The 55,203-nt window shown below is 68.9% G+C and carries 56 protein-coding genes, 2 tRNA genes and 1 pseudogene (2 of these 59 cut by a window edge); 20 read left to right on the top strand and 39 right to left on the bottom strand.

Going from position 1 to position 55,203, the window contains the following annotated elements; genetic code table 11:
- The 5 genes from ACFVDO_RS03035 to ACFVDO_RS03055 all read right to left on the bottom strand — a co-directional run.
- Nucleotides 1-369: the 5' portion of an acyl-CoA thioesterase gene (locus ACFVDO_RS03035; protein ID WP_378859629.1), read on the bottom strand. Its footprint begins 105 nt before the window's first position; only the first 369 of its 474 coding nucleotides appear in the window; the start codon lies at nucleotides 367-369; its stop codon lies off the left edge, out of view.
- 95 nt (nucleotides 370-464) lie between these two features.
- Complete coding sequence (gene ettA / locus ACFVDO_RS03040) at nucleotides 465-2,144, bottom strand: energy-dependent translational throttle protein EttA (protein WP_378859628.1); 1,680 nt, start codon at nucleotides 2,142-2,144, stop codon at nucleotides 465-467.
- Between the two features lie 123 nt (nucleotides 2,145-2,267).
- Nucleotides 2,268-2,645, bottom strand: coding sequence for a DUF6993 domain-containing protein (locus ACFVDO_RS03045; RefSeq protein ID WP_378859627.1), 378 nt, complete (start codon nucleotides 2,643-2,645; stop codon nucleotides 2,268-2,270).
- Between the two features lie 204 nt (nucleotides 2,646-2,849).
- Entirely contained in the window at nucleotides 2,850-3,371 is a 522-nt protein-coding gene (locus ACFVDO_RS03050) for a single-stranded DNA-binding protein (RefSeq protein ID WP_378859626.1), read from the bottom strand.
- Nucleotides 3,372-3,511: 140 nt separating this feature from the next.
- Complete coding sequence (locus ACFVDO_RS03055; protein WP_378859625.1) at nucleotides 3,512-4,138, bottom strand: LysE family translocator; 627 nt, start codon at nucleotides 4,136-4,138, stop codon at nucleotides 3,512-3,514.
- Between the two features lie 94 nt (nucleotides 4,139-4,232).
- On the opposite strand from ACFVDO_RS03055, the gene ACFVDO_RS03060 reads away from it, so the two are divergent.
- Nucleotides 4,233-4,508 (top strand): hypothetical protein, encoded by a 276-nt coding sequence (locus ACFVDO_RS03060; RefSeq protein ID WP_378859624.1) that lies wholly within the window; start codon nucleotides 4,233-4,235, stop codon nucleotides 4,506-4,508.
- A 6-nt stretch (nucleotides 4,509-4,514) separates the two neighbouring features.
- Here the strand turns inward: ACFVDO_RS03060 and ACFVDO_RS03065 are convergent.
- A tRNA-Arg gene (locus ACFVDO_RS03065) sits at nucleotides 4,515-4,586 on the bottom strand.
- A 47-nt stretch (nucleotides 4,587-4,633) separates the two neighbouring features.
- Here ACFVDO_RS03065 and orn point away from each other — a divergent pair.
- From orn to ACFVDO_RS03090, 5 genes are all read left to right on the top strand, one after another.
- Complete coding sequence (gene orn, locus ACFVDO_RS03070) at nucleotides 4,634-5,260, top strand: oligoribonuclease (protein WP_378859623.1); 627 nt, start codon at nucleotides 4,634-4,636, stop codon at nucleotides 5,258-5,260.
- A gap of 36 nt (nucleotides 5,261-5,296) precedes the next feature.
- Nucleotides 5,297-5,372: transfer RNA gene (locus ACFVDO_RS03075), tRNA-His, on the top strand.
- 163 nt (nucleotides 5,373-5,535) lie between these two features.
- Nucleotides 5,536-6,729, top strand: a complete 1,194-nt coding sequence (locus ACFVDO_RS03080) for a hypothetical protein (protein ID WP_378859622.1) — start codon at nucleotides 5,536-5,538, stop codon at nucleotides 6,727-6,729.
- A gap of 72 nt (nucleotides 6,730-6,801) precedes the next feature.
- Entirely contained in the window at nucleotides 6,802-7,491 is a 690-nt protein-coding gene (locus ACFVDO_RS03085) for a response regulator transcription factor (RefSeq protein ID WP_378859621.1), read from the top strand.
- Nucleotides 7,491-8,882, top strand: coding sequence for a sensor histidine kinase (locus tag ACFVDO_RS03090; protein ID WP_378859620.1), 1,392 nt, complete (start codon nucleotides 7,491-7,493; stop codon nucleotides 8,880-8,882). The genes ACFVDO_RS03085 and ACFVDO_RS03090 overlap by 1 nt, the downstream gene beginning before the upstream one ends.
- Before the next feature lie 41 nt (nucleotides 8,883-8,923).
- Here ACFVDO_RS03090 and ACFVDO_RS03095 read toward each other — a convergent pair.
- The 3 genes and pseudogenes from ACFVDO_RS03095 to ACFVDO_RS03105 form a co-directional block, all read right to left on the bottom strand.
- Nucleotides 8,924-9,307, bottom strand: a pseudogene (locus tag ACFVDO_RS03095) (GtrA family protein); the annotation flags it as partial.
- Nucleotides 9,300-10,058 (bottom strand): polyprenol monophosphomannose synthase, encoded by a 759-nt coding sequence (locus tag ACFVDO_RS03100; protein ID WP_378859619.1) that lies wholly within the window; start codon nucleotides 10,056-10,058, stop codon nucleotides 9,300-9,302. The pseudogene ACFVDO_RS03095 and the gene ACFVDO_RS03100, both read right to left, overlap by 8 nt.
- Nucleotides 10,055-11,599, bottom strand: coding sequence for a glycosyltransferase family 39 protein (locus tag ACFVDO_RS03105; RefSeq protein ID WP_378859618.1), 1,545 nt, complete (start codon nucleotides 11,597-11,599; stop codon nucleotides 10,055-10,057). The genes ACFVDO_RS03100 and ACFVDO_RS03105 overlap by 4 nt, the downstream gene beginning before the upstream one ends.
- An 83-nt stretch (nucleotides 11,600-11,682) precedes the next feature.
- On the opposite strand from ACFVDO_RS03105, the gene ACFVDO_RS03110 reads away from it, so the two are divergent.
- Genes ACFVDO_RS03110 through ACFVDO_RS03120 form a run of 3 tightly spaced genes read left to right on the top strand, consistent with a single transcriptional unit; the run spans nucleotide 11,683 to nucleotide 12,811 of the window.
- On the top strand, nucleotides 11,683-12,027 hold the full coding sequence (locus tag ACFVDO_RS03110) for a metallopeptidase family protein (RefSeq protein ID WP_378859617.1): 345 nt from the start codon (nucleotides 11,683-11,685) through the stop codon (nucleotides 12,025-12,027).
- Complete coding sequence (gene clpS / locus ACFVDO_RS03115; RefSeq protein WP_378859616.1) at nucleotides 12,024-12,317, top strand: ATP-dependent Clp protease adapter ClpS; 294 nt, start codon at nucleotides 12,024-12,026, stop codon at nucleotides 12,315-12,317. The genes ACFVDO_RS03110 and clpS overlap by 4 nt, the downstream gene beginning before the upstream one ends.
- Nucleotides 12,317-12,811 carry a DUF2017 family protein gene (locus ACFVDO_RS03120; protein ID WP_378886828.1) on the top strand — a complete coding sequence of 165 codons (495 nt, stop codon included), beginning with the start codon at nucleotides 12,317-12,319 and terminating at the stop codon, nucleotides 12,809-12,811. Before clpS ends, ACFVDO_RS03120 begins: the two co-directional genes overlap by 1 nt.
- Before the next feature lie 7 nt (nucleotides 12,812-12,818).
- Here ACFVDO_RS03120 and ACFVDO_RS03125 read toward each other — a convergent pair whose 3' ends face one another.
- The 3 genes from ACFVDO_RS03125 to dinB are packed head-to-tail and all read right to left on the bottom strand — an operon-like array spanning nucleotide 12,819 to nucleotide 14,993.
- Nucleotides 12,819-13,400, bottom strand: coding sequence for a hypothetical protein (locus tag ACFVDO_RS03125; RefSeq protein WP_378860139.1), 582 nt, complete (start codon nucleotides 13,398-13,400; stop codon nucleotides 12,819-12,821).
- Nucleotides 13,384-13,701, bottom strand: coding sequence for a hypothetical protein (locus ACFVDO_RS03130; protein ID WP_378860138.1), 318 nt, complete (start codon nucleotides 13,699-13,701; stop codon nucleotides 13,384-13,386). The genes ACFVDO_RS03125 and ACFVDO_RS03130 overlap by 17 nt, the downstream gene beginning before the upstream one ends.
- A gap of 38 nt (nucleotides 13,702-13,739) precedes the next feature.
- Complete coding sequence (gene dinB / locus ACFVDO_RS03135; RefSeq protein WP_378860137.1) at nucleotides 13,740-14,993, bottom strand: DNA polymerase IV; 1,254 nt, start codon at nucleotides 14,991-14,993, stop codon at nucleotides 13,740-13,742.
- A 126-nt stretch (nucleotides 14,994-15,119) separates the two neighbouring features.
- Between dinB and ACFVDO_RS03140 the strand changes: the two genes are divergently transcribed.
- On the top strand, nucleotides 15,120-15,494 hold the full coding sequence (locus tag ACFVDO_RS03140; protein ID WP_378860136.1) for an SPW repeat protein: 375 nt from the start codon (nucleotides 15,120-15,122) through the stop codon (nucleotides 15,492-15,494).
- Between the two features lie 64 nt (nucleotides 15,495-15,558).
- Nucleotides 15,559-16,155, top strand: coding sequence for a TetR/AcrR family transcriptional regulator (locus tag ACFVDO_RS03145; RefSeq protein WP_378860135.1), 597 nt, complete (start codon nucleotides 15,559-15,561; stop codon nucleotides 16,153-16,155).
- A 55-nt stretch (nucleotides 16,156-16,210) separates the two neighbouring features.
- Here the strand turns inward: ACFVDO_RS03145 and gatB are convergent, their stop codons facing one another.
- Genes gatB through gatC form a run of 3 tightly spaced genes read right to left on the bottom strand, consistent with a single transcriptional unit; the run spans nucleotide 16,211 to nucleotide 19,532 of the window.
- Nucleotides 16,211-17,722 carry an Asp-tRNA(Asn)/Glu-tRNA(Gln) amidotransferase subunit GatB gene (gatB, locus tag ACFVDO_RS03150; protein ID WP_378859787.1) on the bottom strand — a complete coding sequence of 504 codons (1,512 nt, stop codon included), beginning with the start codon at nucleotides 17,720-17,722 and terminating at the stop codon, nucleotides 16,211-16,213.
- Nucleotides 17,722-19,236 carry an Asp-tRNA(Asn)/Glu-tRNA(Gln) amidotransferase subunit GatA gene (gatA, locus tag ACFVDO_RS03155; RefSeq protein WP_378859788.1) on the bottom strand — a complete coding sequence of 505 codons (1,515 nt, stop codon included), beginning with the start codon at nucleotides 19,234-19,236 and terminating at the stop codon, nucleotides 17,722-17,724. Before gatA ends, gatB begins: the two co-directional genes overlap by 1 nt.
- A complete protein-coding gene (gene gatC, locus ACFVDO_RS03160) occupies nucleotides 19,233-19,532 on the bottom strand; it encodes an Asp-tRNA(Asn)/Glu-tRNA(Gln) amidotransferase subunit GatC (protein WP_116242681.1) in 300 nt (99 codons plus the stop codon). Before gatC ends, gatA begins: the two co-directional genes overlap by 4 nt.
- A gap of 46 nt (nucleotides 19,533-19,578) precedes the next feature.
- Between gatC and ACFVDO_RS03165 the strand changes: the two genes are divergently transcribed.
- A complete protein-coding gene (locus tag ACFVDO_RS03165) occupies nucleotides 19,579-21,279 on the top strand; it encodes a long-chain-fatty-acid--CoA ligase (protein WP_378859789.1) in 1,701 nt (566 codons plus the stop codon).
- Between the two features lie 67 nt (nucleotides 21,280-21,346).
- Entirely contained in the window at nucleotides 21,347-23,155 is a 1,809-nt protein-coding gene (locus ACFVDO_RS03170) for a DEAD/DEAH box helicase (protein ID WP_378859790.1), read from the top strand.
- Nucleotides 23,156-23,238: 83 nt separating this feature from the next.
- Here ACFVDO_RS03170 and ACFVDO_RS03175 read toward each other — a convergent pair whose 3' ends face one another.
- From ACFVDO_RS03175 to ligA, 4 genes are all read right to left on the bottom strand, one after another.
- Nucleotides 23,239-23,643 (bottom strand): nuclear transport factor 2 family protein, encoded by a 405-nt coding sequence (locus tag ACFVDO_RS03175; RefSeq protein ID WP_378859791.1) that lies wholly within the window; start codon nucleotides 23,641-23,643, stop codon nucleotides 23,239-23,241.
- Nucleotides 23,644-23,685: 42 nt separating this feature from the next.
- On the bottom strand, nucleotides 23,686-24,435 hold the full coding sequence (locus tag ACFVDO_RS03180) for an ABC transporter permease (RefSeq protein WP_378859792.1): 750 nt from the start codon (nucleotides 24,433-24,435) through the stop codon (nucleotides 23,686-23,688).
- Between the two features lie 66 nt (nucleotides 24,436-24,501).
- Nucleotides 24,502-25,032 carry an AAA family ATPase gene (locus tag ACFVDO_RS03185; RefSeq protein ID WP_378859793.1) on the bottom strand — a complete coding sequence of 177 codons (531 nt, stop codon included), beginning with the start codon at nucleotides 25,030-25,032 and terminating at the stop codon, nucleotides 24,502-24,504.
- Nucleotides 25,025-27,343, bottom strand: coding sequence for an NAD-dependent DNA ligase LigA (ligA, locus tag ACFVDO_RS03190; RefSeq protein ID WP_378859794.1), 2,319 nt, complete (start codon nucleotides 27,341-27,343; stop codon nucleotides 25,025-25,027). The genes ACFVDO_RS03185 and ligA overlap by 8 nt, the downstream gene beginning before the upstream one ends.
- Before the next feature lie 62 nt (nucleotides 27,344-27,405).
- On the opposite strand from ligA, the gene ACFVDO_RS03195 reads away from it, so the two are divergent.
- Nucleotides 27,406-27,867 carry an NUDIX domain-containing protein gene (locus tag ACFVDO_RS03195; RefSeq protein WP_378859795.1) on the top strand — a complete coding sequence of 154 codons (462 nt, stop codon included), beginning with the start codon at nucleotides 27,406-27,408 and terminating at the stop codon, nucleotides 27,865-27,867.
- Nucleotides 27,868-27,909: 42 nt separating this feature from the next.
- Entirely contained in the window at nucleotides 27,910-28,719 is an 810-nt protein-coding gene (locus ACFVDO_RS03200; protein WP_378859796.1) for an aminoglycoside phosphotransferase family protein, read from the top strand.
- A 44-nt stretch (nucleotides 28,720-28,763) separates the two neighbouring features.
- Here ACFVDO_RS03200 and ACFVDO_RS03205 read toward each other — a convergent pair whose 3' ends face one another.
- The 3 genes from ACFVDO_RS03205 to ACFVDO_RS03215 form a co-directional block, all read right to left on the bottom strand.
- Complete coding sequence (locus tag ACFVDO_RS03205) at nucleotides 28,764-29,297, bottom strand: barstar family protein (RefSeq protein ID WP_378859797.1); 534 nt, start codon at nucleotides 29,295-29,297, stop codon at nucleotides 28,764-28,766.
- 1 nt (nucleotide 29,298) lies between these two features.
- Nucleotides 29,299-30,396 carry a tRNA 2-thiouridine(34) synthase MnmA gene (mnmA, locus tag ACFVDO_RS03210; RefSeq protein WP_378859798.1) on the bottom strand — a complete coding sequence of 366 codons (1,098 nt, stop codon included), beginning with the start codon at nucleotides 30,394-30,396 and terminating at the stop codon, nucleotides 29,299-29,301.
- 174 nt (nucleotides 30,397-30,570) lie between these two features.
- Nucleotides 30,571-31,740 (bottom strand): cysteine desulfurase family protein, encoded by a 1,170-nt coding sequence (locus tag ACFVDO_RS03215; RefSeq protein WP_378859799.1) that lies wholly within the window; start codon nucleotides 31,738-31,740, stop codon nucleotides 30,571-30,573.
- Nucleotides 31,741-31,844: 104 nt separating this feature from the next.
- On the opposite strand from ACFVDO_RS03215, the gene glgX reads away from it, so the two are divergent.
- From glgX to glgB, 3 genes are all read left to right on the top strand, one after another.
- On the top strand, nucleotides 31,845-33,914 hold the full coding sequence (gene glgX, locus ACFVDO_RS03220) for a glycogen debranching protein GlgX (protein WP_378859800.1): 2,070 nt from the start codon (nucleotides 31,845-31,847) through the stop codon (nucleotides 33,912-33,914).
- Nucleotides 33,915-33,992: 78 nt separating this feature from the next.
- On the top strand, nucleotides 33,993-36,068 hold the full coding sequence (locus ACFVDO_RS03225) for a maltotransferase domain-containing protein (RefSeq protein WP_378859801.1): 2,076 nt from the start codon (nucleotides 33,993-33,995) through the stop codon (nucleotides 36,066-36,068).
- Nucleotides 36,065-38,272, top strand: coding sequence for a 1,4-alpha-glucan branching protein GlgB (glgB, locus tag ACFVDO_RS03230; protein ID WP_378859802.1), 2,208 nt, complete (start codon nucleotides 36,065-36,067; stop codon nucleotides 38,270-38,272). The genes ACFVDO_RS03225 and glgB overlap by 4 nt, the downstream gene beginning before the upstream one ends.
- A 52-nt stretch (nucleotides 38,273-38,324) precedes the next feature.
- Here the strand turns inward: glgB and ACFVDO_RS03235 are convergent, their stop codons facing one another.
- Together ACFVDO_RS03235 and ACFVDO_RS03240 are read right to left on the bottom strand one after the other, a co-directional pair.
- The gene (locus tag ACFVDO_RS03235; RefSeq protein ID WP_378857569.1) at nucleotides 38,325-39,254 is read right to left on the bottom strand and encodes a tetratricopeptide repeat protein; all 930 of its coding nucleotides are present in this window, start codon (nucleotides 39,252-39,254) and stop codon (nucleotides 38,325-38,327) included.
- A complete protein-coding gene (locus ACFVDO_RS03240; protein ID WP_378857571.1) occupies nucleotides 39,251-41,089 on the bottom strand; it encodes a glycosyl transferase in 1,839 nt (612 codons plus the stop codon). The genes ACFVDO_RS03235 and ACFVDO_RS03240 overlap by 4 nt, the downstream gene beginning before the upstream one ends.
- A gap of 187 nt (nucleotides 41,090-41,276) precedes the next feature.
- On the opposite strand from ACFVDO_RS03240, the gene ACFVDO_RS03245 reads away from it, so the two are divergent.
- The gene (locus ACFVDO_RS03245; RefSeq protein WP_378857573.1) at nucleotides 41,277-42,335 is read left to right on the top strand and encodes an AI-2E family transporter; all 1,059 of its coding nucleotides are present in this window, start codon (nucleotides 41,277-41,279) and stop codon (nucleotides 42,333-42,335) included.
- A gap of 13 nt (nucleotides 42,336-42,348) precedes the next feature.
- Here the strand turns inward: ACFVDO_RS03245 and ACFVDO_RS03250 are convergent, their stop codons facing one another.
- The 8 genes from ACFVDO_RS03250 to rpsB all read right to left on the bottom strand — a co-directional run bounded on the left by ACFVDO_RS03250 (nucleotide 42,349) and on the right by rpsB (nucleotide 48,572).
- A complete protein-coding gene (locus tag ACFVDO_RS03250; protein ID WP_378857576.1) occupies nucleotides 42,349-42,636 on the bottom strand; it encodes a hypothetical protein in 288 nt (95 codons plus the stop codon).
- Nucleotides 42,637-42,645: 9 nt separating this feature from the next.
- Nucleotides 42,646-43,329, bottom strand: a complete 684-nt coding sequence (locus ACFVDO_RS03255) for a transglycosylase SLT domain-containing protein (RefSeq protein WP_378857578.1) — start codon at nucleotides 43,327-43,329, stop codon at nucleotides 42,646-42,648.
- A gap of 59 nt (nucleotides 43,330-43,388) precedes the next feature.
- Nucleotides 43,389-43,973: a DivIVA domain-containing protein gene (locus ACFVDO_RS03260; RefSeq protein ID WP_378857580.1), complete on the bottom strand. Its 585-nt coding sequence runs from the start codon at nucleotides 43,971-43,973 to the stop codon at nucleotides 43,389-43,391.
- Nucleotides 43,973-45,325: a phosphatidate cytidylyltransferase gene (locus ACFVDO_RS03265; RefSeq protein WP_378857582.1), complete on the bottom strand. Its 1,353-nt coding sequence runs from the start codon at nucleotides 45,323-45,325 to the stop codon at nucleotides 43,973-43,975. Before ACFVDO_RS03265 ends, ACFVDO_RS03260 begins: the two co-directional genes overlap by 1 nt.
- 5 nt (nucleotides 45,326-45,330) lie before the next feature.
- Entirely contained in the window at nucleotides 45,331-45,885 is a 555-nt protein-coding gene (gene frr / locus ACFVDO_RS03270; protein ID WP_378857584.1) for a ribosome recycling factor, read from the bottom strand.
- 74 nt (nucleotides 45,886-45,959) lie between these two features.
- Nucleotides 45,960-46,676, bottom strand: a complete 717-nt coding sequence (gene pyrH / locus ACFVDO_RS03275; protein WP_378857586.1) for a UMP kinase — start codon at nucleotides 46,674-46,676, stop codon at nucleotides 45,960-45,962.
- 98 nt (nucleotides 46,677-46,774) lie between these two features.
- Nucleotides 46,775-47,602 carry a translation elongation factor Ts gene (gene tsf / locus ACFVDO_RS03280; RefSeq protein WP_378857588.1) on the bottom strand — a complete coding sequence of 276 codons (828 nt, stop codon included), beginning with the start codon at nucleotides 47,600-47,602 and terminating at the stop codon, nucleotides 46,775-46,777.
- 40 nt (nucleotides 47,603-47,642) lie between these two features.
- The gene (gene rpsB / locus ACFVDO_RS03285) at nucleotides 47,643-48,572 is read right to left on the bottom strand and encodes a 30S ribosomal protein S2 (RefSeq protein WP_378857590.1); all 930 of its coding nucleotides are present in this window, start codon (nucleotides 48,570-48,572) and stop codon (nucleotides 47,643-47,645) included.
- A gap of 299 nt (nucleotides 48,573-48,871) precedes the next feature.
- Here rpsB and ACFVDO_RS03290 point away from each other — a divergent pair, with 299 nt between their 5' ends.
- Nucleotides 48,872-49,456 carry a murein hydrolase activator EnvC family protein gene (locus tag ACFVDO_RS03290; protein WP_378857592.1) on the top strand — a complete coding sequence of 195 codons (585 nt, stop codon included), beginning with the start codon at nucleotides 48,872-48,874 and terminating at the stop codon, nucleotides 49,454-49,456.
- A 5-nt stretch (nucleotides 49,457-49,461) separates the two neighbouring features.
- On the opposite strand, the gene ACFVDO_RS03295 is transcribed toward ACFVDO_RS03290, so the two are convergent.
- The 7 genes from ACFVDO_RS03295 to ACFVDO_RS03325 form a co-directional block, all read right to left on the bottom strand.
- Nucleotides 49,462-50,364, bottom strand: a complete 903-nt coding sequence (locus tag ACFVDO_RS03295; RefSeq protein WP_378857594.1) for a tyrosine-type recombinase/integrase — start codon at nucleotides 50,362-50,364, stop codon at nucleotides 49,462-49,464.
- Nucleotides 50,365-50,395: 31 nt separating this feature from the next.
- Nucleotides 50,396-51,400 (bottom strand): tryptophan--tRNA ligase, encoded by a 1,005-nt coding sequence (gene trpS / locus ACFVDO_RS03300; RefSeq protein ID WP_378857729.1) that lies wholly within the window; start codon nucleotides 51,398-51,400, stop codon nucleotides 50,396-50,398.
- A 171-nt stretch (nucleotides 51,401-51,571) separates the two neighbouring features.
- Nucleotides 51,572-52,756: a DNA-processing protein DprA gene (dprA, locus tag ACFVDO_RS03305; protein ID WP_378857596.1), complete on the bottom strand. Its 1,185-nt coding sequence runs from the start codon at nucleotides 52,754-52,756 to the stop codon at nucleotides 51,572-51,574.
- Entirely contained in the window at nucleotides 52,753-54,282 is a 1,530-nt protein-coding gene (locus tag ACFVDO_RS03310) for a YifB family Mg chelatase-like AAA ATPase (protein WP_378857598.1), read from the bottom strand. Before ACFVDO_RS03310 ends, dprA begins: the two co-directional genes overlap by 4 nt.
- On the bottom strand, nucleotides 54,279-54,641 hold the full coding sequence (locus tag ACFVDO_RS03315; protein ID WP_378857600.1) for a YraN family protein: 363 nt from the start codon (nucleotides 54,639-54,641) through the stop codon (nucleotides 54,279-54,281). The genes ACFVDO_RS03310 and ACFVDO_RS03315 overlap by 4 nt, the downstream gene beginning before the upstream one ends.
- A 100-nt stretch (nucleotides 54,642-54,741) precedes the next feature.
- Nucleotides 54,742-55,068 carry a DUF2469 family protein gene (locus ACFVDO_RS03320; RefSeq protein WP_378857602.1) on the bottom strand — a complete coding sequence of 109 codons (327 nt, stop codon included), beginning with the start codon at nucleotides 55,066-55,068 and terminating at the stop codon, nucleotides 54,742-54,744.
- A 48-nt stretch (nucleotides 55,069-55,116) separates the two neighbouring features.
- Nucleotides 55,117-55,203: the final stretch of a ribonuclease HII gene (locus ACFVDO_RS03325; RefSeq protein WP_378857604.1), read on the bottom strand. It continues 573 nt past the right edge of the window; 87 of the gene's 660 nt are visible here — the last part of the coding sequence; its start codon lies beyond the right edge, outside the window — the gene reads right to left on this strand; its stop codon occupies nucleotides 55,117-55,119.

Consider the following 55,203-nt stretch of genomic DNA (forward strand, 5'->3'; position numbering starts at 1 on the left):
GATCACGGCCATCGAGCGCGCGTAGAGGGTGCGCTCCGGCGTCGCCTGCGGGCTGTGCACCTCGTAGCAGACCTCCATGCTGGAGCCGCCGATCTTGCCGAACCACATCTCCACGTCGAGCGGATGCCGCTGATACGGCACCGGGGCGACGTACTCGATCTCCTGCCGGGCGACAAGTGTGAGCATGCCCTGACTGATGCCGGGATCGAGGATCGCGGTCGGCGGTGCGTCCTCCCCGTCGCCGGGGATCCAGAACGCGCGCACCCGCGCCTCCTCGAGAAGTTTGAGCATCGAGGTGTTGTTGACGTGGTTGTACGCGTCCAGGTCTCCCCAGCGCAGGTGCACCGGAAGGTGCAGGTGCTCGGCCAAGGGTGTCTCCTTTGCCTGAATGATCCAGTTCGAGGGGTTCCACGCCCCGAGGCCCCGAACAGCGCGAAGCGATGTTCAGAGCCTCGGGCGAGGGATCAGTCGCGGTGCAGCTTGCGGTGGGTGGTGCGGTGCGGACGCGCCGCCTCCGGGCCCATGCGCTCGATCTTGTTCGCCTCGTAGGACTCGAAGTTGCCCTCGAACCAGTGCCACTGGGCGGGGTTCTCGTCCGTGCCCTCATAGGCGAGGATGTGGGTCGCGATGCGGTCCAGGAACCACCGGTCGTGGGTGATGACCACGGCGCAGCCGGGGAACTCGAGCAGCGCGTTCTCGAGCGAGCTCAGGGTCTCGACGTCGAGGTCGTTGGTCGGCTCGTCGAGCAGCAGCAGGTTGCCGCCCTCCTTGAGCGTCAGCGCCAGGTTCAGGCGGTTGCGCTCACCACCGGAGAGCACACCGGCCTTCTTCTGCTGGTCCGGTCCCTTGAAGCCGAACTTCGAAACGTAGGCTCGCGAGGGGATCTCGATCTTGCCGACGGTGATGAAGTCGAGTCCGTCGGAGACGACCTCCCACAGCGTCTTGTTCGGATCGATGTTCGCGCGGGACTGGTCGACGTAGCTGATCTTGACGGTCTCGCCGACCTTCAGGTCGCCGCCGTCGAGCGGCTCGAGGCCCACGATGGTCTTGAACAGCGTGGTCTTGCCGACGCCGTTCGGGCCGATCACGCCGACGATGCCGTTCGGCGGCAGGCTGAAGCTGAGACCGTCGATGAGCGTGCGGTCGCCGAAGCCCTTCTGCAGGTTCTTCGCCTCGATCACCACGTTGCCGAGACGAGGACCGGCGGGGATCTGGATCTCCTCGAAGTCGAGCTTCCGGGTCCGCTCGGCCTCGGCGGCCATCTCCTCGTACCGGGCCAGACGGGCCTTCGACTTGGTCTGACGGCCCTTGGCGCTGGAGCGCACCCACTCGAGCTCGTCCTTCAGGCGCTTGGCGAGCTTGGCGTCCTTCTTGCCCTGGACATCGAGGCGCTCGGCCTTCTTCTCGAGGTAGGTCGAGTAGTTGCCCTCGTAGCCGATCAGACGGCCGCGGTCGACCTCGGCGATCCATTCCGCGACGTGGTCGAGGAAGTACCGGTCGTGGGTGACCGCGATGACGGCGCCCTTGTACGACTGCAGGTGCTGCTCGAGCCAGAGCACGCTCTCGGCGTCGAGGTGGTTGGTGGGCTCGTCGAGCAGCAGCAGGTCGGGCTTCTGCAGCAGCAGCTTCGCCAGCGCCACGCGACGCTTCTCACCACCCGAGAGCGGTGCGATCTCGGCGTCGCCGGGCGGTGTGCGCAGCGCGTCCATCGCCTGCTCCAGCTGGGAGTCGAGGTCCCAGCCGTCTGCGGCGTCGATCTCCTCCTGCAGCGTGCCCATCTCGGCCAGCAGGGCGTCGAAATCGGCGTCGGGGTCTGCCATCAGAGCGGAGATCTCGTTGAAGCGGTCGACCTTCGCCTTGATCGCGATGCCGTCCTGGATGTTCTCCAGCACCGTCTTGGACTCGTCGAGCTCGGGCTCCTGCATGAGGATGCCGACGGTGAAGCCCGGGGTGAGCTTGGCCTCGCCGTTGGACGGCGTGTCGAGGCCTGCCATGATCTTCAGGATCGTCGACTTGCCGGCGCCGTTAGGGCCGACCATGCCGATCTTCGCGCCGGGCAGGAACGCCATCGTCACGTCATCGAGGATGAGCTTGTCGCCCACGGCCTTTCGTGCGCGGACCATGGAGTAGATGTACTCGGCCACGGAGGAGCCCCTAACTTTCGGCGGGTGTGCATGTGGGGTGCGCGTCAGCGGTGTCGACGCACACCGACACACCAGCCTACCGGCCTTCGCCGGAACGCGAGCCCCACGACCGCGGGGGCATGATCACCAGTCGATCGGCCTCGTCGCGCCCACCAGGCAACGGCCCTCGGCGAGCTGAGGAAGCACCTTCGTCACGGGCGCCCCGGTGGACGGGCCGACCTGGCCGGCCAGGCACTCCGCGTCGCCCCACGCGACGGAGAACTGCAGGCTCTCCACCGGGTTGCCGACCGTCGTCTCATCCTCGGTGACCTGCATCCGATCTCGCGGGAAACCGGCGGCGACGAGTGCGTCGATGTACGCCCGGCCCTCAGCGCGCTTGCCCGACGCCCACACCTGCGCGGTGATCTCGGCGAACAGAGGCAGGTTGTCGGCGGCCGTGCCATCGGCATGCAGCGCGGGAGCCGTGGGCGTCGCGCTGGGCTCAGGTGAGGGTGACGCCATCTGCTCCGTGGCACGCGGTGTGGGCGCTGGAACAGGCGCGCATGCTGCGGTCAGGAGAAGTCCGGCCGACAGGGCGATGACGCACAGGCAGCGTCGCGAGAGGGCGGACGGTCCACGATGCACCCTCCGAGTCTAAGAGGGGCGCCTCCGGGTTCGGGTCCCGGAGACGCCCGGCCTCGTACGCCGCGCGTATCTGGGCGCGCGTCACGTCGGGAGGAGCTCCGGGAACGAGGACGCGACCGCCTCGTCGGGCTCTTCCGAGGGCACCGACCAGGACGCCTCGACGTTGGAGGGGGCTGCCGCACCGGAATCCGGCGCATCCTCGTCCGACGGCGACGCAAAGCGGTCGACGGCGTCCGACGCCGAGGCCCGGTGCGGCTTCACGAACGCGCTCGCGCCATGCTTCAGGTTGTGGCCGATCGCATCCGCCTCGATCTCCACCGCCGTCCCGGACTTGCCGTTCGCCTCCCACCTGCGCACCTTGAGCCGCCCGGTGACGATCACGGGGTCGCCGGTGTGCAGCGATGCCCTCACGTTCTCAGCGAGCTGGCGGAACGCGGAGACGTCGTACCAGTTGGGGTCGCCCTCGTTCCAGGCCCCGGTGCTGCGGTCGAGCCAGCGGTGCGGGGATGCCAACCGGAACCTGATCACCGCATCGCCGCGGTTCGTCGTGTTGCGCAGCGGATCGCTGGCCACGTTGCCCAGGATCGTCACTGTGTCGGACATGTCGTTCTCCTTCGTGAGCCCGGGTCTGAGCCCGGATCGCACCAGCGTGCCGGAGCCCGTCGCCGAACAGACGCCGGAAAACCCCTGTCTGTGCAGAGCCCGCGAGATCCCGCCACTGTGCAGGACGAGTCGACGCGGCGTCAGCGCACGAACAGCAGGAGCGCAGCGACCGCGATGAAGAGTGCTCCGAACACGAGGTTCAGCACGCGCTGGCCGCGCAGGCTCGACGTGAACCTGCGGAAGGACTTGGCGGCCGCAGCGAAGAAGAACCACATCACGAGCACGTCGACGACCATCACCGTCACGATCAGGATCAGGTACTGCGGCAGCGGGTCGTGACCCGGACGGATGAACTGCGGCACGAAGGCGATGAAGAAGACGATCGCCTTCGGGTTGAGCAGATTCACCCAGAATCCTCGGCGGAACATCGACCAGCCGCCCTCGCGCGAGACCGGCACGAGCGCCCCCTCCTCCCCCGCCCGCGGTCGGGTGAGCATCAGCCGGATGCCGAGGAAGACCAGGTACGCGGCGCCGAGGTATCGGATCGTCTCGAAGAGGATCGGCGACTTCGCCACCAGCAGTCCGACGCCGGCGGCGACGATCGCCACGTGCACGACCAGCGCCGCCTGCTGCCCCGCGACCCCCCAGAGCGAGCGCCGCCAGCCCTGGTTCAGCGCGTTGGTCATCGTGTTGATCGCTCCGGCGCCCGGCGTGAGGCTGATCACCATGCACGCGACCAGCAGAGAGAGCCAGGTCGTCCACGTCACCAGCACAGTGTAGGGAGCAGCGGGGTCCATCGCACATCCGGCGGGGCGATGTCGGTGGCCGTCTCTATGTTCGAAGGTGAGAGGAGACGACATCATGATCACCGCCGAACGCCCCACCGGAACCCCTGTACTCGCCCTGCCCTGGACAGCCCCGACCATCAGACGCGGCCGCGAGAGCCTGCAGCGAGCGGGCGATCGACTCTGGCGAGTGATCGACGAGAAGGGCGGCATCCGCGGCCATCTGCGCGTCGTCGCCGATCCCCTCGGCATCCGCTACCGCGCCGAGCGTCTGCAGACGACCACCGGCGTCTTCCTGCTGGTCGGTGAGTTCTGGGACGCCGATGACGCGGTCTCGGCGCTGCGATTCTGAACGGGGTGCCCCCTGCAGGATTCGAACCTGCGACCAACGGATTAGAAAGCCGATGCTCTTCCTCTGAGCTAAGGGGGCGCGAATCCTCAGATTACCGTGTCGGAACCCGTCGATAAGATCGACGCATGGTTTCTGCGTCAGAGAACGACCGGCTCGTCTGGATCGACTGCGAGATGACCGGGCTCGACCTCGCGGTGGATGAGCTCGTCGAGATCGCCGTCGTCGTCACGGATTTCACTCTGAAACCCCTCGATCCCGGATTCAGCATCGTGATCAGGCCCAGCGACGCCGCGCTCGAGCACATGAACGATTTCGTAACCGAGATGCACCGCACCTCCGGCCTGATCGAGGAGATCCCACAGGGTGTTCCCCTCACCGAGGCGACCGCACAGACGCTGGCATACATCCGCCGGTTCGTGCCGCAGGAGCGCAAGGCGCCGTTGGCCGGCAACACGATCGGCACCGACCGCATGTTCCTCGCGAAGTACATGCCCGAGCTCGATCAGTACCTGCACTACCGCAATGTCGACGTGTCCAGCATCAAGGAACTGTCCCGCCGCTGGTACCCGCGGGTGTTCTTCAACGCGCCTGCGAAGGACGGCGGACACCGCGCCCTCGCCGACATCCTGGAGTCCATCCGCGAGCTGCAGTACTACCGCGAAGCGGTGTTCGTGGACGAGCCCGGGCCGTCCACCGACGAGGCTCGAGCCATCTCGGAGCGCACCGTGTCAGAGTTCACTCAAAACATGTAATACACTTGAGCGGTTGCCTGTTCCGGCAGGCACATGGTGGGTATAGCTCAGCTGGTAGAGCACCGCGTTGTGGTCGCGGGGGTCGCGGGTTCAAGCCCCGTTACTCACCCCAACAAGGAGCGGGATGCAGAAGCATCCCGCTCCTTTCTCGTCTCCCTTCCGACACCGCCACCGCGACACGCCGGTGCTGCTGTATTCGCCCGGATGCATGCCGATAGGTTCGGACTCATGCGCCCGACAACAGCGTCGGCCGCTCTCACATGGGAGAACACAACATGTTCAAGAAGTCGACATCCTGCGCCCTCGCCGCAGGACTCGCCGTCGCTCTCGGCCTCAGCCTCGCGCCGGCCGCGATGGCGGACACCTCCGTCCCCACCACTGCATCGACCACCGCCGCGACCGCGTCCGCATCGCAGCTCGAGTCGCTGCGTGCGGAACTGCCCGCGGACTGGTCCGCGCGCGTCGCCGACGCACGGGCGCGCTTCGGACTGGACGAGACCACGTGGGCCGACCGGGCTGAGAGCGTGATCAACCCCGGTGATTACCAGTGCAGCGCCACCCCCATCGACGGCTGGCTGACGAGCGAGCTCGCAGGCGTCGATCGGCCGACGATGAAGGCGATCGACGACCTCGCCGGCTTCGACCTCGCGACCTACGACGCTCTCATCTTCGGCTCGCAGGACAAGCGGAACGTGTTCGGTCTCGACGGCTCGTACACGAACGAGCTCAACCGCACGATGGACGGCCTGAAGAAGTTCTGGGACTTCGACGGTTCCGACATCCAGCTGATCCCGATGAAGGGCGACACCTACCGCTCGATCGATCGTATGGTGCGCGTCTACACCGCCCTGTACGGTCTCGACGCCGCCACCGCGCGTGACGTCGCCGAATACGTCCAGGAACTGATCTTCAGCCAGCCCGGACTGCGTCAGGGTGACAACCCGTACTTCACGTTCAACGCGTTCGCGTTCGACCCGGCGCCCGAGGATGTCGCAGAGTTCCCCGGCCTCACCAAGCGCATCGTCATGGGCGACGGCGTCCTCGCGGGCCTGCGCGGTGTCGGCCTGCAGGACAAGGCTGCTCCGCTCGGGGTGCTCGCACACGAGTACGGCCACCAGGTGCAGTACGCGAACAACCTGTTCGAGTCGCCCCTGACCGGCCCCGAGGCGACCCGTCGCACCGAGCTGATGGCGGACGCGTACGGCACCTACTACCTGGTGCACGCCCGCGGCGGCGCTCTGAACACCGCGCGCACGCTCGACGTCGAGGCATCGTTCTACAACGTCGGGGACTGCGCCTTCACCAACGACGGCCACCACGGCACCCCGAACCAGCGCCTGAAGAGCTCCACCTTCGGCGCCACCGTGGTCGCCCAGGCGGCCAACCAGGGCCACAAGCTCGGCGCCCTCGCGTTCGACGCAAAGTTCGAGGCCGTGCTTCCCGAGATCGTCGCTCCCGACGCTCGCTGAGCCACACGAAGGCGGGTCGGACGCGATGCTCGTCCGGCCCGCTTTCGCGCGCCCCTCACGTAGAATCCCGCTGTGACCACCAGGGTGCTCGTCGTCGACGACGAACCGCAGCTCGCAGACCTCATAGCGAGGCACCTGTCCCGCGAGGGCTACGAGACAGCCTCTGCGATCGACGGCATCGCCGCTCTGACGCTCGCGGCGAACGACGACTTCGACCTGGCGATCGTCGACGCGAACCTGCCGGGGATGAACGGTTTCGAGCTCTGCCGTCGTCTTCGACAGCAGACCACGGGGCTCGGCATCCTCATGCTGACCGCCCGTGACGCGATCGACGACAGGGTCCGCGGACTCGATGCCGGCGCCGACGACTATCTCATCAAGCCCTTCGACTTCGCCGAGCTGTACGCCAGGCTGCGGGCGCTTCGCCGCCGAGAGGGCCTGACCTCCACTCGCATCCAGTACGGCGATCTCACGCTCAGCACCGATCGCGGCATCCTCACCGTCGCCGGACGTGACCATCCTCTCAGCCGGCGCGAGGCTGACCTGCTCCGCGTCCTCGCGGAGCATCCGGGCAGCACCGTCTCGCGCGCGGACCTGCTGACAGATGTGTGGGGATCCCCGCACTTCCAGTCCAACGTCGTCGATCAGTACGTGCGCTACGTGCGCAGGAAGCTCACCGCCGCCGGTTCGGAGATGCGGATCGACACGGAGCGCGGCGTCGGCTTCCGGCTCACGGATCCCCGGCAGGTCGAGGCTCCCTGATGCTGTCCCGGCTGTCGGTGCGTGCGCGCATCACGATCGGCTCGACCGTCGTGGCCGTGCTGCTCCTCATCGCGGCGTCGATCGCCGTCTACGCGCAGATCACCGTGATCGTGGAGGCACGTGAGAAGGCTGTGCTGCACGGGATCACCGAGGTGTACCGCGGCGTGATCCAGGAGGACCCGCAGGAGCACTTCGAGAAGCCCGGCATCAAGCAGCATGTCGCCGTGGTCGACCCCTCGGGCACGACGCGCATGAACACGTTGCCGAAGCGGCTTCAGGATCGCCTGGAGGAGATGATCGCGGAGGGCTCGGGTCTGCGCAGTGTCCGCACCTCGAAGGAGACGTACTACGTCTACGTCGATCCCGTGAAGACGGCAGAGGGCACCTGGTACGTGATCGCGACCCGCGACACGGACATAGGCGAAGACGTCCTCGGCGGCGTCGAGAAGCTGCTCCTGACGATCCTCACCGTGGGCGCAGTGGTGTTCGCCCTCGGCTCGTGGTTCGTCTCCGGTGCCGCACTGCGGCCCGTCGAGCAGCTCCGCCGCAGTGCGGAGTCGCTCGCTGTCCGCCGCCGCGACGACCTCCTGCCGGTCGGCGAGGCGAAGGATGAGCTCAACGCCCTCGCCCAGACTCTGAACGACCTCCTCGAGCGCATGCGCTCCGCGAGCGAGCGCGAGCGGCAGATGGTGTCGGACGCCAGTCACGAGCTGCGCAATCCTCTCGCCGTGCTGCAGTCGCAGCTCGCACTCGTCGACGGCACGGATCCCGCCGCGGATGCCGCGGTGCTGGACGACGCACGTGACACGCTCGCGCGGCTCGCGCGCATCGCGGACTCCCTCCTGCAGCTGTCTCGGATCGAAGCGGCGGATGCCGGTGGCGCGGCCATCGTCGAGGAGCTCGCGGCCGAGCTCACCGAGCGCATCGACAGCATCCGCCTGCGCGCGGCCGAGGATGCGGGAGCGCGCGAGGTCGACGTCGACTTCCGCATCGAGACCTCCGAGCCGTCCGCAGTCGTGCGCATCGCGGCGTCCGACTTCGGGCGGGTGATCGACAATCTCGTGGATAACGCGATCGGCGCAGCGAGCGGCCGCGACGTGCGCGTGCTGGTGGCGCTCACCCAGAAGATGGACGCATTGACGCTCACTGTCGAGGATGACGCCGGCGGACTCGACCCCGCGATCGCCGACCGGGCCTTCGAGCGCTTCGTCCGTGGGCCGTCCTCGTCCTACTCCGGGGGCGGGCTCGGGCTCGCCATCGTCGCCCGGCTGGCGACGCTCGCCGGCGGCTCCGCGTCCCTCGACGACCGCCCGGGCGTCGGAGCGACGGCGACGGTCGTGCTGCCCACGGCATCGTCCGCCGACGAGTCGGCGAACACCCACCAGCGGTAGGCGGCGAACCGCACGAGCGAGCCCAGGATCAGGCCGATCACGTTGGCGGAGACGTTGTCGTCCACGGTCGTGGTCAACTGCAGCACATAGTGCGAGAACGCCAGGCACACCAGGGACACACCGCTGCCGACGAGACTCGCGATGAGGAACTCGACGCCCTCGCGGACGGTGTCGGCGCGGCGATACTCACGGAAGGTCCACATCCGGTTCCCGACCCAGTTCACGGCGATCGCCGCGATCGTCGAGACAGACTTCGCGGCGACCGGCCAGGCAGGGATGCCGGCGACCGGATGAAGCAGCAGCAGGTTGAACACGGCGATGTCGACGACGAAACCCACACCGCCGACCACGCCGAACTTCAGCAGCTGCGCGGCCAGGCGGGTGAGCCGGGGTGCGGCGGCTCTGCGCAGGACTCCCTCAGACATGAGAGGGCTCCCTCACCGGTGCGACCGTCACGCGCTCTCGCCCGAACAAGCGGGCCATCCCCCACCGGGTCACCTGCAGCAGCGCCTCCACGACGATCCGGCCCGACATCTTCGATTCGCCGTGCAGCCGGTCGTCGAACGTGATCGGCACCTCCACCACCCGGCACCCGCTGCGCACGGCGCGATCGAGCATCTCGATCTGGAAGCAGTACCCGCGGCTGGTCACCAGCTCAGGGCGGATCGCGAGCAGCGCCTCCGCGCGGAACACGCGGTAGCCGCCAGTGAGATCCTTCTGATGCAGGCCGAGCATCACCCCCGCGTACACGCTTCCCGCGCGGGAGAGCAGGTAGCGGTGCAGCGACCAGCGCTGCACGTCGCCCCCGGCCACCCATCGGGAGCCGATCACCAGGTCGTGCCCGTCGAGCCCGTCGAGCATCGCCGGCAGGTCCTCCGGCCGGTGCGAGCCGTCGGCATCCGACTGCACGATCACCTCGAAGCCGAGCCGCACCGCCTCTGCGAAGCCCGCGATGTAGGCGGGACCGAGCCCCTGCTTCTCCGTGCGGTGCAGCACGTGGATCGCCGGGACCCGCGCCGCCAGTAGATCGGCCAGGTCACCTGTGCCGTCGGGGGACGCGTCGTCGACGATCAGGATGTGCGCCTCAGGCACCGCCTCGCGCAGGCGGGCGATCACCTCGGGGAGCGATTCGATCTCGTTGTACGTGGGCAGGACCACGATGGTGCTCTCGCTCATGGCTGCATTCCCTTCTGGAACTCGTAGACGACGGTGCGATGGATGGGCGTGCGTGATGTTCGGGTGAACCCTGCGGCCTGCAGCGCTGCGAGATCGGCCTTCGATGACCCTGTGCTGCCTGACTCGAGCAGCCATACCGTGTCGCTGCTCAGCCCGCGTGCGACGTCCGAGACGGTCGCGAGCCTGTCCCACAGACCGTTCGTGCGGTCATAGGCGGTGATCAGCTGCGGATCGCGCAGTCCGGTGAAGTCGGCCGGGTACAGCCGGTATGCGAGACGCGGGGCGCGCGAGTTACGGGAGGTGATGCCGAAGAGCACCGTGTCCCCGGGACGCGCGTGCGCCCCCACCTGGGCGGCGGCTGCGCGGAAGTCGGCACCGCCGTCCTTGGCGAACGGCGTCCGCTGCCGCACGAACTCCGGAACTGCGGTCACTGCGGCGACGGCGGTGAGGACGATGACGGCGGCCGCCATGACCTTCCTCCCTCCGATCCGGCGGGCGGCGTCCAGCACCGCCCAGACGCCGGCCGAGATCAGCAGCGCGACAGCGGCCAGGCTGAACGACAGATACCTCGGGTTGTAGACCGGGGAGATGAGCAGGTCGAACAGGATCAGCGCGAATGCGGGCAGCAGCAGCCAGGTCAGGACGGGCAGGAAGCCCTCGGCCCGCGTCTCGCCGCGCCTGGACGCACGAGCCAGCACCAGGGCGCCGAGAATGAGGAGCGGCCACATCGCCAGCGCCACAGGCAGATGCCCGAACCAGGGTGTGACCACAACCCCGGCCAGCGTGACGTAGCTGCGATGCGCCAGGAACGCGATCTGACCCTTCTGGAACTGCGACACGACCACGATCGGCAGCGCCAGCGGCGCCGCGATCGCGAGGCTGGTCAGCCAGCGCCGCACGACCTGCGGGGTGGTGCGCTCCCGCCGGGTGCGCAGCGCGACGAAGTGCACCACGGGCATCATCAGCAGGTAGAGGAAGAACGTTCCCGATACGGCCACGGCGATCCCGTACCCGATCCACGCCCTCCTCCGGGCATCCCGGTCGACGAGACGCACGAACAGGATCGTGAGCCACACGGCGGCGGCCGCGGCGATGGCGTAGCCGCGGGTCTCGACCGCGAGCAGACTCGCCCGCGGGATCAAGGCGATGAGCAGGCCGGCGAGGACCGCCGTGCGCTGGTCGAACCAGCGTCGTCCGAGGACCACCACTCCCGCCGCGAGGAACCCGATGCCGATCGTGCTGAGCGCCCTGGTCGACCACTCGGCGGCACCGAACACGCCGACCCACAGGTGCAGCAGCGCGTAGTACATGCCGTGCACGGCATCGACGGTGGTGAGCTCGGAAGCGAGACTCGACCACGGCCGCTGCGCAGACATCACACTCGCCGCTTCGTCACCCCAGTACGACGGGATCCCCGCGCCGATGTATGTCACCAGCGCGACGCCGAGCCCGACCCACGGCGCGAAGACGCGCGGTCGCGCACGAGTCGCCCCGGCCGCGCGGTCCGCGGCGGTCGTCGCCGGATGCTCCAGAATCGCCATGTGACGACGATCCCTCCCCCGCTTCTCCACGAGCAGGGAAACGGGGGCCGCCACCGTGAGAGTCCTCTCATAAGCTTGTTCCGATGGACATGGATGCCGCGGCCTTCGAGGAGCTCGTCGTGGACGAGCTCGATCTGCTGCCCGACGAGATGGTCCAGGGCCTGGACAACATCGTCTTCGTCGTCGAGGACGCGCCCGAGAACGGCGAGGATCTGTTCGGCCTGTACGACGGACTCGCCCTCACCGAGCGCGGGCAGTACGGGCTCGGCGAGCTGCCCGACCGCATCATCGTCTACCGTCACGCGCACCTGGAGGCGTGCGAGACCGAGGAGGAGCTGCGCGACGAGGTGCACACCACGCTGGTGCACGAGATCGCGCACTTCTACGGCATCGACGACGAGCAGCTGCACGAGATGGGGTGGGCATGAGCACGCCGATCGCGCTGCCCGATCTCGACCTGGAACAGGACCTCACCGCGGCGCCGCTCGAGCCGTGGGAGCTGGTCGTCTGGGACGACCCGATCAACCTGATGAGCTACGTCGTCCGTGTGTTCCGGCGCTACTTCGGCTACTCCGACGAGCGGGCGACCGCGCTGATGCTCGCGGTGCATCACGAAGGACAGGCGGTCGTCGCCACCGGCCCCAGAGAGACCATGGAGGTGCACGCGCAGGCGATGCACGACTTCGGGCTGTGGGCGACCGTGCGGAAGGCGTCGTGATGAGCGAGCACACCATCGTGCTGCCGCTGGCTGTGATCGAGGGACAGCACCTGATCGAGCTCCTCGACCAGTTCCTGCTGCTCGTGGATGCGCCGGAACGAGATGCGGATGCCGCGCTGCTGAGGCTCACTCCGTCCGCCTACCCCGACGATGAGCAGGCGGACGCGGACTACGCCGCGCTCACCCGCGCCGACCTCCTCGACCGTCGCAGCACCGAGGCGGCGCTCGTCCGCGCCGATCTCGCGGCGTTCGAGGGCGACGATCTGCACGGCCGCGACGCGATGCGTCCGCGGGACGCGATCATCCCCGGCGACCACCTGGATCCCTGGCTGCGCACGCTGACCGCGCTGAGGCTGGTGCTCGCATCGCGCATCGGCGTCGAGGACGCCGATGCGCACGACCCGGACGACCCGCGCCACGGCGTCTACGACTGGTTGGGCTACCGACTGGAGGGTCTGATCCAGGCGGCCGATGAACGGGATGCCCGGCTCTGAGAGCCTGTCAGGGCACGGTCACGACGATCGTGGCCGACGACACCGGGTCGTGCACACGGATGTGTGCGTCCTCCTGCGCCGCCCACCGTTCCCAGTGCGGGCGGAATCCGTCGCCGTCGCGCTCCAGTGCGCGATGCTTCCTGCCCTCAGCCGGACCGTCCGCCCAGACCCGAACGCCGGCGACAGCAGCGGCGTCGCGGGTCAGCGCCCCGCATCCCTCCACGATGAGGCCGAGCGCCGGATCGACAGTATGCTCCTCCGCCGCGATGCCGTGCTCCCAGTCCCACCGGTTCCAGACTCCGAGTTCGCCACGGGAATGCGGACGCAGGACGTCCTCGAAGGCTATGCGTCCGCCCTCGGCCAGACCATCCCATCCGGGATAGAACGAATCCAGCGCGACGAGCTGCGCAGGGGCCATCAGCGGCCAGCTCTCCGCCACCCGACGCGCCAGCGTGGACTTGCCCGCCCCGCTGCGCCCGTCGATCACGACGACAGGATTCGGAGTGCCGACCGCATGCACGGCCGAGACGATGCGGCGGACGGCCGCGTCGAGGGACTCCCCGAACGGGTCGCTACTTCTTGAGGGCACGGATGATGCGGGTGAGCGCGCGTCCGGTGACCCACACGAAGGGGATGCCCACTGCCAGCAGCGTGATCAGGTTCGGCTCGAAACGGAGGCCCTCCTCGCGGCGCACGTACACGCCGAGCGGGATCGCGGTCCCGCCGCCTGATCCGCCTTCGATGCCCTCGCCGCTGCCGCCGGCGAAGCCGGTCACCGCCAGGGCGACCGGCGTGATGCTGACGCCGTCGACGTCGACGGGCTCGCCGTAGGCGCTCTTGACCCCGAACGAGGCGGCCTGCTTACCGAGTTCCACTGCGATGTTGGGCATGCCACCACGCTACTGGAAGCGCGGCCCGCTGTCGCGGGTCACTCCCGCCCGAACGAACGCGGGTGCGGTCCGTCGCGCCCGTCGCCTCGACCGACGTGGCGGGCACGGGTGATCGTGGCACTGCCGAATCGTGCTCTGGCATCGTCCAGGGCACCCTCCAGTCTGCGGCGATCGGCATCATCGTCCCAGAGCGCGAACCCCGCGGAGCCTGCGCTCTGCAGCTTCTCGGCGCGCACGCCGAGAAGGCGGATCGGATCTCGGCGCTCAAGTCCGTCGAACAGCGCCACGGCCGTCTCGCCGATGCGCTGACCGACATCGGTCGGCTCGGACAGCGACTGCGCACGGGTGATCGTGGTGAAGTCCGCGAAGCGCACCTTGATCGCCACGGTGCGGGCCTCCCAGGATGCCGAGCGCAGGCGGCCCCCGACCCGGTCGGCGAGCCGCAGCAGCTCCGCACGCAGCACGTCCACGTCGATCACGTCGACGTCGAAGGTCTCCTCGTGCCCGATGCTCTTCTCCACGCGCTCGGTCTCGACCTCACGGGCATCCTCGCCCCTGGCCAGCTGCCGCAGGCGGCCGCCGGCCGCGGGGCCGAGTGCGCGCTCCAGCATGCCCGGCGCGGCCTCGCGCACATCGCGGATCGTGTGGATGCCGCGACGCTCCAGCGCCTCGGCGGCCTTCGGCCCGACGCCCCACATAGCAGCCGCAGGACGAGGGTCGAGGAACTCCTGGGTTCGCGCGCCTGGCACGATGAGCAGGCCGTCGGGCTTGGACAGCGTCGACGCCATCTTCGCCACATGCTTGGTCGCCGCGACGCCGACGCTGCAGTTGATGCCCACCTCGTCGGCGACACGCCTGCGGATGAGGGTGGCGATCTCGCCCGGACTCCCCCACAGCCGCCGCACGCCGCGCACGTCGAGGAAGGCCTCGTCGATCGACAACGGCTCGACGAGGGGCGTGAACGACTCGAAGATCGCCATCACCTGCGCCGAGACCTCCTGGTAGCGGCGGAAGTCCGGCATGACGATGCGCGCGGACGGACACAGCCGCAGCGCCTGCGACACCGGCATCGCCGAGCGGACGCCGAACCGGCGCGCCTCGTAGGAGGCGCTGGAGACCACGGAGCGCCCGTCCGGAGCGCCGATGATCAGCGGCAGTCCGCGCAGCGACGGGTCGTCCAACGTGGCGACGGATGCGTAGAAGGCGTCCATGTCGACATGCAGGATGCCGGTCCCGCTGTCGTCCGCCCCGGCCGGCGAGACGATGCGCCCCGATCCGTCACCGCGTCCCATGCGTCCATTCTTCCCGAGTCCACGGACATCGCATCCCAGATTCTTGACCGACCGGTCAATCAGGAGCGTATAGTGAGCCTCGACCCCCGATTCGGGAGCCATCTGACCTAGAGGAGGATGAGTTCAATGAAGAGGTGGACTCGCTGGCAGGACTGGGTGGCCGTGGCCGCCGGACTGTACGCGGCCCTGGCGAGCATCTGGACGACGCCGCGCACTGCAGCGTCGATGTCCATGATGATCGTGTTGGGCGTGCTGATGATCGCCGCCGGGGTGTGGAGCATGGCGGCCCCCGGAATGGTGTCGATGGAATGGATCATCGCTGCCATCGGTGCACTGCTGTTCATCTCCCCGTGGGTCGGCGGCTTCGCCGGGAACGCGGGGCCGGCATGGACTTCGTGGATCTGCGGCTTCGTCGGCGCAGCGGCAGGGCTGTGGGCGCTCGCGCCCGCCGAGAAGGCGCACAAGGCGTCGCACGGCGGACCTCGGGCAGCACACGCGTGACCTGCAGGGCGAATAGGACGGGGCGGCGGGCGACCACCGCCCCGCTCGCGTGGAAGGGGCGATCATGACCGACCAGGCGGCCGCGCGAACGCGCATCCTCGATGCGGCGGAGTCGCTCTTCGCCCGCCACGGCTTCGACGGCTCCTCGACCGCGCGGATCGCACACACCGCGGGGGTTCCGAAGGGGCTGTTGTTCTACTACTTCCCGACCAAGCAGGACGTGCTCGGAGCTCTGCTCGAGGAGCGGCTCGGCACGGATGCACTGGATCCGGGGCCGCTGACGGTACGGGGCGACCCCGTGCAGACGCTTCTGAACGTCGGCGACCACGTGATGCACGACCGCGCGGCATCCGAAGTTCTGCGCGAGATCATCTGGCACGAATCTCACACCCGCCCTGAGGTCAGTGCAGCGCTCGCCCGCTATCGGCACGCGCTGCACGATCTGGTCGAGCGCGCGCTGCGCGCGAGCCTCCCGAGCAGCGCGGACGACGATGCCCTGCAGGCGGCGGCGGATGCCTGGGCGGCGACCATCACAGCCCGACCGCTGGAAGCGAGACCCGGGTCACGCCCTCGTCTGCACGAACCCGCGAGCCTGCGCGCGATCGCTCGACTGCTCACAGCCGGGCTGCTGCTCTCGCCGCCGAACTCGGCGACGACGTGACGATGCCCGGGGCGTTCACCGCCCCGGGCATCGTCACGTCACTGCGTTCGCAGAATCACTGAGCGGCGCGCTCCAGCACCAGTTCGCGAACGCGGGCGGCATCCGCCTGGCCCTTCATGGCCTTCATGACAGCGCCGATGATCGCGCCGGCAGCCTGCACCTTGCCGTCCTTGATCTTCGCCATCACATCGGGCTGCGCAGCAAGGGCATCGTCGATCGCGGCGATCAGCGCCCCGTCGTCGGACACGACGGCCAGGCCGCGGGCATCCACGACCTCCTGCGGGGTGCCCTCGCCGGCGATGACGCCCTCGAGCACCTGACGCGCCAGCTTGTCGGTCAGTGTGCCGGCGTCGACCAGCTGCTGAAGCGCCGCGACGTTCTCGGGGCTGACCAGCTCGACGGCATCCTTCTCCTGCGCGTTCGCGAGGCGGGTGATCTCACCGGTCCACCACTTGCGGGCGGATGCCGGCGACGCGCCGGCTGCGATGGTCGCCTCGACGACCTCGACCAGGCCACTGTTGCGCACGTCCTGGAACTCCAGGTCGGTGAAGCCCCACTCGGCCTTCAGGCGGCGCCGACGCGCGACAGGCTGTTCGGGCAGCGCCGCGCGCAGCTCCTCGACCAGTTCGCGGGGCGGGACCACGGGCAGCAGATCGGGCTCCGGGAAGTACCGGTAGTCGTCGGCGTCCGACTTCGGACGACCGGGCGAGGTGGTGCCGGTGTCCTCGTGCCAGTGCCTGGTCTCCTGCGTGATCGTGCCGCCGTCGGCGAGGATCGCCGCCTGGCGCTGGATCTCGTAGCGCACCGCGCGCTCCACGGAGCGCATCGAGTTGACGTTCTTCGTCTCGGTGCGGGTGCCGAGCTTCTCCTCACCTCGCGGACGCAGCGAGACGTTCGCGTCGCAGCGCAGGTTGCCGCGCTCCAGACGAGCCTCGGAGATGCCGAGGGCGCGGACGATGTCGCGGATCGCCGAGATGTACGCCTTGGCGTACTCCGGTGCACGGTGCTCGGCGCCGAAGATCACCTTGGTGACGATCTCGACGAGCGGGACACCGGCGCGGTTGTAGTCGACCAGCGAGTACTCGGCACCCTGGATGCGGCCGGTGGAGCCCATGTGGGTGAGCTTGCCGGCGTCCTCCTCCATGTGCGCACGCTCAACGGGGATCGTGACGAGAGTGCCGTCCTCGAGCTCGACCTCGACCGACCCCTCGAAGGCGATCGGCTCGTCGTACTGCGAGATCTGGTAGTTCTTGCCCAGGTCAGGGTAGAAGTAGTTCTTGCGGGCGAAGCGGCTGGACTCGGCGATCGAGCACCCCAGCGCCAGTCCGAGGCTGATCGACGAGCGCACGGCGGTCTCGTTCACCATTGGCAGCGATCCGGGCAGGCCGAGGTCGACCGGGGCGATGAGCGTGTTCGGCTCTGCGCCGTGGAACTCCTCGTTGGCCGGGTTCGGGGCGTCCGAGAACATCTTCGTGCGCGTGTTCAGCTCGACGTGCACCTCGAAGCCGAGCACCGGCTCGAACAGCTCGAGGGCCTTGTCGTAATCCATGAGCTTGACGGTGGCCATCAGCGGGCTCCTCCGAGAATCGGTGCCTTGTCGAGAAGGGGTGCGCCCCACGAATCCAGCAGCGCGGCCTCGAGGCCGGCGCCGACGCGGTACAGACGGGCGTCCTGGTGCGCCGGTGCGAGGAACTGGATGCCGACCGGAAGACCGTCCTCGGCGGCGAGACCCGACGGGATCGAGATGCCGGGCACACCGGCGAGGTTCGCCGGGATCGTCGTCAGGTCGTTCAGGTACATCTGCAGCGGGTCGTCGATCTTCTCACCGAGCTTGAACGCCGTGGTCGGCGCCGAGGGCGTCGCGATGACGTCGACCTGCGCGAACGCCTCGTCGAAGTCGCGCTGGATCAGCGTGCGCACCTTCTGGGCGCTGCCGTAGTAGGCGTCGTAGTAGCCGGCCGACAGGGCGTAGGTGCCCAGGATGATGCGGCGCTTGACCTCGGGGCCGAAACCGGCCTCACGGGTGGCGGACATGACATCCTCGACGGTCGCGGCGCCATCCGGCGTGACACGCAGGCCGAAGCGCACCGAGTCGAACTTCGCGAGGTTGCTGGATGCCTCGGCCGGGAGGATCAGGTAGTAGGCGGCGACGCCGTACTCGAAGTGCGGGGCCGAGATCTCGACGATCTCCGCGCCCTGCGCCTCCATCAGCGCGAGCGACTCGCGGAAGGATGCCGCGACGCCGACCTGGAAGCCGGAGTCGGGCAGCTCCTTGATGACGCCGACCCTGAGGCCCTTGAGCACCTCACCTGTGGCGCCCTCGCGGGCGGCGGCGGCGAACGACGGCCATTCCTGCGGCAGTGAGGTCGAGTCCTTCGGGTCGTGGCCGCCGATCACATCGTGCAGCAGGCCTGCGTCGAGCACCGTTCGAGTGACGGGCCCGACCTGGTCGAGGCTGGAGGCCAGCGCGATCGAGCCGTACCGGCTCACGCCGCCGTAGGTGGGCTTTGTGCCGACTGTGCCTGTCACGTGCGCCGGCTGGCGGATCGAGCCGCCGGTGTCGGAGCCCAGCGCCAGCGGCGCCTCGAAAGCTGCGACGGCTGCAGCGGAGCCGCCGCCGGAGCCGCCGGGGATGCGGTCCAGGTCCCACGGGTTGTGGGTCGGGCCGAAGGCCGAGTGCTCGGTGGAGGAGCCCATCGCGAACTCGTCCATGTTGGTCTTGCCGAGCGGGATCAGGCCGGCGGCGCGCGAGCGCGCGACGACCGTCGCGTCGAAGGGCGACATGTAGCCCTCGAGGATCTTCGACCCGCTGGTGGAGGGCATGTCGGCGGTCACCAGCACGTCCTTGACCGCCAGCGGCACACCGGCGATCGGGCCGAGCTGCTCGCCCGCCGCACGGCGCGCGTCGAGCTCGGCGGCTGCCGTGAGGGCGTTCTCGTTGACGTGCAGGAAGGCGTGCACGTCACCGTCGACTGCGGCGATGCGGTCGAGGTGGGCCTGCGTGGCCTCGACGCTCGAGATCTCGCCGGCGGCGAGCTTCGCGCCGAGCTCGGCGGCGGAAAGCCGGATGATGTCGCTCACTGCTCTTCTCCCAGGATCGCGGTCACACGGAAGCGGCCGTCTGCGGCATCCGGGGCGTTCTGCAGCACCTGCTCGTGCGTCAGCGTCTGCCCGACCTCGTCGGGACGGAACACGTTGCTCATCGCGATCGGGTGGCTGGTGGCCACGACATCGGGGGTCGCAACCTCCGACACCTTCGCGATGTTGTCGACGATGGCGTCGAGCTGACCGGTCAGCTGCGTCACCTCGTCATCGGAGAGCTGGATGCGCGCGAGCACGCCGAGATGGCGCACGAGATCAGGGGTGATTTCAGACACCCGTCCAGTCTACGAGAGTGCGCGGACGGACACGTAAGGTGGACGGGTGACGACGTTCGTACCCCCTCGCCCGTGGACCGCAAGCTACGCAGCAGGCGTTCCCGAGGACCTCTCCCCCGTCTCCGGTTCGCTGATCGACATCGTGGCGGCATCCGCTCGCGACTATCCGGATGCTCCGGCGCTGCAGTTCTTCGGCCGTGAGACCAGCTACCGCCAGTTGCAGGAGCAGATCGACCGCGCGGCCGCGGGCCTGCGGGACCTCGGCGTCGGCGCAGGCGACCCGGTCGCCATCGTGCTGCCGAACTCGCCGCAGCACATCGTCGCGTTCTACGCGGTGCTGCGCCTGGGCGCCGTCGTCGTCGAGCACAACCCGCTGTACACGCCGCGAGAGCTGCGCAAGCAGTTCGAGGACCACGGCGCGAAGCACGCGATCGTGTGGAACAAGGTCGTGAAGTCGGTGCAGGAGTTCCCCGCCGACCTCGCAGTGCAGAACCTGATCTCGGTGGATGTCGTGAACGGCATGCCCTTCGGCATGCGCCTGGCGCTGAAGCTCCCGGTGCAGAAGGCCCGCGAGTCGCGCGCGGCTCTGACCGAGAAGGTCCGCGGCACCATCGCGTGGGAGCAGGTGCTGAAGGCCCAGCCGATCCCGGCATCCCACCCGAAGCCGGCGACCGACGATCTGGCGATCATCCAGTACACCTCCGGCACCACCGGCACGCCCAAGGGCGCAGCGCTCACGCATCGGAACCTGCTGGCCAACGCCGCTCAGGCACAGGCGTGGGTGCCGCAGATCCAGCGCGGCAAGGGCTGCGTGGTCTACGCGGTGCTCCCGATGTTCCACGCCTACGGCCTGACGCTCTGCCTCACGTTCGCGATGTCGATGGGCGCACGCCTGGTGCTGTTCCCGAAGTTCGACCCGGATCTCGTGCTGGATGTCGCGAAGAAGCATCCCGCGACCTTCCTGCCGCTGGTGCCGCCGATCGCCGAGCGCCTGCTCACCGCCGCACAGGAGAAGGGCGTGTCGCTCGCCGGCACCGAGGTCGCGATCTCGGGCGCGATGGCACTGCCGCACGAGCTCGTCGTGCCCTTCGAGAAGGCCAGTGGCGGCTACCTCGTCGAGGGCTACGGCCTGAGCGAGTGCTCGCCGGTGCTGATGGCCAACCCTGTCGCAGACAACCGCGTCCCTGGCACGGTCGGCCTGCCGCTGCCGGGCACCGAGTGCCGTGTCGTCGACCCCGACGACCCCACCCGCGACGTCGAGCCCGGCTCCGCCGGCGAGCTGGTCGTGCGCGGCCCCCAGGTGTTCCAGGGCTACTACGGCAAGCCCGAGGAGACCGAGGCGGTCTTCGTGGACGGCTGGTTCCGCACCGGAGACATCGTCACGATCGACGAGGGCGGGTTCGTCCGCATCGTCGACCGGATCAAGGAGCTCATCATCACCGGCGGCTTCAACGTCGCACCGACCGAGGTCGAGGGCGTGCTGCGCCAGCATCCGGATGTGCTGGATGCCGCGGTCGTCGGCCTGCCCAGCAGCCACTCCGGCGAGGAGGTCGTCGCGGCGATCGTCGTCGACGGCGGCACGGACATCGATGTGGAGGCCGTGCGCGAATTCGCCCGCATCATCCTCACGCCGTACAAGGTGCCCCGCCGTCTGTTCGTCGTCGACGAGCTGCCGAAGTCGCTGATCGGCAAAGTGCTGCGCCGTCAGGTGAAGGAACGGCTGATGGAGCTGAACTCCGCCGGTTGACGAGGAAGCAGCGTCCGACGAGGCGTTCTCCCAGCGCTGAAGGGCCTCTGCGCTGTACGGTTGGGAAGTGACTTCCCCTGAGACTGCCGAGGCCGAGACGCCCGCCACCCCCGGATTCGACGAGATCGGCATCACCGGGCCGGTGCTGAAGGCCATCCATGACCTCGGCTACGAGACGCCCTCGCCGATCCAGGCGGCGACGATCCCGCTGCTGCTGCAGGGGCGCGACGTGCTCGGCACCGCGCAGACCGGGACGGGGAAGACCGCGGCGTTCGCACTGCCCGTGCTCGAGAACCTCGACCTCAGCCAGAAGACGCCGCAGGTGCTCGTACTGGCCCCGACCCGCGAGCTCGCCCTGCAGGTGTGCGAGGCGTTCGAGTCGTACTCGGCGCGGATGAAGGATGTCCGGGTGCTCCCGGTCTACGGCGGCCAGGCCTACGGCGTGCAGCTGTCGGCGCTGCGCCGGGGCGTGCACATCGTGGTCGGCACCCCCGGTCGCATCATGGATCACCAGGCGAAGGGCACCCTCGACCTCTCCGAGTTGAAGTACCTGGTGCTCGACGAGGCCGACGAGATGCTGAAGATGGGCTTCGCCGAGGACGTCGAGCAGATCCTGGCTCAGACTCCGGAGGAGAAGCAGGTCGCGCTGTTCTCGGCGACCATGCCCGCCACCATCCGCCGGCTGGCGCAGCAGTACCTGCGCGACCCCGAAGAGGTCGCGATCAAGGGCAAGACCACGACCAATCAGAACATCACTCAGCGCTACCTCGTGGTGTCGTACCAGCAGAAGGTCGACGCGCTGACCCGCATCCTCGAGGTGGAGAACTTCGACGGGATGATCGTCTTCGTCCGAACGAAGAACGAGACCGAGACCCTCGCCGAGAAGCTGCGCGCCCGCGGCTACTCCGCCGCCGCGATCAACGGCGACGTGCCCCAGGCGCAGCGCGAGCGCTCGGTGAACCAGCTGAAGGACGGCAAGCTCGACATCCTCGTGGCGACGGATGTCGCGGCCCGCGGCCTCGACGTCGAGCGCATCAGCCACGTCATCAACTTCGACATCCCCACCGACACCGAGTCGTATGTGCACCGCATCGGCCGTACCGGCCGCGCCGGTCGTTCGGGCGACGCGATCAGCTTCATCACCCCGCGCGAGCGCTACCTGCTCAAGCACATCGAGAAGGCCACCCGTCAGCAGCCGGCCCAGATGCAGCTGCCTACTCTCGAGGACGTCAATACGACCCGCCTCACGCGGTTCGACGACGCGATCACCGCCGCCCTCGAGGAGAGCTCGCGCATCGAGGGCTTCCGCGACATCATCGCCCACTACGTGCGCAACCACGACGTGCCGGAGGCGGATGTCGCCGCGGCGCTGGCAGTCGTCGCTCAGGGTGACACGCCCCTGCTGCTGGACCCCGCGACCGACGCTCTCTCACGAGCGGTCGAGCGCGACAACCGTCCGCCTCGTGAACGTGCGGAGCGCGAGGACCGCGGCCCGCGCGAGCCGCGCCGCAGCCAGGGCGACTACGCACCGTACCGCATCGAGGTCGGCCGTCGGCACCGCGTGGAGCCGCGCCAGATCGTCGGCGCGCTGGCGAACGAGGGCGGACTGCGCCGCGACGACTTCGGCGCGATCGCGATCAAGCCCGACTTCTCGATCGTCGAGCTGCCGCGGAACCTCGACCCGTCGGTGCTCGACAGGCTGCGCGAGACCCGCATCTCCGGGCGTCTGATCGAAATCAGGCCGGACCGCGGCGTGCCGAACCGCCGCGGACCGCGCGAGGGCGGCTACAGCGGCCGTCGGGACGATCGCTATGACCGGGACAGCCGGTCCGACCGCGACTCGCGTCCGGCACGCAAGCCCCGCCACAAGGACTGAGCCCTTCCTCTGCTCCGGTCGCACAGATTGCGGGGGTCGCGGCCGGCCATCGCACCCGCAAGGTGCGCGACCGGAGCGGTGATTCAAGGCAGCGTCTGCTCCTCGTCACCGTGCCGGTGCACGACCCTCCAATCGCCGTCCTCACAGCGGTACACCTGAGTCACCCTGAGCACGTAGTCGCGAGGGGCTCCGTCGACGACCGCCGATGTGATCTCGCGGTGCACGGTGTAGGCGAGATCACCGCTCACGTCGGCAGCGATCAACTCGATCTCGCTCGCCGTCGCGCCGCCGAAGGAGTCGGCGAGGGTTCGAAACGCGTTCCTCACTTCATCGACGCCTGAGGCGCTCATCCACGCCCCGAACAGCGTCACGGGTTCTGTCCGGGACCAGATCTCGAGACGCTGGGTCGCCTCGCCGCCGTGCAACGCGCGCTCGGCCTCCCGCCAGGTCGTGGCGAACCACTCCAAAAACGCCTCGCGCTCGTCCATACCGACATTCAACTCCGCGGCGATGCGGTACGGAAGCTTCCATCAGGCAGGCGCCGCGATACGCGCGGTCACGGCGCCCTGCCAGGTGGCGACGAGCACCGCGGTCACCGCGCCGGCGGCCATGATCGCGGCGAGCACGATGATCTGGAATCGGCCGGCCTCCAGCGGCGAGAGACCGCCGAAGATCGCGCCGACGAACGCGCCGGGCAGCACGACCAGGCCCGTCGTCTTGGTCTGATCGATCGAGGGGATGAGTGCCTCGCGCACCGCACGCCTGGCGAGGTGGATCGTGGACTGCCGTGCGGTGGCTCCGAGAGCGAGCCAGCCCTCGACCTCATCCCAGTGGTCGGCGACGGATACTGCGAAGATGCGCCCGGTGAGCGTGGCGATGTTCATGGTGTTGCCGATGACGATCGCGCCGATCGCGAGGGCGTATCTGGGTGTGGGGTCGAGGGCGCCGGATCCGAACACTGCCGTCGCAGCGACGGCGATGCCCGCAGCGATCGAAGTCGCCATCACCAGTGCCGAGCGCGCTCCCCAGCCGATGCGATGGGTCGCGACGGACACCGCGACGCCGAGCATGACCAGCAGCGCGAGCGCGATCCAGAGCGGGTTCGTGATGATGCCGCCGAGGATCAGGCTGATGATCGCCAGTTGAATGACGCCGCGTGCGATCGCCGCGGCCGGTGCCCAGGGAGCGCGCACCCGGAAGATCATCAGCGCAGCGGTCGCGACGGCGACCATGATCGCCACCCCGATCAACGTCGGGATCAGGTTCTGCGACGGCTCCACGATCGTGAGCCTAGCCCCGGTTCAGCGCTCCAGGTCGAAGTGGCGGGGCCGTGATGTTCATCCTCGTCACCTGTCCTCAAGGGACGGCGTCTGTCGAATCAGGCTCGCGAGTCCGGCGACGTCGACGGGGCCGGAAGTGTCGACACGGAGCGCGGGGAACCCTGTCATCGGGCGGGCGACATCCGCCGCGGCCTCCCACTCATCGATGCGTGCCTGATCGTCGTGCACGGCGTGCCGAGGGCGCATCAGATAACGCTCGCGCATGACCTCCCGGGGCGCCTCGCACCAGACCTCGAGGCCGCGCGGAGAGCCGACCGACTCCCAGCCGCGGCGGAACCACTCCTCGTCGCGGCCGGCGAGCCAGACGGACTCCACGAGCACAGCGCCGTTCAGCATCCCGGTGATCCGCCACAGCGCGTCGGCCGCCAGCGCGCCGACCGCACGAGTGGGCAGTGGGACGTCGACGGCGTCGCCGAGGGCCTCCTTGATGGCGTCCTTCGAGACGAGCGGTACTCCGAGAGCGGCCGCGAGCGGACGTGCGAGGGTCGTCTTACCGGCTCCGGCCATCCCGTTCAGGACGATGAGCCGGTCAGGCATCCAGCGCAGCCGGCCCTTCGGTGACGAGCAGGTGGAACTGCGCGGCATCCAGAACCCGGATTCCGAGATCCTCGGCCTTCGCGAGCTTCGACCCCGCGCCAGGGCCGGCCGCGACGAAGTCTGTCTTCTTCGACACCGAGGATGCCGCCTTGCCGCCGGCCTTGATGATCGCCTCCTGCGCGCCCTCGCGGGTGTAGCCGTCGAGCGAGCCGGTGGCGACCACGGTCAGCCCGTCGAGCACACCCCCCTCGGCGACGGCCGCACCCGGTCCCGGGTGGCCCGGCGTCGACCACTGCACGCCGGCATCCGTCCACTGACGGACGATGTCCTGATGCCAGTCGATCTCGAACCAGCTGAGCAGCGAATCGGCGATGATGCCTCCGACGCCCTCGACCGCTGCGAGCTCTTCACGGCTGGCAGCACGGATCGCGTCGAGCGACCCGAACCATTGTGCGAGTGCGCGCGCTGCGACGGGACCGACGTGGCGGATGTTCAGGGAGACCAACAGCCGCCACAGCTCCTTGGTCTTGGCCTTCTCTAGCTCCGCGATGAGCTTGATCGCCTGCGAGGACGGCTGGGGTCCCTCCGCGCCCGCCTTCTTCTCGTCGGCGGTGGGGTTGCGGCTGAACGGTGCGCGGGTCTTCACGATCCCGTCGTCGTCCTCCTTCGGCAGCCCGGTCTCGGAATCGCGTACGACGACGGAGATCGGCACGAGGTCTTCGAGCACAAGCGAGAACAGCCCCGCCTCGGTGTCGAGCGGAGGCACGGAGGGGTGACTCGGCTGCGTGAGCGCTGCCGCCGTCACCTCGCCGAGCGCCTCGACATCCAGCGCGCCGCGCGACCCGATGTGCTCCACGCGCCCGCGCACCTGGGCGGGGCAGGAGCGGGTGTTCGGGCAGCGCAGGTCGATGTCGCCCTCCTTGGCCGGCGCGAGGATCGACCCGCATTCAGGGCATCCCTCCGGCATGACGAACTCGCGCTCGGTGCCGTCGCGCTTCTCGACCACCGGGCCGAGCACCTCGGGGATCACATCGCCCGCCTTGCGCAGCACGACGGTGTCGCCGATCATCACGCCTTTGGCCTTCACGACGTCTTTGTTGTGCAGCGTCGCCTGGCGCACGACCGATCCGGCCACGTGAGCCGGCTCCATCACCGCGAACGGCGTGGCGCGGCCGGTGCGCCCGACCGAGACGACGATGTCGAGCAGCTTGGTCTGCACCTCCTCCGGCGGGTACTTGTACGCGATCGCCCAGCGCGGCGCGCGGCTGGTCTGGCCCAGTTCGGCGTGCAGTTCGAGCTCGTCGACCTTGACGACGATGCCGTCCAGCTCATGCTCGATGTCGTGCCGATGCTCGCCGAAGTAGGCGACGAAGTCGGCGACCTCATCGATCGAACGACAGACCTTCGTGTGGGGACTGGTGGGCAGGCCCCACTCCGCGAGCAGGTCGTACACCTCGCTCTGCGCGGCAACAGGCGGGTTCTCCCACGCGCCGATGCCGTGCACGTACAGCGCCAGCGACTCGGTGCGCAGCAGCCCTGCCTCGAGCTCCAGGCCGTCCTTCTTGTCGAGCTGCTGGCGCAGGCCGCCGCTCGCGGCGTTGCGCGGGTTCGCGAAGGACGGGAAGCGTCGGGCGGCCGCGGCGCGAGCCTTCTCCTCGTCGAACGGCTTCTTCGCGCCGGAGCGCGCCTCCCACCGCGCGAGCGCATCGGCGTACGCGCGGTCACGGAACGACGCCTGGGCGGCGTTGAGTCGCTCGAACGCGACCACGGGGATGAACACCTCGCCGCGCACCTCGACGATGGAAGGATGACCGGTGCCGCTCAGGCGCGGTGGGATGTCCGCCAGGCGAAGGGCGTTCTCGGTGACGATCTCGCCCACGCGTCCGTCACCGCGAGTGGCCGCCGAGGTGAGCACACCGTTCTCGTAGCGCAGGTTGATCGCGAGGCCGTCGATCTTCAGTTCGGTGAGCCAGGCGACATCGCGACCGGCGGCCGCCTTGGTCTTTATCTCCCAGTCGCGCAGCTCGTCAAGGGAGAAGACGTTGTCGAGGCTCAGCATCCGCTCGGCGTGCTCGATCGTGGCGAGTCCTGTCGCCTCGGCCGCGCCGACCATCTGCGTGGGCGAGTCCTGCCCCTGCAGCTCAGGATGCAGGCGCTCGAGCTCTTCGAGCCGCCGCATCCACCCGTCGTAGGTTGAGTCGTCGACGAGCGAGGTGTCGCGCCCGTAATAGGCGTCCTTCGCATCGAGGATGCGGGTGGTCAGCTCTTCGGCCTCGTTGCGGGCGTCTTCCAGCGAGATGTTCTCCGGCACGGATCGAGTCTACGAGCGCCCGCCGACATCCGCCGGGCGCGTCGCGCGACTATTCTGAGCCGATGGCGCGGGTGATGACGGCAGTGTTCCTGCATGACGACGAGCGAGTGCTGCTGCTGCATCGCGAGGGCTCGCGGGTGATTGAGGACTCGTGGGTCGGCATTGGTGGACACGTCGAGCCCAGCGAGGACATACGGGACGCCGCGCTCCGAGAGCTCTCGGAGGAGGTCGGCCTTCACGAGGCGGACCTGCGCAACCTCCGCCTGCGGTACACGGCCACCAGAGACACGGGTGCTGAGACCAGGATCGTGCACTACTTCAGTGCGCGGCTCGCCAAAGGCGTCGCCGCGCCGACAAGCTCCACGGAGGGCACCCTGCGCTGGTTCGCCCTCAGCGCTGATCTGTCGGATCTCGCCATGCCCCCGACGGGCCGGGTCGTCTTCGACCACTGGCAGCGCATCGGACGCTTCGACGAGAAGACTCGGGATGTGCGGACGGGCGATGTGGTCACCCCGCCCAGTTGATTCGGGCGGCATGATTGATCGCACAGCACCTACTGTGGAGGCGTGACCACGCACACCCACGATCTGACGCTCACCGAGACCGAGGTGCGGAAGCGATTCACCAGCTGGGACGAAGGCGAGCCCGACCGGGAGTGGACATGCCTCATACTTCTCGCGACTCATTCCCCTGGGCTGGCACCTCGGCCGGTGCGGCTGCAGACGGTGGACGGCGCCCCGGAGATCGTGATGGAGCGGATCCCCGGCCTCCCACTCGGCGACATGCCGGCGACGGCGGAGCAGCTCGCGGCATTGGGCGCGGCACTGCGGAGACTCTATGGCGTGCCGCACGCCGCAGCCGCGGCGACAGGAATCGGCGAGCGGCGCCTCGGGCCCTCGACGCTGAGGACGCACCTCGTGGAATGGGCGGCGGAGCCGTATGACCTGAGCGCCACCAGGACGCCGCTGCTCGTCGAGCGCGCGCTCAGCGACGCGCGCGAGTTCCTCGTGGAGACGGCTGCGCCCCCGTTCGAGCTCTCGGTTCTGGGCATCGCCGATCTCAACCCCGCCAACGTGCTCTGGGACGGGAGCGTCTGCAGACTCGTCGATTTCGAGGACGGCGGACTCTCCGACCCGGCGTTCGAACTCGCCGATCACGTGGAGCACCTCGCCGGCCGCACCGTCTATGAGCCCGAGGCCCTGGTGCGCGCCGTCGGCTTCTCCGGCGCGCAGCACGAGCGTCTCGCCGAGTGGCGCACGCACTGGGCCATCTTCTGGTTGATCATGCTGCTGCCGGGCAACGGCGGATTCCGCCGGAATCCCCCGGGCACCACCGAGGCGCAGGCCGATCGCGTGCTGCGGATGCTGGCGGGCTGAGCGCCACCGCAGCGCGCCACTGTTCGGTCACGCGCTCCCCAGCCTCAGTCGATCCGATTCCTGTTGAGCCACTCCGCCTCGTTCCAGACGACGGGACGGGCACCGACGCCGGCGAAGGAGATCCACGGGTCGCCCGACTGGGCCAGCACCATGAGTCGCCGCCCGAAGAGTGCGGCATCCCACGACGCCCCCGCCAGGATGTCAAGGACGGCGTGCGCCGACTCGGCATCCGACCGTGCGAACTCGTCGAAATGCTCGAAGACCATGGCGAGACCCTCGGACGAGGCCGACCAGCCGTAGTCCTGGTCGACGACGTCCCGCAGACAGTCGACGAACGCATTGAAGTTCCGACCATAGTAGTCAGGAAAGTCCAGGGCGGACGCGACGGCCGTGTGAAAACCGGACACATCCCGCCAAAGCGCGGCATCCAACCGCACGATCTGCCAGCCATGCTCGGTCAGCATCCGCACAGCCTCGGCGAGCACAGGAACAGCGCGGAAGAGTACGACCGGTGAGTTGCCCATCAACCGGTACACAGGATCGCCGCTGTATGCGGCATCCGGCGGGAAGACGGCCATCTCAGGCGCCGACGGGCACGGCCGACACGGTCGTGTCGATGGTGAACTGGCCGAGCACGCGGGTGCCCACGTAGAGCACGGCGCTCTGCCCGGGGGCGACGCCGTCGAGCGGTTCCTCGGGCACGACTCGCACTCCGGCATCCGTCACGAACGCGCGTGCCGGAACCGGCTCGGCGTGGGCGCGGATCTGCACCTCACAGTCGAACTCGGATGCCGCGGGCGCGGCGCCGGCCCAGGAGAACCGCTCCCCCGAGATCTCGGCGATCACCAGGGCCTCCTTGGGGCCGACGACCACCGTGTTCGACACCGGTCGGACCTCGAGCACGAACCGCGGCTTGCCGTCGGCGGCGGGCACGCCGAGGCGCAGGCCCTTGCGCTGGCCGACCGTGAACGCGTGCGCGCCGTCGTGCGTGCCGACGACCTCACCGTCACGATCGAGGATCTCGCCCTGCTCGGCGCCGACCTTCTCGGCGAGCCACCCTCGGGTGTCGCCGTCGGGGATGAAGCAGATGTCGTGGCTGTCCGGCTTCTGCGCGACGCTCAGGCCGCGCTCCGCGGCCTCTGCGCGCACCAGCGCCTTCGACGGCGTCGAGCCGAGCGGGAAGTAGGTGTGCGCGATCTGCTCGGCGTTGAGCACACCCAGGACATATGACTGATCCTTCGCGTTGTCCGAGGCGCGGTGCAGTTGGAGACCGTCTGCACCGTCCACCAGCGTCGCGTAGTGCCCGGTGCAGACCGCGTCGAAGCCGAGTTCGATCGCGCGCTCCAGCAGAGCGGCGAACTTGATCTTCTCGTTGCAGCGCAGACACGGGTTCGGGGTGCGGCCGGCCTTGTACTCCGAGATGAAGTCCTCGATGACGTCATCGCGGAATCGCTCCGAGAAGTCCCAGACGTAGAACGGGATGCCGAGCAGGTCTGCGGCTCGACGGGCGTCCATCGCGTCCTCGATCGTGCAGCATCCGCGACTGCCGGTGCGCAGCGTGCCACCGGCGCGCGACAGCGCCAGGTGCACGCCGACCACGTCGTGGCCGGCCTCGACCGCACGGGCCGCCGCCACCGCGGAGTCGACCCCTCCGCTCATCGCCGCCAGAATACGCATGGGTTCCAGTCTACGAGCGGGTGGCTGTGTACGTCCTTCGTCTCGCTTCGCTCGCTCAGGATCCGGGGCACGGGACGAACTGCGCTCAGGATCCGGGGCACGGGACGAACTGCGCTCAGGATCCGGGGCGCGGAACGAACTGCGCTCAGGATCCGGGCACGCGACGAACTGCGTTCAGGATGCGGGGCGCGAGGCGGACGCCCTCGCGTACGCATCGCCGATCGCCGCGAGCACTGCGTCGACATCGGCGTCGGTGGACGTGCGCCCCAGTGTGAAGCGCAGCACGCTCCTGGCGTCCTGCTCGCTGCGACCGAGCGCCATGACCACGTGCGAGGGCTCGGCGACGCCGGCCTGACAGGCCGAGCCGGTGGATGCCGCGACGCCGGCCATATCCAGCAGGAACAGCAGGCTCTCCCCCACCGCGCCCGGGAACAGCACGTGCGCATTGCCGGGCAGCCGATCCACGGGATCGCCGAGCAACTCCGCCTGCGGCACGGCTGCACGGATGCCGGAGATCAGCCGATCACGAAGCCCCACCAGCCGCGCCGACTCGGACGCCCGCTCTCTCTCGGCGAGCTCGAGCGCGACGGCGAACGCTGCGGCGCCGGCGACATCCTGCGTCCCTGCGCGCAGCCCGCGCTGCTGAGCGCCGCCGTGCAGCAGCGCGGACACGCGCGCGGTCCGCGCGACGACGAGCGCACCGATGCCCACCGGCGCACCGAGTTTATGGCCGGCGACAGTCATCGTGACGAGACCGACCCCGGGTGCAGCTTCGCCGCGCAGCGAGCGGAACGACAGCGGCACGTGTCCCCACGCGGCCACGGCGTCCAGGTGCAGCGGCACACCGGCATCCGCCGATGCCTGTGCAAGCCCCGCGCTGTCGTTGATCGTGCCGACCTCGTTGTTGGCAGCCAATGCCGTTGCGAGCGCGGCTCCGGGCAGCGCCTCGGCGAAGGAACCCACCGCTATCCGGCCCGCAGCATCCAATGGCACCGCACGCACGTCGGCGCCGACGCCGGCCAGTGCCGCGAGCGTGTCCATCGTCGCGTGATGCTCGCCGTCCGGCAGCACGATCGCCGTCGTCCCCGGAGCACGGGACGACCACAGGCCGCGCAGAGCAGTGTTGATCGACTCCGTTCCACCCGAGGTGAAGACGACCTCGATCGGGTCGCAGCCCAGCACCGCGGCGGTGCGCTCGCGCGACTCCTCGAGGAGCCGGCGGGCGTCCTGCCCCGCACCGTGGGTGGAAGACGCATTGCCCACCACCGAGGATGCCTCGAGCCAGGCATCCCGCGCCTCGGCGCGCAACGGCGCCGTGGCGGCGTGGTCGAGGTAGAAGCGCATGCCTCCATCCTCCCAGCCGAGCGCCGCGCATGGGCGGGATCCAGGCTCATCCGGCGCGGTATCCGGATTCATGTCGGCGGCCCCTGGGCATCTAGGCTGTCTCCATGCTCCCGACGTCCCGAACGCCCCTCGGCGGTGCCGCGCTCGACGACCTCGGCGTCCGGCTCCACGACGGCGTCGGCACCCTGCGGATCTGGTCGCAGAACGCGTCGTCCATCGAGCTCGTGATCTTCGACGCCACCGACCTCGACTGGGAGACCGCACAGCTCCCGCTCGAGCGCCGCCCCGGCGGGGTGTGGGAGGTCACCACCGACCTGCTGCAGCCAGGCATCCGCTATGCGCTGCGGGTCGACGGTCCGCACGGCCGCGGCAACACCTTCAACTCGGAGACCCTGCTGCTCGACCCGTACGCCCGCGGCCTCGCCCAGGGTGACGGCTACGAGGAATGGCGGTCGGTCGTGATCGCCGACGGCTTCGACTGGAACGGCGTCGCGAAGCCGAACACCCCCCTGGATCGCACCGTGATCTACGAGGGGCATCTCAAGGGAATGACCAAGCGCCACCCCGGAGTGCCGCCCGCCCTGCACGGCACCTACGCCGGCCTCGCGCACCCCGCGATGATCGAGTACTTCCACTCGCTCGGCATCACCGCGATCGAGCTGCTGCCCGTGCACGCCTTCGTACCCGAGCCGCGGCTGCTCGAGAAGGGCCTCACCAACTACTGGGGCTACAACACGCTCAGCTTCTTCACGCCGCACACCGCCTACGCCACCGAGGATGCGCGCAAGGGCGGACCAGAGGCCGTGCTCGCCGAGTTCAAGGGCATGGTGCGGCTGCTGCACGAGGCCGGCCTCGAGGTGATCCTCGACGTCGTGTACAACCACACCAGCGAGGAGGGCCTCGGCGGCCCCCGCTCGAGCTTCCGCGGCATCGACAACGCGCTCTACTACCGGCAGACCGCCGACGGCGCGTACATCGACACCACCGGCGTCGGCAACACCGTGAACACGGCCACGGATGCCGCTGCGCGCCTCGTCCTGGACTCGCTGCGCTACTGGGCGCAGGAGATGCAGATCGACGGCTTCCGCTTCGACCTCGCCGCGGCGCTCGGGCGTGACGCCAATCACGAGTACACCCGCGAGCATCCGCTGCTGCAGGCGATCGCGGAAGATCCCGCGCTGCAGGACGTCAAGCTCATCGCAGAGCCCTGGGACGTCGGGATGGGCGGCTGGCAGACCGGAAACTTCCCCACCGGTTGGAGCGAGTGGAACGACCGCTACCGCGACCGCGCCCGCAACTTCTGGCTCAGCGACATCGATTACGCCCGCCGCGCATCCGCACCGGTGGGCATCGGCGGCTTCGCCAACCGCCTCGCAGGCTCCGCGAACACCTACAGTGAGGAGCGCGGACCTCTCGCGAGCATCAACTTCGTCACCGCGCACGACGGGTTCACCCTGCACGACCTCGTCTCCTACGACGTGAAGCACAACGAGGCCAACGGCGAGAACAACCACGACGGCGCCGACATGAACCGGTCGTTCAACCACGGTGCCGAGGGGCCGACGGATGATCCGTCGATCCTGGCCGCCCGCCGCAAGGCGATGCGCAACCTGATGGGTACGCTGCTGCTCTCGGCCGGTATCCCGATGATCACCGCCGGCGACGAGTTCGGGCGCACGCAGCGCGGCAACAACAACGCCTACTGTCAGGACTCCGCATTGACCTGGCTGGGCTGGGATCACGAGCCCTGGCAGCAGGACCTGCGCGAGCACGTCGTGCTGCTCACCCGGCTGCGTGCCGAGAACCCCGCACTGCGTCCGGCGCGCTACGCACGTCTCGGCGAGCACGTGCCGGAGGCCTCGGTGATGGACTGGTTCGATCAGGACGGCGGGACGATGGAGGTCGAGCAGTGGAACGACCCCCGCAACCGCACCCTGCAGTACGTCGCGGCCACCGGCGGGCAGACCTCCGAGGCCAACCGCATCCTGCTGATCGTGCATGGGACGGAGGCGCCGATCGACGTGCGCCTGCCGGACTCGATCGAGGGGGCGACGGCGTTCGTCTCGCTCTGGTCGAGCGCGGATGAGCGGCCCGACGACAGCCTGCGCCGGTACGCACCCGGCGACGTTCTTCCGCTCTCCGGAACGTCGATGCAGTTGTTCCGCATCGAGTGATCCGGTCCTTTCGGATCCTCGCCGTCACGCGGAATCCGAAAGCTACCCGCCGGGCACCGTGGCCTGTACATTCAAGGTGTGGCTGCTCGTTCTGTCTCGAATCCGGCGGTGCTCCGAAGCCCCGCACAGATCCCCTTGCGGCCCGCCGCCGATCAGAAGGATGGCGCGCCAGGCACGCTTCTCGGGCGCATCCCGCTCGCGGACATGTCGCCCGCCGCACCTGGCGGCTTCTCTCCGAAGGCCTTCGCAGGCGAGGTGGTGCCGTTCCGGGTCGTCGCATTCCGCGAGGGGCATGATCTCATCGGCGCGCATGTCCGCCTGCGTGCGCCGGAGGGCGAGGAGAGCCTGCACCGGCTGAGCCCGCAGAACGACGGCACCGACGGCTGGCAGACGTCGATCGCGCTGGACGCCTCGGGCACCTGGTCGTTCCGGTTCGAGGGTTTCTCCGACGACTTCGCGACCTGGGCGCACGCCGCCGAGGTCAAGGCCGAGGCGGGCGTGGACCTCGAGGTCATGAGCATCGCCGGCGTGCAACTGCTCGCGCGCGCCTCGGGCGAGCAGGATCGGCCGGCAGCCGAGCGACGCGCGATCAAAGCGGCGGCGAAGCGATTGGAGGACGCCGACGCCGGCATCCTCGCATCCGTCGCATCCGATGCCGCACTCGCGGCACACTTCGCCGAGCGGCCTCTCATGACCCTCGCCGCGTCCACCGAATGGCAGACGCTGCTCGTCGAGCGGACCGCCGCAGGAGCCGGGGCCTGGTACGAGTTCTTCCCGCGCTCCGAGGGCGCGAAGCGCCGCAAGGACGGCAGCATCGTGAGCGGCACCTTCCGCACGGCGATCAAGCGCCTGCCGGCGGTCGCCGACATGGGCTTCGAAGTGCTCTACCTGCCGCCCATCCATCCGATCGGCCGCACGCACCGCAAGGGCCCGAACAACACCCTCGTCGCAGGTCCCGCGGACCCGGGATCTCCCTGGGCGATCGGCGCCGCCGAGGGCGGCCATGACACCGTGCATCCCGACCTCGGCACCCTCGCCGACTTCCGTGCCTTCGTGCGCGCCGCGAACAAGGCCGGAATCGAGGTCGCGCTCGATCTCGCGCTGCAGGCCGCTCCGGACCATCCCTGGGTGCAGTCCCACCCTGAGTGGTTCACGACCCTGCCGGACGGCACGATCGCCTACGCTGAGAACCCTCCGAAGAAGTACCAGGACATCTATCCGCTGAACTTCGACAACGACCCCGAGGGTCTCTACGCCGAGGTGCTGCGCGTCGTGGAGCACTGGATCGCCCAGGGCGTGCGCATCTTCCGCGTCGACAACCCACACACCAAGCCGCTGCGGTTCTGGGAGTGGCTGATCGGCACCGTGAACGCCCAGCACCCCGACATCGTCTTCCTCGCCGAGGCGTTCACCCGCCCCGCGCCGATGCGCGGGCTCGCGGCCGCGGGCTTCCAGCAGAGCTATTCGTACTTCACCTGGCGCAACACGAAGGCGGAGCTCGAGGAGTTCCTCACCTCGGTGTCCACCACGACCGCGCACTACATGCGTCCGAACCTGTTCGTCAACACCCCCGACATCCTCACGGAGTACCTGCAGTACGGCGGCCGAGCCGCCTACCGCATCCGCGCCTGCCTGGCCGCGACCGCAGCGCCGCTGTACGGCGTGTACGCCGGCTACGAGCTATTCGAGAACGTGGCCCGCCCCGGCTCCGAGGAGAACATCGACAACGAGAAGTACGAGTACAAGCTGCGCGACTGGGCCGGCGCCGAGGAGCGCGGCGACTCGCTCGCTCCTCTGCTGCGCCAGCTGAACGGCATCCGTCGCGAGCATCCGGCGCTGCGTCAGCTGCGCAACATCTCGTTCCACTGGAGCGACGACGATGCGATCCTGGTCTACTCGAAGCACCTCGACGCGGCCTTCACCGGCACGGGTGCCGACGACACGATCATCGTCGTCGCCAACGTCGACCCGCACTCGGTGCGGGAGACCACCGTGCACCTCGACACCACGCTGTGGGGCGTCGCCCCCGGCGACCCTTTCGAGGTCGAGGACCTCCTCACCGGCGCGGTCTGGACCTGGACCGACCATGACTACGTGCGACTCGACGCGTTCGCTGAGCCGGTGCACATCCTGAGGGTGAAGGAGCGATCATGAGCTATGTCGAGGACGTCTCCGTCTCGGCGGACTGGGAGAAGACCGCGCACGGCGCGCACCACGAGCCGCATACGCTGCTCGGCTCGCACCCGAAGGCGGGTGCCGCGGGCCGCGCCACGACCGTCATCCGGGTGCGCCGTCCGCTGGCGGAGTCCGTCGCAGCCGTCTTCGCCGACGGCGACCGCGTTCCGCTCGAGCATGTCGCGCACGGCATCTGGGAGGGCACGCATGGCGGCCCACCCGCCCCCTACCGCGTGGCCACGATCTACGAGGGGCAGGACGAGGTCATCGACGGAGACCCCTACCGGCACCTCCCGACGCTCGGCGAGGTTGATCTGCATCTCATCGGCGAGGGGCGCCACGAACGGCTCTGGGAGGTGCTCGGCGCGCACCCCCGCATCCTCGACGGCGAGACCGGCGTCGCCTTCGCGGTGTGGGCGCCGAATGCGCAGGCCGTGCGCGTGGCCGGCGATTTCAACGGCTGGAACGGCGAGGGCCACGCGATGCGGTCGATGGGCTCCTCCGGGGTCTGGGAGCTGTTCATCCCCGACCTGACGATCGGAACCACGTACAAGTACCAGCTGCTCACGCCGGACGGCAGGTGGATCTTCAAGGCCGATCCGATGGCGCAGGCGGCCGAGGTGCCGCCCGCCACGGCCTCGGTGGTCACCCTCGACGCCTACACCTGGGCCGACGGCGCCTGGATGACACGACGCGCGGCGACGCACGCCGTGGCCCAGCCCATGTCGGTCTACGAGGTGCACCTGGGCTCGTGGCGCGGCGGAATGAGCTATCGCGACGTCGCCCAGCCGCTCATCGAGCACGTCATCTCCGCCGGGTTCACGCACGTCGAGCTGATGCCGGTCGCGGAGCATCCGTTCGGCGGCTCCTGGGGCTACCAGGTCACCGGCTATTACGCGCCGACGAGCCGCTACGGGACACCTGACGACCTGCGGTTTCTGATCGATCAGCTTCATCAGGCGGGCATCGGCGTGATCCTGGACTGGGTGCCCGGTCACTTCCCCAAAGACGACTTCGCATTGGCGAGGTTCGACGGCAGGCCGCTCTACGAGCACCCGGATCCGCGGCGCGGGGAGCACCAGGACTGGGGCACCCTGATCTTCGACTACGGCCGCAACGAGGTGCGTGGCTTCCTCGTCGCCAACGCCCTGTACTGGCTGAGCGAGTTCCACATCGACGGCCTGCGCGTCGACGCCGTGGCATCCATGCTCTACCTGGACTACTCCCGCCGCGACGGCGAGTGGGAGCCGAACGTGCATGGCGGGCGGGAGAACCTCGAAGCGATCAGATTCCTGCAGGAAGTGAACGCGACCGCCTACCGCAGCTTCCCCGGCATCGTCATGATCGCCGAGGAGTCCACGGCGTTCCCCGGCGTCACCGCGCCCACCACGGCCGCCGGTCTCGGCTTCGGCTTCAAGTGGAACATGGGCTGGATGAACGACTCGCTGGAGTACATGAAGCGGGATCCGATCCACCGTGCGCACCACGAGGGCGAGATGACGTTCTCATTCGTGTACGCCTTCGGCGAGAACTACGTGCTGCCCATCAGCCATGACGAGGTCGTGCACGGCAAGGGCACCCTGGTTTCCCGGATGCCCGGCGACCACGCCCACAAGCTCGCGAACGTGCGCGCCTACCTGGCGTACATGTGGGGCCACCCCGGCAAGAAGCTGCTGTTCATGGGACAGGAGTTCGGGCAGATCGGCGAGTGGTCACCGGACCGGGAGCTGGACTGGTGGCTGCTCGAGCAGCCCTCCCACCAGCAGCTGCTGGACTTCGTCGGTGCTGTCAACCGCACCTATCGCACACAGGCGCCACTGTGGGAGCGGGACAACGACGGATCCTCGTTCTCCCGCCTCGGCGCGCCGACCTGGGACCCGAGCATCGTCGCGTTCGAACGCCGCGATGCACACGGCGGTCGATTGGTCGTGGTGAGCAACTTCGCCGGGGTCCAGCGGACCGGCCACCGCCTCGACCTGCCGCTCCCCGGAGTCTGGCAGGAGGTGCTGAACACGGATGCTGCGGAGTTCGGCGGCTCGGGGAGCGGGAACCTCGGCCTCGTCACCGCTCACCCTGTGGGCGAGGGCGCCGTGCCGGTGGCCACCATCACACTGCCCGCACTGTCGACGATCTGGCTGCGCCACCAGAGCGACCCGCACGTGCCGGCGGCGACGTTCAGCTGAGACGACGGATGGCCGGGGACGCGAGTCCCCGGCCATCCGTCGTCTCAGCTTGTCAGAACAGCAGGGATGCCAGTCGCGTGCGGGCTGCGCCCACGCGCGGGTCGGCAGAGCCGATCAGGTCGAACAGCTCCACGAGACGCTCGCGCACCGGGATCCGCTCATCGGCGGGCAGCGCGGCGAACAGGTCGAGCAGACGTCCGAAGGCGTCGTCGACATGGCCCCCCGCGATGTCGAGGTCGGCCACGGCGAACTGGGCCTCCGGGTCGAGCGGCGCCTCGGCTGCAGCCGACCGTGCGGCCTGCAGGTCGAGGTGCTGAACGCGGGCGAGCAGCCTCACCTGGCCGAGACCGGCCTTGGCGTCCTCATCGCGCGGGTTCTCGGCCAGAGCCTTCTCGTACGCGGCGATCGCGCGCTGGTAGTCGCCGGCCTCGATCGCCTCGAACGCCTCGGCGTGCAGCGGGGGCAGCGGAGCCTCCTCCGGCTCAGCAGGCGCTTCGCCGGGCTCCCCTGCCGCCACCGAACCGCTTACGCCGTTCTGTGCGGCGAGTTCCAGAAGACGTGCGAACACCTCGCGCACCTGTTCCTCGGGCACGGCACCCGTGAACATGGGAACGGGCTGCCCGCCGATCAGGGCGACGACCATCGGGATCGACTGGGCACGGAAGCCCTGCGCGATCTGGGGGTTGGCGTCGACGTCGACCTTGGCGAGCACGACGCGTCCGGCCTGCTCACGCGTGACCTTCTCGATGATGGGACTGAGCTGCTTGCACGGCCCGCACCACTCCGCCCACAGGTCCACCACGACGGGGACCGTGTTGGACAGCTCCAGGATCTGAGCGAAGGTCGCGTCGGTGACGTCGACGACGACGTCCGGCACGCCCTGCTGGACGGGCGCCGCACCGGATGCCGGCGCCTGCGGCCGGTCCCGGAGCGTGGACAGGTCGACGGCGCCGCGCAGGGCGGCTGCGGAGATGTCGCTCATTTGATGATCTCGACCTTCAGGGTGTTCTGGTGGAACGAGAGCAGCTGGATCTGCGCGCTCGCGCCCTGGGCGGGAACGGCGAAGAACAGCTGCATGCCGTAAGTGGTGCGCACACCCTTCGCCGCCTCCTTCGCGCCGGTCAGCGCGACCGCCTCCGCATTGTTCTCGAACTTGATCACGGCATCGGGCGTCGTCGGCGTGACGGTCTGCGTGTCGACGACCGAGACCGACACGATCGCACCGCTGTCGAGGGTGGCCATCGAGACCGGGTCGAACGCGGAAGGGGTCATGTCGAAGGCGACCTTGGACGTCTTGTCGGCGCCCACCTTCTTGAGGTCTGCCAGCAGCGCCGCCCGGCTCGCGATGATCTGATCGGCCTGCTTCTTGGAAGCGGCGTCGAAGTCACCGAAGTAGGGGCTCTTCTCGCCCTGATCCACGAGGGACGAGAAGGCGTCCGCCACCTCGGCCGGCGGCATCTTCAGGAAGGTGGACTCCGGCGGCACCGGGGTCGTGCCCAGCCATGCCGGGGCGAGCTTGGGCAGCTGCGCGGATGCGAGCATGTCGGCCATCGTGTTCACGCGGTAGTTCGACCACGGATCGGCCTGCGTCATCGTGAAGATCACGGGCGGCGCCTTGGCCTCCGACGACTTGGTGAGCATCATCACCGTGCGGGGCCAGCTGTCGGTCGCCTGCGGCAGCACCACCTCGACCTTGTCCGCGGGCAGCGCAGCGGGGATCCCGAGCTTCGGGTTCTTGGCGCCCATCGCGTAGTCGGTCGCTCGCGCCTGCAGCACGGCACCGTCCAGGCGCGTCGTGGCCAGGGTGAGATCGCGTGCCGCGTCGGCGTCGGTCACCGTCTTCGAGATGTCCTTGAGGATGCGGGAGGCCTGTGCCTCCGTCACAGCCGGCGGCTTCTGGTTGTCGGGAGCGACGACGGTCGGCGTGGGCGTGGGACTGGTCGACGCATCGAACTGCGGCCAGGAGTCCGCGCTGCATCCCGTAGCGAGCACTGCGGTCAGACCGATCGCGGGGATCGCGACGGCCAGGCGGCGACGCATCCGGTGTGCGGTGCGGCGCGCACGGCCGTCATCGCCGGCGGGCTCGTCGATGCCCTCCGGCGTCGTCACGGGTCCGGTGCCGATCGACTCGTGCTCCGGCAGCTGGTCGACCGCGAGGTCGATCGGCTGCGTGGGCGGCAGAGGGCCGGGGCCCTTGCGGCGCGGGCCTTTGCCGCGACGCTGGTGACGGATGCCGAGGATGTAGAGCACGAGGCCGATGAGCAGGGCCAGACCACCGCCCACGAAGAGCGGGCCGACCCAGGGAGTCGTGGTCTTCAGCGGCCACGTGACCATGATGTCGGAGGGCGCGTCCTCCACGCCGTCGCGTGCGACGAGCACGCTCATCCCCTCGGGGAGCTGAAGGTTCGCGATCAGCGAGTCCTTGTCGGTGTACGAGTCGAGCCACAGGTCTGATCCGGCCGGGTTGCGGCCGGCCTCGCTGGTGGACTCGACGTCGGCCTTCACGACCTTGGTGCGCGGCTCGCCCTTCTTGTCGAGGGTGATGCTGTCGTACTCGGCGTCGGACAGCCAGGCCTTCATGTCGGCGGTGCGACCGTACGCGACGAACAGGTCGCCCTTGCCGCGCACCATGAGCGTCTGCTGGCCGGGGTTGGCGCGCAGGACATCGCTCGAGATGAGCACATAGGGTTCAGGGTCGCCCGCGGGCATCTCCATCTGCACCTCTGAGGGGCCCATGAAGACGGTACGCTGAGCGACGCCTGCACCGATCATGACCGCGGCCAGAATGAAGGCCACGACGGCCCATACGAATCGCACGAGAAGACTCCTTACGTGACCCCGGCATCTGCCAGAGGTCTCCGCTCGACATTCCAGGGTAGCGGGAAGCGCCTGTGCGTTTTCCACACGAGACCCGAATACGATCGGATGCCACGACTCCCCCGGCTCGTCCAGGCTTCAACGCAGCGACCGAATAAGCTGGCGTTCACCCTCAACAGGAGAATCGATGAAGATCGTCAGCCCGTTCCGCACCGCGCTCGTCGCGACGCTCGGCGTGGGCCTGGGGATCATGCTCATCGGCAGCGTGCAGACGCTCTCCACCGTGCTGCTCTACATCGGCACCGCGCTGTTCATCAGCCTGGGCCTCGATCCGGCGGTCACCTTCCTCGAGCGATGGCTGCCGCGCTGGGCTGCCGTGCTGGCCACGGTCATCGCCGTGCTCGCAGTGCTCACCGGCGTCGTGCTCATCGTGCTGCCGGTGTTCGTGCAGCAGATCGGACAGCTGGTGCAGCAGATCACCACGATCCTGCAGCGGCCCGAACCCTTCGAGGACTTCAAGGACTGGCTCAAGCAGACCTTCCCGATGCTGAAGGTCGACGACGTGTTCCTGTACGTGGAGGAGTGGCTCAACACCAACGTCACCGAGATCGGCAGCAAGATCGGCCAGGGCGTGCTGGTCTTCGGGGGTGCGGTCGCCGCCGGACTCTTCGGCACCTTCATCGTGCTGGTCCTGACCATCTACATGACCGCCTCGACCCCCTCGTTGAAGCGTGCCGTCTACCAGCTGGTCCCCGCGTCCAAGCGCGAGCGCTTCATCGACCTCGCCGACCAGATCACCGATTCCGTCGGCTACTACGTCATGGGGCAGGTCACCCTCGGCGTGATCAACGGCGTCCTCAGCATGATCTTCCTGTCGATCATCAATGCGCCGTTCCCCGCGGTGCTGGCAGTGATCGCGTTCTTCTTCTCGCTGATCCCGCTGGTGGGCACGCTGACCGGATCGACCATCATCGTGCTGACCTGCCTGATCCCTGGCCTCGCCTCGCCGACGACCGCGATCGCGGCGGCGGTCTGGTACCTGATCTACATGCAGATCGAGGCGTACTTCATCTCGCCCCGCATCATGAGCCGCGCGGTGTCCGTCCCCGGCGCCGTCGTCGTGATCGCAGCGCTGGCGGGCGGCTCACTGCTCGGCTTGCTCGGGGCCCTCATCGCCATCCCGGTCGCGGCGAGCATCCTGATCATCTACCGCCAGGTGGTCATCCCGAAGATGAACGAGCGCTGACCCGCGCGCTGCCTCAGGCGATGTTCCAGCAGCGTGTGTGCCAGTGCCGACGCGCCGCCAGGTCTGCGGCGTCACCGAGGACACCGTCCGCGCGCCACACGACGAGGTGTGCGGTGCCGGGAGCGATCGTGCCGCGGCATCCAGGGCAGGTGTAGTCCTTCTGCGCCTGGGAGGCGCTCACGGGCTGCACGGTCCACTCCTGCCCGCGACGGGTCTCGGAGCGCTTCCAGCCGGCTATCAGCCGGTCGAGCGAATCATCGGCGACACGAGGATCCGGTCGCCGTCTGCGTGAGCGTGCCATGCCGGCCGCTCACCACCAGTGATTGCGCGACCAGTATGCGTAGGCGCCCGCCCAGCCGCCGTAACGCCCGTTGGCGTAGCCGGTGCCCCACCGGAGGTTGTCGACCGGGTTGTAGCCGTTGCCGGGAACCTTGCTGCAGGGCAGAGCCTGCACAAGACCGCACGCACCGGAGGACTTGTTCGTCGCGTTCGGGTTCCAGCCGCTCTCTCGCGAGACGATGTAGTCGACATACGGCCAGTCGCTCTTCGCGATCCCGGCCGCCGTCATCCACTGCTCCTTCGAGCCGCCGCCGGTGTACTTCGGCGTGCCTGCGGAACCGCCCCCAGTGGTGGACTTGCCCGACTTCTCGGTGCTGGTCACTACCGGCTTGGGCTTGGGCTTCGGCTTGACGTAGACCTCGAAGGTGCCACGCGTGGCAGGGGCGACGTCCGCACCGGCGACCGTCACTGTGAGGTTCTGGCCCTCCTGCTCCGCGAGGGAGTAGGCGGTGACGGCGTCTTCCGCGGTGGACGAGGGGTCTGCCACGGCCATTCCCGTCGGCGCCAGCAGCGCGGCGGAGAAGCCGACCACGGCCATGCTCGCCACGACTGCGGCGATCGGTCGACGGGCCTTGCTGCGACGGCCGCGCGGGGACGCGGAGGCCGCGCTTGCAGGGCGCAGTTCAGGCGTAATCGATTCGTTATCGGGAGTCACGATGCCGGTCAGTCTATGCGATCCGGCCTGAAACATCCATGAGAACGCGCGGTCCCCCGTCAACGGACGGCAAGAATGACCTCGACGGTGGCGTCCAGGAGGGCGTCCACCTGCTCCTCGCGGTAGCCCCCGCGCTGCATCCGGAATGCCGCATTGCGCACCTGCTCAGCACTGAGCTCGTCCCCGTCACGGAGAAAACCGGTGATCCGCTCCGCGACGTGATCGACCTCGTCGATCCGGTAGCCGAACGTCAGTAGCCCGGTGCGAGCGAAACGATGCTTCGGCTCGCGGGCGAGGTGATCCAGGATCACCTGCGCGTCGGCGCGGGCCTCGGCAACCCAGACCTCGACGCCCTTCGAGCGAACCATGCGCTCGCGCGCACGGGCGGCGAACGCGTCCTCGATGCGTCCGAGCGCGGAGTCCACCTCTGCCACGTCGTATCCCTCTTTCACGAGCGGGAACGAGGCGACCCGCACATCCTCTGACGTCAGGTCATCCGCTCCGCTCTCGAAAGCGCGGCGCGCAGAGTCGAGGAATGTGTCCACCGCGGCACGGTGATAGCCCTTGTGACGCCCGGTGGTGAGCGTGAACGCGGGAGGCGTGGTCTCCTCGTCAGCGAACTGGGCGGCGAAATCAGCGGTCATCAAGGCACCATCCAGGGTGTGGTGAGGAGCACGTACAGGGCGAACGCGGGCACCGTCGAGGGCAGGATGCTGTCGAGACGGTCAAGCAGACCACCGTGGCCCGGCAGCCAGGAGCTCATGTCCTTGATGCCGAGGTCGCGCTTCAGCATCGACTCCCCGAGATCGCCGAGTGTGGCGGATGCGAGGATCGCCGCGCCCAGGACCAGACCTCCCCATAGCGGGATCCCGAGCAGGAACACACCGAGGAGCGCGCCCGCGAGAAGCGATCCGGCGACCGCTCCCGCGAACCCCTCCCATGTCTTCTTCGGGCTGATCCGCGGAGCCATCGGATGCTTGCCGAATGCGAGCCCGGAGACATATGCCGCCGTGTCGGCGACCACGGCGATGGCGATGAACGACAGCACCCACCACTCACCGTGCTCCTGCCGGAGCAGCATCAGCGCGAAGGCGGTGAGCAGGGGTACGTAGATCTGCACGAATCCGCTCACGAGCACATCGGCGAGCACATCGCCGTAGGTCCGGCCGTCGGCGACGACCATCTGTGCGACCATGCGCCACACGCACACGAAGGTCACGGAGACGAACAGCATCACCCAGCTCAGCCAGGTCGAGTCCAGGTAGCCCGTGGGGATCAGGATCGCGGCGGCGATCAGCTGAGGCACGACGTCGATCCGTCGCCCGCCGCCCTTGAGCGCGCGCGACACCTCGTACGTCCCCAGGAGACCTGCGGCCAGTGCGATCGGCACAAACAGCCACTTCACGAACAGCAGTGACGCCAGCAGCACCGCACCGAACGCGACGCCGATGAGGATCGCGACGATCAGATCCCGGCCGGTGCGCTCCTTGATGCGCTCGTTGGCCTGGTCGAACTGGTCGCGCGCATTGGAGACATGGGAGCCCAGCTCGTCGCGCGCAGCGCGCCACTGCTCACGGATCGCGCTGTGGTCGGCGGTGTCGAACGGGCTCTTCTCAGCGGGGGGCTGCATCGGCTCACCGGCGGGAGACTTCGGTGCCTGCGACGGCTGCGCTGGAGCAGGCCGCACCGGCTCGGCTGCCGGCGGCACCGGCTGCGGCGGGATGACCGCGGGCGCCGGCGGGATGTCGGGGCGAGCCGGCTGGCTCGGCCGGGCGGGCGATGCAGCCGACTCGGAAGGCTCGGGAGCTGCAGAGGACTGGGCAGGGGCCGGCGGCTCCGACGGAGTGCCGACGACGGGTACTCCGCGCACCGGCGTCACGGCATCCGCGGCATCCGCCTGCGGAGTGCCCTGCACCGGCGTCGCAGCTGCCGCCGCTGCCTCCCGAGCCTCTCGTCGGGTGAGCGGACGATCCTGCGAAGAAGAATCGTCAGACATCCCTGTCACACCTCGAGGAGCTCGGCCTCTTTGCGCTTGAGAGCGTCGTCGATGAGATCGACGTGCTGGCGGGTGAGAGCATCGAGCTCCTTCTCGCCACGGCCGACCTCATCCTCGCCGACCTCGGTCTTGAGTGCGTCCAGGCCGTCCTTCGCCTTGCGGCGGATGCCGCGGATCTGGACCTTGGCGTCCTCGCCCTTGGTGCGGACCAGCTTGACGTACTCCTTGCGCCGCTCGGCGGTCAGCTCGGGCATGGTGATCCGCACGATGTTGCCGTCGTTGGTCGGGTTGACACCGAGGTTCGGCATGTCCCGGATGGCCTGCTCGATCGCTTTGAGCGCCGACTTGTCATAGGGCGTGATGATCAGCGAGCGCGCCTCGGGGTTGGCCAGCGAGGCCAGCTGAGCCAGCGGCGTCGGCGAGCCGTAGTAGTCGACCATCACCTTCTGGAACATCTGCGGGTTCGCGCGCCCGGTGCGGACCGTGGCGAAGTCCTCCTTGGCGGCTTCGACCGCCCGCGTCATGCGAGAGGTGGTATCTGCGAGGACATCCGCGATCACGGGTTCTCCATTCGTCGAGTGGTTCTGGCAATTCTACCGGCGGGCCGCTGAGTGCCGCGCCGGGACAGGGCGAGTCAGGAGGTGACGAGGGTGCCGATCGGGTCTCCGAGCAGCGCCTTGGTCACGTTTCCGGCCGGCTCCATGCCGAACACGCGCATGTCCATGTTGTTGTCCATGCACAGGCTGAACGCGGTGGAGTCGACGACCTTGAGGCCGCGCTGCAGGGCGTCACGATAGGTCACGCGCTCGATCTTCTCGGCGTCGGCGTGCTTGTTCGGGTCGGCGGTGTAGATCGCGTCGACGCCGTTCTTGGCGACGAGCACCTCTTGCGCGCCGATCTCGAGTGCCCGCTGCGCGGCCACGGTGTCGGTCGAGAAGTACGGCAGACCCGCACCGGCTCCGAAGATCACGACGCGCCCCTTCTCCATGTGCCGCTCTGCGCGCAGCGGGATGTAGGGCTCGGCGACCTGCGTCATCGAGATGGCGGACTGCACACGCGTGGGCGCGCCCGCCTGCTCGAGGAAGTCCTGCAGTGCGAGGGCGTTCATGACCGTGCCCAGCATGCCCATGTAATCGGCACGACCGCGGTCCATGCCGCGCTGGCTGAGCTCGGCCCCGCGGAAGAAGTTGCCGCCGCCGACGACGATCGCCACCTCGACGCGGTCGGTGGCCGCCGCGATGTCGCGAGCGATTGCGCTGACGACATCCGGGTTGACGCCCAACTGGCCGCCGCCGAAGGCCTCTCCGGAGAGCTTGAGGAGGACGCGACGGCGTCCGGTGCGTTCGGTCATTGGGAGAGTCCTCTCATCGGTATCACGATAGTGGCAATGCCCTGCGGGCATGAAGAAGGGGTTCGGACCCTGTGCGGATCCGAACCCCTTCTCGTGGCTTACGCGCCGACCTTGAAACGCGCGAAGTCGGTCACCGTGATGCCGGCGTCCTTCGCGACCTGGCCGACGGACTGCTTGTTGTCCTTGGCGTAGTCCTGGTCGAGCAGTGCGACCTGCTTGAAGAACGCGGCGACGCGGCCCTCGACGATCTTCGGCAGGGCGGCCTCGGGCTTGCCCTCGTTGCGGGAGATCTCGGTGACGATCTCGCGCTCCTTCTCGACCACGTCCGCGGGGACGTCCTCACGGGTGAGGTAGATCGGGTCGGCGAACGAGATGTGCTGCGCGATGCTGCGAGCGGTCTCGGCGTCGGTGCCGCTGTACGCGACGACGACACCGATCTGCGGGGGCAGGTCCTTGCTGGTGCGGTGCAGGTAGACCTCCACGGCGTCGCCCTGGATGCGGCGGACGCGGCGGAGCTCGACCTTCTCGCCGAGGATCGCGGCCTCGTCCGAGATGAGCTGCTCGACGGTCTGGTCGCCGGCTGCGGCGGCCAGCACCGACTCGACCGAGTCGGCGGACGCTGCTGCTGCGGCGTCGGCGACCTTCTCGGCGAGGGCGATGAACTTCTCGTTCTTCGCGACGAAGTCGGTCTCGCAGGTGAGCTCGATCAGCGTCACGGCGCCGTCGTGCTCGCGAGCGACGACGAGGCCCTCGCTGGTCGAACGGTCAGCGCGCTTGGCGTTGCCCTTGGCGCCCTTGAGACGCAGGATCTCGGTCGCCTTCGCGACGTCGCCGTCCGCCTCCTCGAGCGCCTTCTTGGTGTCGACCATTCCGGTGCCGAGCTGCTCACGCAGCGCCTTGATGTCGGCGATGGTGAAGTTGGCCATGTGTGGTGGCTCCTTGCTTCGTTATGTGTGCGTGGGATGCTTACTTGGAGTCGCCCTCGGCGACCTCGGCGGCGGCCTCGGCGACGACGGCCTCCTCGACGGCGACCTCAGCCTCGACAGCAGCCTCGACGGCCACCTCATCGGCGACCTCGGCCTCGACGGCAGCCTCAGCGGCGACCTCGACAGCGACCTCGGCCTCAGCGGCGGCCTCGGTGGCGTTCGCCTCGAGAAGCTCCTTCTCCCACTCGGCCAGCGGCTCGGCGTCGCCCGACTCCGGGTTGTGCTTCTGCTGCAGGCCCTCGGCCGCGGCGTCGGCGATGATGCGGGTCAGCAGCGAGACGGAGCGGATCGCGTCGTCGTTGCCGGGGATCGGGTACTGGAAGTCGTCCGGGTCGGCGTTGGTGTCGAGGATGCCGATCACCGGGATACCCAGCTTCTTGGCCTCGTCGATCGCGAGGTGCTCACGCTTGGCGTCGACGACCCACAGGGCCGACGGGGTCTTGGTGAGGTTGCGGATGCCGCCGAGCGACTTGTGCAGCTTGTCGAGCTCGCGCTTCTTGAGCAGCAGCTCCTTCTTGGTGAAGCCCGAGGCGGCCGGGTTCTCGTAGTCGAGCTCCTCGAGCTCCTTCATGCGAGCGAGGCGCTTCGCGATGGTCTGGAAGTTGGTCAGCAGACCACCCAGCCAGCGCTGGTTGACGTAGGGCTGGCCGACGCGGGTCGCCTGCTCGGCGAGCACTTCCTGAGCCTGCTTCTTGGTGCCGACGAAGAGGATGGTGCCGCCGCGGGCGACGGTCTCCTTGACGAAGTCGTAGGCGCTGTCGATGTAGCCCAGCGACTGCTGCAGGTCGATGATGTGGATGCCGCTGCGCTCGGTGAGGATGAAGCGCTTCACCTTCGGGTTCCACCGACGGGTCTGGTGTCCGAAGTGAACGCCGCTGTCGAGCAGCTGGCGGATGGTGACCACAGCCATGGTCGTCTCCTGGTTCTGACGCTCTCACGTCGTTGAGGTTGTCCTCCGGCCGGACGGCCGGATGCCTGGTGCCCGGCGCACATCCCACCCGCCTCGTGAGAGGCAGGACCTGTGGGAGTGGATGCCGCGACCGTGGTCGCTCTGGGCACGCGTAGTCATCCCCGAGAGGGGATGCGGGTTCAAGTGTACAGGATGCCGGGGCGGCGAACCGTCCTCCACAGGCGCGCTTCCGACGCGGGTTCTGCCCCGACCGGAAGTGCTCGCGCCGTCGGCAGGACGCGCAGGACCAGGCTGGATGCATGGACATCGTACGCACCAGTTCGGATGCCGGGCGTCGGCGCTATGCGCGCCGTGCCGCCCTTGTCACGCTGATCGTCACGCTGATGGCGTGCTCGGTGCTCTGGCCGCCGCTCCCACCGCCGGCAGCGGCCGGCGAGTCCCCACCCGCAGCGGATGCGGCGCTCCCGCCCGATGCGCCATGGACCTGGCCCGTGCAGGGTGCCCACGAGATCACGCAGCCGTTCCGCGCGCCGGCACATCGCTACGGACCAGGCCATCGCGGCATGGACATCGCCGCGGCCGGGCCGCTGCGCTCCCCCGCGGCCGGTGTCGTCGCCTTCCGCGGGATCGTGGTCGATCGCGGCGTGCTCACGATCGATCATGGCGACGGATACGTGATCACGCTGGAGCCCGTGAGCTCCGATCTCACGCCCGGCGACGTCGTCGAAGCCGGCCAGATCATCGCGGAGGCATCCACAGGCGGGCATTCACTTTCCGGCGCCGTGCACATCGGCGTGCGCCTGCACGACGAGTACGTGAACCCGCGGCCGCTGTTCGGGGACGTTCCGCGGGCGATCCTCTATCCGTGCTGCGACTCCGGCTGAGGCGCTCAGGCGCGGGGGTGTGCAAGGCGATATGCCGCGGTGAGCCGCTCAGCGGACACATGCGTGTAGATCTGGGTAGTGCCCAGACTCGCGTGGCCGAGGATCTCCTGCACCGCGCGCAGATCGGCGCCGCCGTCGAGCAGGTGGGTGGCCGCTGTGTGCCGCAGCGCGTGCGGCCCGACGGTCTCCGTGCCGACGACGGGAGCCAGCACGCGGGCGACCAGCGCGTACACGGAGCGCGGGCCGATCCGGCCGCCCCGGCTTCCCAGCAGGAGCGCCGGCGTCGGAGCATCCGTCCGCGCGAGGAGGGCTGGGCGCGCCCTGGTCAGATACGCCGTGACCGCGGCCCGCGCCGGCGCGCCGTACGGCACCACGCGCTCCTTCGCGCCCTTGCCGAGCACTCGTGCGGTACCGCGATCCAGGTCGAGGTCGTCGACGTCGAGACCGCACAACTCGGACACGCGCATGCCCGACCCGTAGAGCAGCTCCAGGATCGCGTGATCGCGCAGCGCGACCGGGTCGCCCTGCTCCGCGGTATCCTTCTCCGCGTCCAGCAGTTCGCGCATGCCGTCCTGCGAGGCGACGACGGGCAGCGTCCTGGCGAGCTTCGGGGTCACCAGCCGCAGGCTGGGATCCGCCGTTATTCGCTCCTCATCCTTCGCCCAGCGGAAGAACGAGCGCGCGGCAGCGGCCCGTCTGGCCAGCGTCGTGCGCGCGTCGCCGCGCTGCGTCGCGCGCCAGAGCCACTCGCGCAGCAGCTCGAGGTCGATGTCCTCCAACTCACGATCCCCGGCGGTTCCGCCCAGATCGGCGAGATCGGAGCGGTATGCGCGCACGGTCGCCGGCGAGAGCCGCCGCACCTTCTCCAGGTGTACGACGAACGCCTGGACCGCCTCCGCGTACTGCACCCCTCCAGTCTGGCCCGCGCCGCGGGTCGGGTCAGTACGCCATGCCCATCGCCGTCCGCACCTCGTCGAGCGTGGCAGCGGCGATCTGCCGCGCCCGTTCGTTGCCGACGCTCAGCACCTCGGACACGGTCGAGGAGTCGATCGCCGCGCGTCGCTCACGGTGCGCGGCGAGGAAGTCGTTGACCGCGGTGGCGACGAGCGTCTTGAGTGCGCCGCTGCCCGCGTCTCCGATCTCCTCCGAGATCTCGGCGGCGCTCACTCCCAGGCAGGCGGCAGCGGTGTCCAGCAGTGCGGACACCCCCGGGCGGCGGTCCGGCTCGTAGGTGATCACCCGATCGGAATCGGTCTGCGCCTTCCGGATGACCGCCGCCGTCTCCTCCGCGGTCATGCCGAGAGCGATGGCGTTGCCGTAGCTCTTCGACATCTTGCGACCGTCCAGTCCTGGCAGCTCCGGCGCAGCCGTGATCAGTCCCTCGGGTTCGGGGAACACGGCGCCGTACCGCTCGTTGAACCGACGAGCGATCTGCCGTGCGATCTCCACGTGCGGCAGGTTGTCTTTGCCCACCGGCACCAGCGTGCCCTTGCAGAACAGGATGTCGGCCGCCTGATGCACCGGATACGTCAGGAGCAGGCCGCTGAGGGCACGTCCCGCGGCGGCCGCCTCGGCCTTCACCGTCGGGTTGCGGTGCAGTTCGGCCTCGGAAACCAGGCTGAGGAACGGGAGCAAGAGCTGATTCAGCTCAGGAACAGCGGAGTGCGCGAAGATCGTGGTCCGCTCCGGGTCGAGGCCGGCGGCGAGGTTGTCCTTGATCACGCCGTGCACGTTCGACACGACGTCGCCCATCGTGTCGCGGTCGGTGATCACCTGGTAGTCGGCGACCACGACGAAGGTCTCGACGCCCGCCTGCTGCAGGCGCACGCGCTCCAGGATCGTGCCGAGCAGATGACCGAGATGCAGTCGGCCCGTCGGTCGTTCGCCGGTGAGGATGCGATGACGCTCCGGATGGGCGGCGATGTCGGCACGGAGGGCCGGCATCCGTGCGGAGGTGGCGGAAAAGGAATCCAATGGTTGCTCCTGGGGTCAGGGCTGCACGGATGGATCGGTCCGCGATCGCGCGGGCTGCCGTGCAGCGCGCGCGAGAAATGCGTTCGGCTGCTAGTGCAGCCACCACCACGAGGACGAGGTCGAGAAACGCATGCGCCGATCCTACCCTCCGGAGCGGATCCACCCCGTCTGCCGTCGTGTCGCACCGCCCTCCAGTTCCATCACCCCGAGGATGCTGCGCACCCGCTCCGCGTCCATGCCGCTGCGCCGCGCCAGCTCCTGCACGTCTCTCGGCGCTCGTGTGCTCAACGCGTCCAGCAGACGCACACGGTGCGGATCGACTGCCGGAGCGCCCGGTGGCTCCGGCGCAGCATCCGCCCACAGTTCGCGCACCTCCGCGGCGGACGTCACGCAGATGGCGTCGAACTCTCTGAACAGCCTGTGGCAGCCGGCGGACGCCGCAGAGCTGATCGGTCCCGGTACCGCGCCAAGAGGGCGTCCGAGGTCCGCGGCGTGCCCGGCGGTGTTCAGGGTGCCGCTGCGTCGGCCCGCCTCCACGACAACCGTCGCGAGGCCCGCCGCCGCGATCAGCCGGTTCCGCTGCAGGAAGCGCCACTTGGTGGGCGCGCCCCCGCAGGGCACCTCGCTCACCACAGCACCCCCTGCGCGGATCCGTTCGAACAGCTGCTGGTGTCCGGCAGGGTAGCTGCGATCCACTCCCCCTGCCAGGAACGCAACTGTGGTGCCGCCCACGCCGATCGCGGCCCTGTGGGCGGTGCCGTCGATGCCGTAGGCGCCGCCGGAGACCACGCACACGCCTGTGGCGGCGAGGTCCCCCGCCAACTCGGCAGCGATGTTCTCGCCGTAACCGGTCGACGCCCGCGCTCCGACGATCGACACCGCCTCTTGCGCCACCAGTGCCTCGCTGGACCCGCGCACCCAGAGCACGAGGGGCGCATGAGGACCGAGGTCCGCGAGTCCGACCGGCCAATCGGGATCGTCCGGCAGCAGCATCCGCGCGCCGACCGCTTCCGCATCGCGGAGCGCATTCACCACCGCACGGGAGTCTGCCCGTGGCATCCAGCGCGCCACGGCCTCGTTCATCGTCTTCGACCCCAGCACCTCGATCGGTGCGCGCAGTGTGGCCTCCGAAAGCGCCTGGTCGAGCGCCCCCTGCGGGCCGAACGCCGCCACGAGTGCACCGGCCACGCCGTCGCCGGGTTCGGTCAGCACCGACCAGGCGGCACGCGCGGCGATCTCCGCGGGATCGACGTCGGGGCGCAGCCGCTCGGCGGCTCGAAGCAGCTGCTCATCGGCGAGCAGGGTCGCCGTCGTCAATGCCCTCATGCCAGAAGTCCTCTCTTCAGGAAAAGCGCTCGGCCCACGTCGTCGGAGTCCGGGGAGCCGCGTCCGGCGAGATCCGCCATCGACCACGCCAAGCGCAGCGTCCGGTCATAGCCGCGCAACGTCAGCCCACCCCGCTCGAGCGCACGGTCCAGTGGCATCCGCACGGCGACCGGCAGGCGCAGCGAACCCTGCCGCATCCGCTCCCCCGGCACCTCGGCGTTGCGCCGCCACGGCGTGTCCGCCCAGCGCACGGCCGCGGCCGCCCGCGCCTGTACGACGCGCTCACGGGCCTGCACGGTCGTCACAGCGGATCGCTCGACGGTGGCGACCCGAGAGGCGGCGACTCTCGCGACCTGCAGTTCGATGTCGATCCGGTCGCGCAGCGGCCCCGAGAGCTTCGACGAGTAACGCCTGATCGCCATCGGCGGGCAGACGCACTCCGCGCCGCGAACCCCGTAGTTGCCGCACGGGCACGGGTTCATTGCCATGATCAGCTGGAACCGCGCCGGGAAACTCGCGGTGAAGCCGGCCCGATGCACTTCGATGCGACCGGACTCCAGCGGCTGCCGCAGTGCGTCCAGCGCGGCTCTCTGGAACTCCGGAGCCTCATCGAGGAAGAGCCCGCCCCTGTGCGCTCGCACGATCGCCCCTGGCCGCGCCTGCCGGGACCCGCCGCCGACGAGCGACGCCATCGACGCCGAGTGGTGCGGCGCCTCGAGGGGCGGCGTGCGATCCAGCGTGTGAACCTGGTCGCCGCACAGCGATCGGATGGCGGCGACCTCGAGCGCCTCCTCGTCGGAGAGCTCGGGCAGGATGCCGGGCAGTCGGCGCGCGAGCATCGTCTTGCCTGCCCCCGGCGGTCCGCTCAGCAGCAGGTGGTGTCCGCCCGCCGCCGCTACGATCAGCGCCTCGACGGCCTCGTCCTGACCGATCACGTCGGCGAGGTCGAGCAGATCCTGCTGCGCGGCATCCGATGCATCGACGAGGACCGGATCGATGTCGGGGATCTCGATGTCGGCGCCGTGCATCACCGCGACCTCGGCGAGCGAGGCCGCACCATGCACCTCGATGCCCGGCACCAGACGAGCCTCCTCGACGTTGGCGGCCGGGACGACGACATGGCCGAAACCCGCCTGCACCGCCGAGTACACGGCGGGCAGCACCCCTGCGACCGGACGCACTCTTCCGTCCAGACCCAGCTCGCCGATGTGCACGACCTGCCTGATCGAGCGTCCGGGCAGCGATCTGCTGGCCGCCAGCGTCGCTACGGCGATGCTCAGGTCGAAACCGGATCCGTGCTTGGGCAGGCTCGCAGGAGACAGGTTCACCGTCATCCGGCGCCGCGGCAGGTCGAGGCCGACGTTCGCGCACGCGTTGTGCACGCGCTGAACAGCCTCGCCGAGCGCCTTGTCCGGCAGGCCGATGATCTTGAACTCAGGCGTCTGATTCGACACATCGGCCTCCACCTCCACAAGATGACCGTCCACCCCCGTGAGCGCCACGGCCCAGGTGCGTGCGGTGCTCACAGCAGGTCCGTCAAGTGCTCGAGCGATGCCGTCGCGGCATCCGCGCCGACCAGGCCGACGGCGTCGAGTTGAATCGTGCGGCGGCGGGCGATCTCAGGATGCGCCTGTGCCCAGGCGAACGCCAGGCGCCAGAGTCGACGGCGCTTGCGATCGTCGATCGCTTCGAACGGATGCCCATAGCGCTCGCTCCGGCGCGTCTTGACCTCTACGACGATCACGCGATCGCCGCGCAGCGCGACGATGTCGACCTCGCCTTGGTCGCACCGCCAGTTGCGGTCGACGATGTCGTATCCGCTGCTGCGGAGGTACGCCGCCGCCCGCTCCTCACCCGCTCGTCCGAGCTCGTCCTTCGCTGCCATGAAGACAGCATCCTGAAGACGCTGTCCGTCGCGGAGAACGGAATCCGCGTCACCTACGGCGGATCAGGACAACTCCGAGCGAAAACGCCTCTGTGGATGACTACTTGCCGTCGAGCGAGAGCTCTTCGGGCAACTCGAACTCGCGACGCTGAAGCTCCTCGACATTGACGTCCTTGAACGTCAGCACGCGGACGGCCTTCACGAACCGGTCTGCACGGTAGATGTCCCAGACCCAGACATCCGTCATCGAGATCTCGAAATAGAAGTCGTGCTCGGTGTCGCGGCGGACCACGCTCACCTCGTTCGCCAGGTAGAACCGGCGCTCGGTCTCGACGACGTACTGGAACTGCGAGACGACATCGCGGTACTCGCGGAACAGAGCTACCTCGAGCTCGCGGTCGTAGTCGTCGAATGCGTCGTCATCCATGATGCTTCCATCCTATGAGGCCCACGCCTCGGGCGCGGCCCACGACCGTCAGAACAGGGTCGGTGCGTCCGAGATCGCCCAGGACGCGCGGTGCCATGGCGAGAGCCCGCGTTCGCGGATCGCGGCACGGTGCTC

This window comes from Microbacterium sp. NPDC057741, from assembly GCF_042798735.1.
In the GTDB taxonomy this organism is placed as follows: domain Bacteria; phylum Actinomycetota; class Actinomycetes; order Actinomycetales; family Microbacteriaceae; genus Microbacterium.

Bases quoted from the DNA above. Each gene is read 5' to 3' on its own strand.
- ACFVDO_RS03045 (WP_378859627.1), bottom strand. From the start codon at position 2,645: ATGGCGTCACCCTCACCTGAGCCCAGCGCGACGCCCACGGCTCCCGCG.
- ACFVDO_RS03050 (WP_378859626.1), bottom strand. From the start codon at position 3,371: ATGTCCGACACAGTGACGATCCTGGGCAACGTGGCCAGCGATCCGCTG.
- ACFVDO_RS03060 (WP_378859624.1), top strand. From the start codon at position 4,233: ATGATCACCGCCGAACGCCCCACCGGAACCCCTGTACTCGCCCTGCCC.
- orn (WP_378859623.1), top strand. From the start codon at position 4,634: ATGGTTTCTGCGTCAGAGAACGACCGGCTCGTCTGGATCGACTGCGAG.
- ACFVDO_RS03080 (WP_378859622.1), top strand. From the start codon at position 5,536: ATGTTCAAGAAGTCGACATCCTGCGCCCTCGCCGCAGGACTCGCCGTC.
- ACFVDO_RS03090 (WP_378859620.1), top strand. From the start codon at position 7,491: ATGCTGTCCCGGCTGTCGGTGCGTGCGCGCATCACGATCGGCTCGACC.
- ACFVDO_RS03100 (WP_378859619.1), bottom strand. From the start codon at position 10,058: ATGAGCGAGAGCACCATCGTGGTCCTGCCCACGTACAACGAGATCGAA.
- ACFVDO_RS03105 (WP_378859618.1), bottom strand. From the start codon at position 11,599: ATGGCGATTCTGGAGCATCCGGCGACGACCGCCGCGGACCGCGCGGCC.
- ACFVDO_RS03110 (WP_378859617.1), top strand. From the start codon at position 11,683: ATGGACATGGATGCCGCGGCCTTCGAGGAGCTCGTCGTGGACGAGCTC.
- clpS (WP_378859616.1), top strand. From the start codon at position 12,024: ATGAGCACGCCGATCGCGCTGCCCGATCTCGACCTGGAACAGGACCTC.
- ACFVDO_RS03120 (WP_378886828.1), top strand. From the start codon at position 12,317: ATGAGCGAGCACACCATCGTGCTGCCGCTGGCTGTGATCGAGGGACAG.
- ACFVDO_RS03130 (WP_378860138.1), bottom strand. From the start codon at position 13,701: ATGCCCAACATCGCAGTGGAACTCGGTAAGCAGGCCGCCTCGTTCGGG.
- dinB (WP_378860137.1), bottom strand. From the start codon at position 14,993: ATGGGACGCGGTGACGGATCGGGGCGCATCGTCTCGCCGGCCGGGGCG.
- ACFVDO_RS03140 (WP_378860136.1), top strand. From the start codon at position 15,120: ATGAAGAGGTGGACTCGCTGGCAGGACTGGGTGGCCGTGGCCGCCGGA.
- ACFVDO_RS03145 (WP_378860135.1), top strand. From the start codon at position 15,559: ATGACCGACCAGGCGGCCGCGCGAACGCGCATCCTCGATGCGGCGGAG.
- gatB (WP_378859787.1), bottom strand. From the start codon at position 17,722: ATGGCCACCGTCAAGCTCATGGATTACGACAAGGCCCTCGAGCTGTTC.
- ACFVDO_RS03175 (WP_378859791.1), bottom strand. From the start codon at position 23,643: ATGGACGAGCGCGAGGCGTTTTTGGAGTGGTTCGCCACGACCTGGCGG.
- ACFVDO_RS03185 (WP_378859793.1), bottom strand. From the start codon at position 25,032: ATGCCTGACCGGCTCATCGTCCTGAACGGGATGGCCGGAGCCGGTAAG.
- ACFVDO_RS03195 (WP_378859795.1), top strand. From the start codon at position 27,406: ATGGCGCGGGTGATGACGGCAGTGTTCCTGCATGACGACGAGCGAGTG.
- ACFVDO_RS03205 (WP_378859797.1), bottom strand. From the start codon at position 29,297: ATGGCCGTCTTCCCGCCGGATGCCGCATACAGCGGCGATCCTGTGTAC.
- mnmA (WP_378859798.1), bottom strand. From the start codon at position 30,396: ATGCGTATTCTGGCGGCGATGAGCGGAGGGGTCGACTCCGCGGTGGCG.
- ACFVDO_RS03215 (WP_378859799.1), bottom strand. From the start codon at position 31,740: ATGCGCTTCTACCTCGACCACGCCGCCACGGCGCCGTTGCGCGCCGAG.
- glgX (WP_378859800.1), top strand. From the start codon at position 31,845: ATGCTCCCGACGTCCCGAACGCCCCTCGGCGGTGCCGCGCTCGACGAC.
- glgB (WP_378859802.1), top strand. From the start codon at position 36,065: ATGAGCTATGTCGAGGACGTCTCCGTCTCGGCGGACTGGGAGAAGACC.
- ACFVDO_RS03235 (WP_378857569.1), bottom strand. From the start codon at position 39,254: ATGAGCGACATCTCCGCAGCCGCCCTGCGCGGCGCCGTCGACCTGTCC.
- ACFVDO_RS03245 (WP_378857573.1), top strand. From the start codon at position 41,277: ATGAAGATCGTCAGCCCGTTCCGCACCGCGCTCGTCGCGACGCTCGGC.
- ACFVDO_RS03250 (WP_378857576.1), bottom strand. From the start codon at position 42,636: ATGGCACGCTCACGCAGACGGCGACCGGATCCTCGTGTCGCCGATGAT.
- ACFVDO_RS03260 (WP_378857580.1), bottom strand. From the start codon at position 43,973: ATGACCGCTGATTTCGCCGCCCAGTTCGCTGACGAGGAGACCACGCCT.
- ACFVDO_RS03265 (WP_378857582.1), bottom strand. From the start codon at position 45,325: ATGTCTGACGATTCTTCTTCGCAGGATCGTCCGCTCACCCGACGAGAG.
- pyrH (WP_378857586.1), bottom strand. From the start codon at position 46,676: ATGACCGAACGCACCGGACGCCGTCGCGTCCTCCTCAAGCTCTCCGGA.
- tsf (WP_378857588.1), bottom strand. From the start codon at position 47,602: ATGGCCAACTTCACCATCGCCGACATCAAGGCGCTGCGTGAGCAGCTC.
- rpsB (WP_378857590.1), bottom strand. From the start codon at position 48,572: ATGGCTGTGGTCACCATCCGCCAGCTGCTCGACAGCGGCGTTCACTTC.
- ACFVDO_RS03290 (WP_378857592.1), top strand. From the start codon at position 48,872: ATGGACATCGTACGCACCAGTTCGGATGCCGGGCGTCGGCGCTATGCG.
- trpS (WP_378857729.1), bottom strand. From the start codon at position 51,400: ATGCCGGCCCTCCGTGCCGACATCGCCGCCCATCCGGAGCGTCATCGC.
- dprA (WP_378857596.1), bottom strand. From the start codon at position 52,756: ATGAGGGCATTGACGACGGCGACCCTGCTCGCCGATGAGCAGCTGCTT.
- ACFVDO_RS03315 (WP_378857600.1), bottom strand. From the start codon at position 54,641: ATGGCAGCGAAGGACGAGCTCGGACGAGCGGGTGAGGAGCGGGCGGCG.
- ACFVDO_RS03320 (WP_378857602.1), bottom strand. From the start codon at position 55,068: ATGGATGACGACGCATTCGACGACTACGACCGCGAGCTCGAGGTAGCT.